Source organism: Pseudomonas sp. NBRC 111139, from assembly GCF_001753955.1.
In the GTDB taxonomy this organism is placed as follows: domain Bacteria; phylum Pseudomonadota; class Gammaproteobacteria; order Pseudomonadales; family Pseudomonadaceae; genus Aquipseudomonas; species Aquipseudomonas alloputida.
The window spans coordinates 1-51,295 of record NZ_BCBP01000056.1 but is presented as its reverse complement, the minus strand read 5'-3'; the positions used below and the strand labels follow the sequence as shown (position 1 = coordinate 51,295).

The window sequence follows — 51,295 nt, the reverse complement described above, 5'->3', positions numbered from 1 at the left end:
TTAACGTTTCCCGAAGCCCTGCGCGGAGCACAGGCACTTGCGCAACGCATTCCTGTTTGACCTTGAAAATGGCTAGTTCGAGTACATGAGATGAGCGCTGCATAGGGATGACCTGCTGTGTGTTAGGAAGTCCCAATTATCAATAGCTCATACTGACAGCGTAGTGTCAGTAGCAGTGATCGCTTTCCACTGGCTTGCCTGGTGCTTCATATACGCTTGGAGATCAAGGGCAGGATTGTCGGGTGATGGTTGTTGAGCAATAGCGATAGAGGCTATGCGATCGACCCGAAAATCGCGGTAAGCCGCCCTGGGACTACACCAGCTTCCAACCGTCCACTTTCCTCCTCAGTAGAAAAGGCCAAGGGGGGAAATGAGGCGTTGCGAAACTGCACCATCCAAGCTGGTATAAGTTATCGTCAGCGCCTGTGCATTTTCGATGGCATTTCGAAGGGTTGCGAGATGGCCACGCGTCGAGGAAGGAGTGGTTCCAAGCGCCCTGATTTTTGCCGTGCTGGGGTCAATCTGGTGATGGGCTATGGACGCTGAGATTTTGCTCAACAACATCCTTGCAGCAGCACTTAGATCGTTATCGGCGGAAGCTGAAAGCATTTCCATCCCGAGCATCAATGTATCCAGTTCGAGCCTGTTCAACGTTAATGGCGGCATCTCGAAGTCGGCATCCAAGGCATACCCCACGCCGGCGGTACCATAGATTGGGATTCCACTGAAGGAAAGATCGTCGATGTATCGATAGATTGAGCGAACGGAAACGCCAATTCGGCTAGCCAGTCGTTCAGCAGAGATTGGCTGATGGACGCGAATCAGATTTACCAATTGAAATAAGCGATCAGCTTTACGCACTAGGTGTGCCCAACTGAGAGTCCTTTGCAAGCTCGATGGCCGCGTTAATGGCGGCCCGAGCTTGGGGGCTATTCTTCCAGCAACTCGATCCCACTGCTGCCGATGCCTGAGCCAGGATGTCACAAGCATTCGCTTTGCTGAGCACAGCCAGCGAGTCAATGCCCATCTGCTCAAGGCGAGCGATAACGGCCGGCCCTACGCCCTTTAGGGCCAACAAGGCATTATGTTCCGTCAGTGGAAATGGCATCCGTAAACTCCTGTTATCGGCCAATGAAACAACCGGAGTTTGCCCGACGGGACAGGGCATCTCAATAGATGGACTCCATCGCCCTCAGCGTAAGCATCAGGACGGTGCGCGCGTCAGGTTTGGGCCAATTTTGGGCCACAGCCCACCTTTGCTCGGGTGGAGCACAAAGGGTCTGACCGGGTATGGGGTTTTGGACGCCATACGCCGGAGCGTGGCCATCCGCTAGGCTAGGTTGTCCATCCGCCGGTAGTTCATGGCGCTCGCCTGGCGGAACACCGTAGCCACTTTCCTTGAGCGACCGTGCGTTGACCGCGCGGCGATTGAAGGGGGGGCTGGTGGTGCGATCACGGCTGTTAGATGAAAAAAGCAGATGTAAAAAAATGTAACATACACCTTCAGCAGTGGATTCATTGGAACAGCTGTGTATTCTGTCTCTCCAGTCAAGAATATGAGTTCTAGGTCCGTTCCATGCGTAATCGCGGCAAAATCTATTGGGAATGGGCCAATTCTGCGTTGCATTCCCGCAACTACGATGAGCGCCTTCCCTGCGGCACTTTAATCAACATCCAAGCCCGGCTCTCACTTGAAAACGCCACTCAACTTTTCTTGGGTATCTACGGGAAAAAAGGCGTGCTCTTGCTCGAAGAGGTACACCCTGACTGCCGTGGACAGAAACTGTCTGCGGCGATGACCTGGGCGCTCGAGCGTGCTCACGACTGGGTCGCCAAGGCGTTTCCTGCGCCCAAAGCACCAGGGCCAGAACCACTCCCGCGCAGAGGCTCGCGTCTTCACGGATAACGATGCAGGGAAAACGGAACGCTCGTCAGATCGCTTGAGTCGTATCTCCATCAAAAGCGCATTGAGGCGCCCAGTTGGAGAAAGTGATGAGCCTTCAGTCCACCAGTCATGACCTTTACGTGCATGCCTACCTTGGTTACCAGGCATCGATTTACGTGCTGTGGGAGTCGAGCGTCGAATTTCCCACGGGGATGTTGGTCGAGGTAGGGAAGCCGGGCGCAACGGCGCGAACCCTGCGTGTGAGTCGACCCTTCTCCTCTTCGACAGAAGCCATTCTCGAAGGGAAGGTTATGGCTGAACAGTACGTGGAAAGTCAAAAAAGCGGAGCTTGTGCTGCCAGGTGAGTTCGCCGAGGTCTGATCGGACCCACCGCAACCACGGGCAGGTCGACCACCTGCGAATCTGTGCAGCTGTTGATAACGGTATTCCCTGTTCGTCGAGTCGAGCCATTTCAACAGTAACCGCTTGCGCAAGTGCCATTGTGGACGGTGGTGTTACCAATCGTCGTGCTGCGCGGGTTCCAAGTCGACCCGGTCCCCGAGTCGAAACCCTGCACATCAGTGGTCGATGATGTTGCGCTACCGGTACTTGGGCCGGCATGGTCTACTACCGCTTCACTGAAGCGGCTCTTTCAGCTCGGCGCCTTGGTTGCGCACATTGCCAATGGCTGTGCTCACTCGATACCACTCGAAGGCCTCGGCTGGCTCACCCAGGTTCAGCACCATCTGCTCGGCCTGTTCCCCGGGCATCGCGGTTTGCATCCACTCACGCGCAAGGTCTGGGGCCAAAACCACTGGCCTGCGGTCGTGCACATCCACCATTCCGCCCTGGGCATCGGCCGTAATGATGACGAACCCATCATGCTCGCTGCCAGCGAACTGGCCGATGCTGGCGCAAAGGGAAGGGCGCCCGTCCCGGCGTCGGATGTAATACGGCTGTTTCTTCGGTCCGCCTTCATCGACCCATTCATACCAGCCGTCGATCGGCGTTATGCCTCGGTGCGGCCAGATCGCCCGGAAGAAGGGGCCGTGTGCCACCTTTTCGACCCTGGCGTTGATCGGCGCGGCACGGTCGGTCGCCCAATGCGGCCGCCAGCCCCATCTCACCAGGTCCGCCCGCGGGCCTGCTTCATCCACTCGCAGCACTGCCACCGGCGTGGTCGGCGCAACGTTGTACCGGCCAAGTGGCTGGTCGCCGACGTTGTTCCGCCAGGCCTCTGGCAGGCTCAGGGTTTCGACAAAGTCGTGTATGCCTCGGTACTGACTCAACCTTCCACACATGCGCAACCCTCCTGCCAGAGCAAGCATAGCGCTTGGGTGTATTGCCGGTGTGGATGACGCCGACGTGGTGCTGTACGCGCAGTTCTGATGGTGCCGGGCTGAATGAGCGCCCCACCTCCTTCAACACGGCGCCAAGTCTGATCTTCCAGGCGTTATAGGGTCGTTCGAGGGAACCCGAACGAAAATGCAGTACTTACCACCCTCCATCGATTCAAAGGCCACCAGCTTTTCCACCAGCGCGGCGCTCAAAACCTTGCCGGCGTTAAGCAGCAACATGCCGTTGTCGGCGTTCAGGTTGCGCGCAAGCACCATTCCCGGCGCCAGGTCACGGGTGGTACACACCTGGACTTCAGGGTCCACCAGGGTGATATCGCTGTGGAACGAGGCGCAAACCTGGACGAAATCCTCAAGGAGCGCCGGGTCATACACCCGGTCGGCGTACTTGCGCAGGTAGAGCAAGGCCTCATCGCTGTTCATCTGCCGTTCAAGAATCAAACCCCGTTGCAGCTCAACGAAGTCCACGGCCAGCTTGAGCAAGCGCGCGCCGAACGGGATAGCTTCACCTTTGAGCCGGTCCGGGAAACCGCTGCCGTCCCAGTGCTCCTGATGATGCAGGATCAGGCGCGCGGCATCTTTCATGGGCTCAAGGGTCATCAGCAGCGCTTCACTTTGGCGTGGGTAGTCGCGATAGCGGTCGCGGTCGCCGTGCATCAGCTGGTCCGATGGGGCTACGATCATGCTATCCGGCCAACTCAATTTGCCTATGTTGTACAGCGCCGCAGCCATGGCCAGATCGCGGCTTATCGCCTCGTCCAAGGCGTGGACCCGACAGTAGCAACGCACCAGTTCGATGATCTGTCGATTGGTCTGCTTGGCTGGAGGCAGCCGCAGATTAGCCAGCATCGAGAACACCTCGGTCCCGGTCACATAGCTGTGTTTCAGTTCTTCGTAGGCCAGATCGAGCATGTCAGCGGTCTGCTGCAGCTCCGCGGTACGGGCTGCAACGCGTTTCTCCAAGTCGTTATTGAGCAGTCTCAACTGGGCGTTCTGCCGACGTGCCAGCAGCTCCAGGCGTTGGCGCTCGCGTTCGGAATGCTGGTGGTCCAGGGCCTGGCGCAAGGTCATCAGCAATTCGTCGTCGTTCCAGGGCTTGCTGATGTAACGGTGGATTTGACCGTCATTCACGGCCTTGATGATTGCGCTTGGGTCGGCATAGCCGGTCAGCAAGATCCTGACGGTCGATGGGTGATGCTGATTGATCTGTGCCAACAAGGTGGCGCCGTCCATCCCGGGCATGCGCGCATCGCTCATCACCAGATCAACCGGGCCCTCGGCCATCTGCGCCAGTGCCTGCTCTCCGCTGGTCGCCAGCTTCACGTCATAGGGTTGGCTGCGCAATAGCCGACGCAGACTGTTAAGGATCGACTCCTCGTCGTCTACCAGCAACACGGTCGGCCGATAGGGTGAAATCAGGGGCGGTTGCACGTCCATGGCAGGCCTCACGTGGTCGATCGATGGAGGCACTCGAGCTCAACGAGCGCTTAGGTCAAAGGCTAGTTCATTTTTCCGTGACAGGTGCCGGGCAAGGTGTGGCGGGTGGCAGGCAAATTGTCTGGAAGGCATCTAACCTGACGGCATGGCACCACCCTTCTGTAAGTCCGTCAGCCCAGGGAAAAGGATTCTCCCGGATGTCAGCGCGCACAACCTGTCGTTATCGTTCCGCTCTTCACCTGCAGCGCTTGCGCCGTTGTCTGGGCCTGTGGGTGCTGCTCGTTCTGAGCGGAGGCAGCGGGGCGGAGCCGCTGGACGAGCCGCTCAAGCCGCTGCCTCCGATACCCACTCTGACACCTGGGCGTGTCGAGTTGGGCCGCCAGTTGTTCAACGATCCGCGGTTGTCGCGCAACGGCACACGGTCCTGCGCCAGCTGTCACCGTCTGGACAAGTACGGGGCCGATGACCGGGCGTTTTCCATGGGGGCAGATGGCCTGCCGCTTACGCTCAATACGCCAACGGTACTCAATGCCAGCCTTAATTTCCGACAGTTCTGGAATGGCCGGGTCGAGTCACTCGAGGAGCAGGGGGAGGCCGTGATCACCAGCGCTCACGAGATGGGCGGAGACTGGCGCGTGATCGAGCAGCGCATCGCCGCAGACGTGCATTACCGCCAGGCGTTCAAGGATGCCTACCCGGACGCGGTGACAAAGGACAATATCCTCAGCGCGTTGGCCGATTACCAAAGGACGCTTCTTACCCCTGGCGCACGCTTCGATCGTTACCTGCAGGGCGATACCGAGGCGCTTACCCTGGAGGAAAAATACGGCTACCAACGCTTCAAGGACTATGGCTGCATCGCCTGCCACCAAGGGGTGAATATTGGGGGCAACATGTTCCAGAAATTTGGCGTGTTCGGCGACTACATCGCGGACCGCGGCCACCCCACCGAGGCGGATCAGGGCCGCTTCAACGTGACCGGAGAGGAGGCCGACCGGGGCGTGTTCAAAGTGCCGAGCCTGCGCAATGTGGCGATGACCGCGCCCTATTTTCACGATGGCTCGGCGCCTACGCTGGAGCGTGCGATTGACGTGATGTTTCAGTATCAGCTTGGACGAATCCCAAGCGATGAGGACCGCAGGCTCATCATGCTGTTCCTCAAAACCCTTACTGCTGAAAAGGCGGGTCAGCCATGAGGGTGATTTCCCGGCGCACAAGCCTGATTCTATTCAGTGGGTTGGTCCTTGTACTGGCGTCGATGCTGCTGTACCTGTACCTGAATTCCGGGTCAGAGCAGACCCAGACCTACAACGAATCCCGAGATCTCATTCGTCAGCTCAAGCAACAGGATGCTGTGTGGGAAAACGAGGTGCTCAAGGCCCGGGTAGCCGTCTCTCATAACTATGATCCACTCGTGACCCCCCTCAAGGAGATGAAGCGGCTGTGGGCACGATTCGACAGCCGGGAAGCCGAACAAGGGCGCGTTGACGCAGACCAGTGGCGCGATGCCTATGACGGTTTTCTCTCTGCGTTTGGGGAAAAGGCTCGGCTCGTGGAGCAATTCAAATCGCACAATGCCTTGCTGCGAAATTCGTTGGCATTTCTACCCACAGCCGAGGACGGTATTCAGGCCCAGATCAACACCATGCTGGCCCCGAATCGGCCGGAGGTACACGTATTCGTTGCTGACACTTATGACCTGTTGCTAAGTGCCCTGGAGTTCGCGCAGGTTACCTCTGTGGAAAGGGCTGCCGAGATAGAGGTGGGGTTAGGTAACCTGGCTGTTAACGCGGAGAACCTGCCCAAAGAATTCCACACGCCCCTCAATTTGTTGAGTAATCACGTGGCGTTGATCCTGCGCGAGCAACCTGTCGTCAACCGCCTGCTCGAACAGATCGAGGCGATCCCGGTTGCCGAACGCCTGGATACGATCACCAGCCTCCTGGACAGGGATCAACAGCAGGTTGAAAGGATCAACCGTAAAAACCATCTCTACACGTTATGGCTATCCGGCTTGCTGATGTTCTCGGTCATTTGCCTGGCTGCGCTGCTGGTGCGCAGCTTCGCCGAGGTGAGACGGGTCAACAATGCGTTGCAAAGCGCCAATGACGTCCTGGAACAGCGGGTCGAGGATCGCACCCTGGAACTCAGAAACGCTCAGAGCGAATTGCTTAACGCGGCGCGCCAAGCAGGCATGGCGGAGATCGCTACCAATGTGTTGCACAACGTGGGCAACGTGCTCAACAGCGTGAACACATCCTCTGATCTGATCGCTCGAACGTTGCGCAGCAGCAAAACCCAGGGTTTGGGCAAGGCCATGCAACTGTTCCGCGAGCATGCCACTGACATCGGTCGGTTTCTCGACGAGGATCCCAGAGGCCGGTTGCTTCCCGGCTACCTCCACCAGCTGACCGAGGCGATCGCCGAGGAGCAGAAGGAGATGGTGATCGAGCTGGAGCGGATGAACAAGAGCATCGACCACATCAAGGAAGTGGTGGCCACCCAGCAATCCTACGCCGGGGCTAAAAATGTGCCAGTGCCGCTGTCGGTCAACGACTTGGTCGAGGACGCGCTGCGCATGAACGCAGGCGCGTTGATCCGGCATCAGGTGAGGGTAGTGCGCGACTTCGCAGATCTGCCTCTGGTGATGGGCGACCGGCATCGGCTGTTGCTGATACTGATCAACCTGATCAGCAACGCCAAGTACGCCATGTCCGGCCCCGGCAGCGACCCACGGACGATGATCCTCAGGACGCGCATCATTGAGGGGGGCTTGCTGGAAATGAGCGTGCTGGACGAAGGCGAAGGCATTGCGCCCGAAAACCTGCAGAAGATCTTTGCCCATGGCTTCACCACGCGCAAAGACGGGCATGGCTTCGGCTTGCACAGTTGCGCCTTGGCCGCCATCGAGATGAATGGTCACCTGACCGCACACAGCGACGGCCCTGGCCTGGGTGCTGTCTTTACCCTGAGGATCCCGCTGATCGCGGTGACGGAGCCTGCATGAGTGACCTGACCAATCGCCGGATCCTGCTGATTGATGACATGCCGACTATCCACGAGGATTTTCGCAAGATCCTTGCCCCGGCCAAAGCGCAGAACACAGAACTGGACGAGATGGAAGGGTTGTTGTTTGGCGAGCAGATCAAGAACGACCGACCGGTATTCGAACTCGATTCAGCCTATGGCGGTGAGGAAGGGCTCGGCCTGCTGAAGCGTGCGCTGCAGGCCAGCAAGCCTTACGCGTTAGCCTTCGTCGACATGCGTATGCCAGGTGGATGGGATGGCGCTCAAACCATTGAGCACCTGTGGGAAGAGGACCCGCTGTTGCAGGTAGTCGTCTGCACCGCCTACTCGGACTATTCCTGGGATGAGTTGCTCGACCGGCTGCAGGCCCACGATCGCCTGCTGATCCTGAAAAAACCGTTCGACAACATCGAGGTCCAGCAAATGGCCAGCACCTTGCTGACCAAGTGGGAAATGACCCAACGAGCCTCGCTGAAAATGCACCAGCTCGAACAGCGGGTCGAGCGGCGTACCCAGCAACTGACCCAAGCCAGCGAGGCGCTGCAGCAGGAGATCGAGGAGCGCAAGCAGCTGGAAAGCCAGCTGGTGCAATCGGAGAAGCTCGCCTCGTTGGGGCAGATGGCCGCCGGCGTGGCGCACGAGATCAACAATCCGATCGGTTTCGTGTCCTCCAACCTGGGCACTCTGGGAGGGTACTTTCAACAACTGTTAGCGATGCTCGACGCCTATCGCGAGGCCGAACTGATGCTCGGCGCAAACGAAACCACTGGGCGCTTGCAAAGGCTTCGTGAGCAGACTGAGCTGGAGTTCCTCATGGAAGACATCCCGATCCTCATCAAGGAGTCCAAGGACGGAATCGGTCGAGTGGCGCATATCGTCAAGGACCTCAAAGACTTCTCGCGCGTTGACAACGCTCAGCAGTGGCAGTTAGCCGATTTGCAGCAGGGCATTGACTCCACGCTCAACATCGTCGCGAGCGAGCTGAAACATAAAGCCGACGTGGTAAAACGGTACCAGCCGTTACCCCCTGTCGAATGCCTGCCGTCGCAGATCAACCAAGTGATAATGAACCTTGTGCTCAATGCCGTCCAAGCCATGGGCCCCGAGCGGGGCACCATCACATTGGGCACTGTTCATCAAGGCGGCTGGGTGTGCATCGACGTTGCGGATACAGGCGCTGGGATAGCACCGGAGAACATCAAGAAAATCTTCGATCCTTTTTTCACCACCAAGCCCGTCGGCCAAGGAACCGGGCTAGGCCTGTCCCTTTCCTACGGCATTGTAAAGAAACACGGAGGAGAGATATCTGTATCAAGCCAGGTCGGAGTGGGAACAACGTTTCGTGTACAACTGCCGGTTAAGCAGAGCGCAACGCTGTGACAGGGCACACAAGGTGGGTATACCACAACCCAACTAGGGCAGGGGGCGTGCCCCGGCGATCCCGCCAACCAGTCAATGTTTTGCGGTGGCGAGTAGCCGATAGCGTGAGAAGGGCGTGCCGTCGATATCCACCTCTGCGTCAAGGCAAAACCCCAGGCGAAGAATACCTTTGATTCGAGTTCTGGTTGATGGAAGCAATAGGGTAATGGACGCTAGCCCCATCTCCTGGAAAGCGCGCCGTACGATCTCATCGAAAATCACTCTGCCAAGCCCCCAGTAGTCTGGATGAAGCACCAAGGCAAGATCAGCGTCGCCGTCTTCCTGCTGCAGGCCACCCCAGCCGGCGAATTGACCGTCAACGAAAAAAGCCCAGGGACCATAGCCATTCAGTGCCCATTGGGCCTCTTTTTGGGCAACCCACACCTTGCATTTGCGTTCGTCAAAGTCGGGACGACCCAAGGGCATTTGGCGCAAGACATCGGGGTTGTTGTTGAGTGCGATGATGTCGGCGATGGGGGCGTCGCTCAGACGCCGGAAATGCAGCTGCATGATGTGCCTTGTCGAACGGCTTTAAACCTGATTTATAGCGCCTGCCATTGCCCCTTTTCAATCTTCAGATTCGTACCAGCTGAGACAATTCATGACATCGAAGAAACTGGGCCGAATACTCCGACGCTGAGTTCTGCGCCCTGGCCGAACGGTATTAGGCAGGATCGATGCATAGGCCGCCAATGGCGCGGCCTGAGGCCCGATTCTCGCGCTAGACCACCGCGCCAAACAAGTGCCCCACCAGTGCCGTGACGCCCATGGCCAACGCCCCCCAGAAGGTCACCCGCCAGGCGCCCGTCATGATGCTGGCCCCGCCAGCCTTGGCGGCAATAGCCCCCAATGACCCGAGAAATACCAATGACATGCCCGATATCCAGGGGCCCACGCTGTGCTCCGGTGCGACAAACGTCACCGCCAGCGGCAAGGCGGCGCCCACCACGAAGCTCGCGGCGGACGCCAGGGCGGCCTGCAACGGTTTGGCGGTGAGCGTGGCGCTGATGCCCAGTTCGTCGCGGGCGTGGGAGCCCAATGCGTCATGGGCCATCAATTGATCGGCCACTTGATGTGCCAGCTCGGGTGCTACCCCACGCTGTATGTAGATGTTGGCGAGTTCGGCGTGCTCAGCTTTCGGGTCGCTGGCCAGTTCTGCCCGTTCGCGGGACAGGTCCGCCCGCTCGGTATCGGCCTGGGAGTGCACCGAAATGTACTCGCCAGCGGCCATGGACATGGCCCCGGCCATCAGCCCCGCCATTCCGGTGACCAGCAACGTGGCGTGGCTGGCGTTGGCCGCCGCGACCCCAATCAGCAGGCTGGCGGTAGAGACAATGCCGTCGTTGGCACCCAGGACAGCGGCGCGTAGCCAGCCGATACGATCACTTCTGTGTGCCTCGGTGTGCCTGTGCATGAATTTCATTGTTTGACGCGGCTCCCTGTCATCAGGCGGTTCACGTTGCACGGGTGCCGAGCGGGCCGGCAGCCGGCGTCAGCGGGCTTCAATTTGCACCTGCAGCTGTCCGCCGACAATGGATATTTCCCTGAACTGCTCACCTTCGCGCAGCACGAACAGTGCGTCCATCCCGCGTTCCTGAGCCAGACGAGGGCCCTCGGTTTCGCCCAGGACCATCAGCGCCGTGGCCCAGGCATCGGCGAGCATGCACGAGGTCGCCACCACGGTAACGGCGGCGAGCGCGTTGCACAGTGGTGCGCCGGTGGCCGGGTTCATGGTGTGAGCATAGGACTGACCGGCTATGTCGACCCACTGCCGGTAGTCCCCGGAGGTCGCGATTGACATATCGCTAAGCGCCATGACGCCCATGACTTCCCGCACGCCCCTTTTGGGCTTTTCCAGCGCCACGACCCAGCATTGTCCGTCAGGTTTGACGCCCCGGGCGCGCATCTCGCCATCGATACCGACCAAGTACCGCGTGATACCTGAACCTTCCAGGCAGCGGGCCAGTTCATCCACGCCAAACCCTTTGGCAATCCCACTCAAGTCAAGGCTCAGCGGCACGCGCTTGCGCACCTGGTTGCGTTGTGGCTCAACCTCCAATGCGCCGCTGGCTAACAGCCGGGTGCGCGGCGCAGGGGAATCGATCACCTGCGTTGTGACCTGCCGCGCCGCTGGGCCGAAGCCCCACGCGCTCACCAGGTCACCGACAGCGATGTCGAAGGCGCCGCCGGATTGCCGGCTGACGCGCAATGCAGCAGACAGCACCGTGACCAGTTCCTTGGGCACCGATACCCATTCCTGCTCGGGGGCGGCATTGAGGCGGTTAAGGTCCGACTCGGGTTTCCAGGTGGACATTTGCTGGTCCACCCGGGCCACGGCGCGGGCCAACTGCTGGCCAAGTTCGTCGGTATCCATCCCGGCCCCGGCATAAAACAGGGCGGTGTAGCGGGTGCCCATGGTTTCGCCGTTCAGGCTATAACGCTGCAACTCAGTAGACATCTTCACGGTAGCGTCCTTGTGCCTTGAGGATCAGCACGCTGAGGTTGAGGGGCGTCAAGACTTCATCCAGGGCCTGCATCACGCCTTTGGCCATTTCGCGACTGCCACACACCAGCACTTGGGCACCTTTTTCAATCAGCCGGCGCAAGGCGAGGGCATCACTGATCAGCCGGTCTTGTACGTAGCTGCGCTCCTGGACTTGAGAAAAGGCGGCGTGCAATTGCGTCAGGCGGCGGTCCGACAAGTATTGGTTGAGCTCCGGTTCGTAGAGAAAGTCCGAGGCCGGGTTGCGCCCGCCCCAATACAGGTGCATCGGGTGTCGGGCCTTGTTGTTGCGGATAAAACCGGCCAAAGGACCAATACCGGTACCGGCGCCGATCAGAATTACCGGGTGCGTGCCCGATGCCGGACGAAATTGCGGGTTGGGCTGAATGAAGGCGTCAATCTGCGCGCCAATGTCCAGGCCGTGAAGAAACTCCGAGCACATGCCCCCGTTGTGTTTACGCACACAGATCTCCAGCACGCCGTCCTGGGCGCCACTGGCCAGCGAGTAGAAGCGCGGGATTGGGCTGCCCGGGGGCAGAATCCCGACCAGGTCGCCGGCCAGAAAATTCGGCAGTCCGCCGCGAGCGTTGAAGCGCAGGACATGGGTCGGTGCATTTACCTGTTCGCCATAGGCAATCCGCTCTGTCAGCTCCAATGAATGGGTGCGCGGCTGCTGCGGGGTGTGAACCAGCGCCAGCGCCTGCCCCAACACGTCGCCCAGCGCGTTGCCCCAACGCGCAAACGCCTGAGGGCACTGGCGGTTCACGGTCTCCAGCCCCAGCAATGGCGAGCCACCGGCCTGCAACATCGCATGCTGCACTTGATGGGCGTACCGACAGAATCGCGCAAATTGGCGGTCGCCCAGGCCCAGTACCGCAAAGGGTAGGCCGGGCTTGACGCCGGTTTTGGCCAGCCGCGCCAGGAACTGCGAAGCCGAAGCCGGCGCATCGCCGTCACCGTGGGTCGCGGTGAGGATGAACACTCGTTTGGCATTAGGGTAATCGCCCAACCAGTCATTCATCGCCGCGCTGTGCACCTGATGGCCGCTCTGGTGCAAGGCGTCATGCAAGGTTTTGGCAAAACCCCAGGTGCTGTTGTTTTCACTGCCCACCAGAATCACGCTGTCGGCGGCATGAGCAGGGCTGTTGTGGCGGAGGCGCGGGCCAGCTTTGCGGCGGCGCCACCATAACAGAATGCCGGTCACGCTCATCAACGGCACGCAGAGGGCGCAGAGCCCGAGCAGCAGGCCCAGCCACCAGAGGCCTTCGCCAGTGTGCAACTGGTAGATCAATTCATAGAGGTTGAGCATTGGGTCGTGGGCTTGATAGGACAGCAAGGCGCCGCTGGCTTGGTCCACGTAGCCATCGCCCTGTGCTGTGCGCAGGGAAAACACATCGCGAGGGTTGCCGGGGCTCGGGTAGACCAGCTCGCGCAGGTCGTTCAGGTCGGTGGCTTGCAAGGCCTGCAGTTTTGCCACCGGCAAGGCCGGGCCGGCGCTGACGTGGGCAGGGAAGGCGGGTTCAGCTTGACTGCCGTCGGCGATAAAACCAAACGTGGTGGCGGACAGGTAGGCCCCGCTCAGTGCCGACAACAACAGTCCGAGCAAGGCCAGTCGCCCGACTTCAGCATGCCAGCGCTGGCTGAAAGTGCCCCGCAGCGGCCGTAGCAGGTTGCGCCAGCCACCCAGGCGTCGGGCCAGCAATAGCGCGCCGGACACTGACAGCGCCAGCATGAGCAGGGCACCAACACCCGACACCCCATGGCCCGGCGTGCCAAGGAACAGCGAGCGGTGCAGGTCTTTCACCCAGCGGGTGAACGCGGATGGCTCGTAAGGGGCGAGCCCTTGGCCGGTCAGTGGGTCGACCTTCTCCGCCCCGGCCTTGCCGTTCTGGTTGTAGTAGACGGTCACCATGCCGGACGCTGAGCGCTGGATCTGCTCCACCCCCGTAAAGTGGTTGGCCACGCGCCCGGCAAGTTGGCCGACGTTGAGTTGCCCGGCAGAAGTGGACGTGCTGTGCAGACGCTCCAGCGCCGGCTCGACAGACAGAATCGCGCCGCTGATGGCCAATACCATGACCAACAGGGCGGCGATCAGGCCAGGAAGGGAATGGAACTGACGAAGCATGTTCAGCCTCCGGAGGTGGCGGGTGCTACAGGTCGTAAGTAAAGGCGTCGACGTAGGCATTGCCGGTCGCGGGCTTGCCTGCGCCCTTGGAGGTCAGCGGCACGCTGACATCGCCGCGGGCGTCGCGTTTGTCCTCGACGGCGCTGTCGATGCGGATCTGATACCCGGCATCAATCAGCGTGTCCGCCAGTTCTACGCTGACTTTCAGCGTGCCCCCACTGCCGACGCTGGCGCCGCTGACCCCGTCGAACTCGCTCGGGTTCATCCCGCTGCCACGGGCCCAGTCGGCCAGGTGCTTGTAATATTTGGCCTTCTTGCCGGCCACCCAGAGGGTTTTCTGGTACTGGCCATTGGCGTCGGTGACGTAGATCGCCAGGTAGGCATCATTGCCGCTGTAGTCCTTGAGCTGCGTGGTCAGGGTCACTTCACGGGCCTGGGCCAGCGCCGGTAGGGTAATGGCGCCGATGAGGCAGGTTGCTGCGATGATCTTCTTCATGAGCGTGTCCTCTTGATCGTCAGGTCGAGAGCCTGGACCTGCCGGCTGACAGCAACCTGAACGGCAGGAAAATTCATAGACAGGTGAGTTGTCATTCGGCGAGCGGGCTGCCGAGATAGTCATTGGCATCGCCGTCATTGCGCAAATGGACCTCGAGTGTCTTCAGGCGCAGCGATGCCGGGGAGTAGCTGGCTTCGATGTCATTGCCCTTGCGGTCCAGGCCCTTGAGTTCGTAACAGCCGTCGTCGACCTTTATGCGCTGCACGCGCCAGCCGTATAGCCGCTCTACCTGCTGACGCAAGGTTTCGCGAGGCTGCCAGTCGCTCACCGGGTCGCTGCAGTCGTCACCGGCCAGGGCGTAACCGCTGACCAGCAAGCCCAACAGCGTGGCATTGGCAATAAAACCGGATTTCATGACTTGTCTCCTGTCGAGGGCGGCGTCTGTGGCATAACCTAAAGTGCCTACCTGACAGCCAGCTGAATCTTCAGATTCACATCAGGCAAGGCGATTAAGGTGCTGCAAGGCAACCATCTCAGGAGATGTCAGATGCGGGTTCTATTGGTTGAGGACGCTCCAGGCCTGGGTGAAGCGGTGCGCGAACAGATTGCCGATGACGGCCACGCCGTCGATTGGGTACAGCGCCTGGACCACGCGCGCAACAGCGTCCGCACCACGCCTTATGACCTGATCTTGCTGGACCTGATGCTTCCGGACGGGCGCGGGTTGGACTTTCTGCGTCAACAACGCGCGGCAGGAGACGTGACCCCCGTGATTATCCTGACCGCCCAGGATCAGATTTCCGATCGTATCGCCGGCCTGAACGCTGGCGCCGATGACTACCTGGTCAAACCGTTCGACCTGTTTGAACTCTCGGCCCGCGTGGCAGCGGTGGGCCGCCGTTATAGCGGCAACCCCAATCCACAGATCAAACTCGGTGATTTGCAGGTCGACATGAGTGCCCGCACGGTGCAGCGGGGCAGTGCGACGGTGGACCTCACGGCGCGGGAATGGGCGCTGTTCGAAGCGTTTGTGCAGCGCCCCAGCGCACTGCTGTCAAAGTCGCAGCTCGAAGAGCGGCTGTATGCGTTCGGCGCTGAAATCGAGAGCAATACCATCGAGGTATACATCAGCCGTCTACGTAAAAAACTCGGACGCGAACTGATCGAAACCGTGCGAGGCATGGGCTACCGGTTAATGTCCGCATGAAGCCGTCTTCGAGCCTGCAGATACGTCTCGGCCTGGGGCTGACGCTTGGTATGACCATACTCTGGCTGGTAGCGACAGTGGGGGCCTGGCTCGTGGTGCGGCATGAGTTGAACGAAGCGTTCGATAGCGCCTTGGAAGAGACAGCACAACGCATCCTGCCCTTGGCTGTGCTGGAAATCAGCAATCGGGAAGAATCCCGGACTGCACAACACGTCGCGACGCTGAAGATGCACAAGGAGTACCTGACTTACCTGGTGCGCGACGCCAAGGGCAAGATCCTGATGCAATCTCACGACGCCAACCCGGAGATTTTCAACCGACAACCGTCTGAAGGCTTTTCCACTTCTGAAAAATACCGATTGTATGGCGCTAGCGCATTGCGCCAGACACTGTTCATCGAGATGGCCGAACCGCTTGGTCATCGTCGTGAAGCCGCGCGGGAGGCCTTGTTTGCGTTGTTGTTGCCTCTAATGGTGTTGATTCCTGTCAGCCTGGCGGGCACTTGGTTGTTTGTACGTTTCAGCCTGCGCAGCGTGCGGGCTTATCGTCGTGCCATTGAAACGCGCGGTGTGGGTGACTTGTCGCCGATCAAGGTGGCGCACCTGCCAGCAGAAATCGATCCGTTGGCGGAGGCGGTCAATCACCTGCTGGAGCGCTTACGCAACGCCCTTGAGGCCGAGCGCAGCTTTACCGCCAACAGCGCTCACGAGCTGCGCACACCATTGGCCTCGACCCTGGCGCAGATCCAGCGGTTACACCACGAAGCGCCGGAAGGTCCGCTGCGACTGCGTGCGCAGAAGATCGAGCAGGCGTTGCGCGAGCTTTCAAGGCTTTCAGAAAAGCTCATGCAGTTGGCCAAAGCGGAGGGCGGCGGGCTGTTGTCCGAAACGCCACAAGACCTGATTCCGTTGCTTGCCCACGGCGTCGACGAGTGGAACCAGCGCAGCGGGCAGCGCATCGAGTTGCAGTTGCCAAGTCAGGCCGGCGTGTACTCGATCATTGACCCGGACGCGTTTGGCATCCTGCTGCGCAACCTGATTGAGAATGCGCTGAAGTATGGTGCAACGGACCAACCGGTCGAAGTCAGTCTCACCGATCAGGCACAGCTGCGGGTAGTCAACAGCGGCCCGGCAGTGCCGCAGTCTGTATTAGAGCACCTGACCGAGCGTTTTGTGCGCGGTCACAGTGAGATCAGTGGTTCAGGGCTGGGCTTGGCGATTGCCAAAACCATCGTGCAGGGGGTAAACGCGCGTATGGCATTGTTCTCCCCGGCAACAGGTCGACGCGATGGGTTTGAAGTCTGCATCTGGTTACCGCTTGCCCCATCCTGAAAGACCCTGGAACTCACCACGTTCAACAGTGCTTTCCTGATACCCGAGCCTCGGCCAGGTTGAATGTAAGGAGATGAAGGCCTGCATCTAACGATCCTTGCTCAGGCAGAACGGGGATGGTCACGCGACTAAGCACTCAGCGCCCGTTTCAACACTTCGTAAATTTTGCCATCACCTGATTGGGCAACGTTGAAACGGAGGAAATCACCCGCAGCCATCGACTGGCTGAACGCATTACCAGGCGCCAGCACTATACCTTCATTCAAGCAAGCCCGAGCCAGCGTTGCTGCATCCTTGCCTTGAGGGAGTTGGCACCAGACGTACATGCCTGACTGGGGCGTTATCCAGGGCTTGATGCCAATGGCCCGAAGCCTCGCTACCGTTCTGTCCATAGCCTCGGCCAGCCTGAGGCGAACACTCTCCATGTGTTTCCGGTACCCGCTATCGGTAATCGCCAGATGGATGATGTCCGCGGCCAGGCGGCCACCCCCGAATGTGGTCGCAATCTTGAGATCGACCAGGCTCTCGATCCAGTCACTGCGAGCCGCGATGTAGCCGCATCGAATCGAAGCGGAGATGGTCTTGGAAAAGCTACCGATCTGGATGACACGAGAGAGGCCATCGAAGGCAGACAGCCGTGGCGCTGGCGCACTCTCGAAATCCCCGAAGATGTCGTCCTCTACAATCACCAGGCTGGAGTTGTCGGCCAGCTTCAGCAACCTGTGTGCCGTGACCGGAGACAGGGTAGCGCCGGTCGGGTTGTGGATGCCTGAATTGGTTATGTACAACCGGGGAGAATGCGCGAGCAGGGCAGCGCCGAATGCATCGATGTCCGGGCCCGTCGCGGTGTAGGGAACGCCTACGATGTTCACCCTGTGCGCTTTCAGCAGTGCGTGAAAATTGAAATAGCAGGGGTCGTCGACCAGCACAGTGTCCCCCGGCTCAAGCAGAAAACGGCAGATCAGGTCGATGGCGTGGGTGCCGGACTCAGTGAGCATGAGCTGTTCAAGAGGGGCTTCGACCCCGATCCCTGTCAGCTTGCGTGACAGGAACTGCCTGAGCGGCAGATGCCCAAGTGGCGAGGCGTACTCCGTCAGTTTCGACGTGTCTGAACGGGCAACGGTGCGAAGCGCCTTGCGCAAGCCGGCTTCGAACATCCAGGAGGCCGGTAGCCACCCGCACCCCGGTTTCAACGCATCGCTAGCGGTGTCTAGAGACTGGCGCGAGATCCACAGCGGGTCCACTTCACGATCAAGCCTTGGGCCGAGTTCGGTGAGCACCAGGGGTGCCACTGGCCCGGCTACGTAAAAGCCGGAGCCAGGGCGAGAGTTGAGTACACCCTCTGCCATCAACCTTTCATAGGCCTCAAGCACCGTAGAAACCGACACTTGCATGGCCTGAGCCATCGCGCGGACCGAGGGGATTCTCGCGCCCGGGGTGTAGGTTCGAGAGGCTATCCGCGACTGGATCTCACCCATGACAGTTCGAATTCGCGTTGCGCTCCGTTTCATCACACCCTCAACTGTGCTGGATAAATATGCCTAACAGTTCGGTTTAAGTGTATTGGATTGTACATGGCCTGGGCGAGCCTGTCGGTGATGTACTGAACCTTGGCTTATCGAGGACTTACCGATGGAAAAATCAGCAAGCGGATGGCTCAATGGTTTCATAGGCGTCGCCATCTTTGCAGGCTCGTTGCCGGCCACCCGAGTGGCAGTCACGGCTTTCGAACCTACGTTCCTGACCTGTGCCAGGGCAACAATTGCCGCCATGCTGGGTGCGCTTTTCCTGATCGTGCTACGGCAGCCTCGCCCCAAACGGGGGGATTTGTCGCCATTGGCCGTAACAGCGTTCGGCGTCGTTATCGGTTTCCCGCTACTGACAGCATTCGCCCTCCAGCACATCACCTCTGCTCATTCCATTGTTTTTGTCGGGCTCCTGCCATTGTGTACCGCAGTATTTGCGGTTCTGCGGGGCGGTGAGCGACCTCGGCCACTGTTCTGGTTGTGCTCGTTGACAGGTGCCGGGCTGGTCGTTGGCTATGCCTTGATGAACGGAGGCGAGGCATCGGCGGTGGGCGATCTGCTGATGTTGGCTGCGGTTGTGGTCTGTGGTTTGGGCTATGCCGAAGGGGCGCGCCTCTCGCGGACATTGGGTGGTTGGCAGGTAATCAGTTGGGCATTGCTTGTAGCGTTACCGGTCATGCTGCTGCTGACGGTGGTCAATCTTCCAGCCCCTGATGACTTTGCCAGGGTAAGTGCTCCTGCATGGCTCAGCTTTGGCTACGTTTCACTGTTCAGCATGCTGATCGGGTTTGTGTTCTGGTACCGAGGGCTCGTCCAGGGAGGGATTGCGGCTGTGGGTCAACTGCAACTCTTTCAGCCGTTCATGGGGCTTGGGCTGGCAGCGTTGCTTTTGCACGAGCATGTCAGCTGGACGATGCTTCTCGTGACGCTGGGGGCTGTCATCTGTGTTTACGGGGCCAGGAAATATGCCTAAGCACAGCGTCATGCCCAGTCAAACAGTTGGGTATAGCCCCCGCCGTCTGACCCCGGGCTGAGTTGCACAAAACACCTGATCCTTTATGTAAAAGGATCAGGTTAAACCTGAATTACAGGCCCAGTTCACTCAGACCTGGGTGATCATCCGGACGGCGACCCAGTGGCCAGTGGAACTTTCGCTCGCTTTCCTTGATGGGCATGTCGTTGATGCAGGCAAAGCGGCGATGCATCAAGCCGTCGGCTTCAAATTCCCAGTTTTCGTTGCCGTAGGAGCGGAACCAGTTGCCCGAATCGTCGTGCCACTCGTAGGCGTAACGGACGGCGATGCGGTTGTCGGTGAAGGCCCAGAGCTCTTTGATCAAGCGGTAGTCCAGTTCTTTCTTCCACTTGCGAGTGAGGAAGTCCCGAGCTTCTTCACGGTTGTTTGCAAACTCGGCACGGTTACGCCATTGGGTGTCCACCGTATAGGCCAGCGCAATCTTTTCCGGCTCACGGGTATTCCAACCATCTTCGGCAAGTCGGACCTTTTCGATGGCCGATTCGCGAGTGAAAGGAGGAAGTGGCGGACGAGCGTGTTCGTTGGACATGGTGGTGCCTCCAATCGTTTGGATGGTTCAGTTGAGTGGGTATTTCTTTAACTTAAAGCGCTTGCGCGCTGCACATCTTTGAGCAAGACCCTTGCGATTTCTCGTGCACTGTCGAGCGCGCTGTGATCACCCATGACGTGGGCCACGGTTATCGTGCCCTCTATAATCAAAAGAAGTTGCTTGGCCAAGCCAGTCGGATCGTTAACACCTAATGCGCTGGTCAGTTCTAGCGTGTAGTCCAGCAGCTTTTGTTTATGCAGTTTTGCGATCTGTCGAACAGGGTCGTCTGCGTCACCCACCTCTCCGGCGGTGTTGATAAAAGCACATCCGCGAAAACCGTCTGACGCGAACCAACTTTTGAGTGCATCAAAAATGCCAAGGATGCGCGCTTCTGGCGTTTGCGCTTTTTCGCATTCACTTCTGAACCACGTCATCCAACGTATATCGCGTGCATTGAGTGCCGCTGCTGCGACCTCGTCTTTATTCGCAAAATAGCGATAAATACTTTTACGTGCGACGCCCGAGGTCTTTACCAACAGGTCCATGCCCGTGGCGTGAATCCCGTTTTCGTAAATCAGCTTCTCGGCAGTCGCCAGGATTTTTTCGCGTGTGTCAGTCATTGGCTTATCCATGTAGCCAGAGTAGAACGATCGTTCTCCCTGGTCAAGCAGCGCTTGAAATTATTCGATTGCGTGCAGCGGGGTGCCGGCGTGCTTTCGATCAGGGCGGCTGGCTTCCCGCTGATCAGTCGCGCTCCAGTTCGGCGAAGCGGCTGGACAACCAGGCGTGCAGGTGCCTTACCGCAGGCGACAACTGCTTGCGGTGCGGGCACACCAGGCTCAAAGGCATGGTCGGCCCGGGGTAGTCCTGCAATAGCACGACAAGTCTTCCCGCCAGCACATCGTCGCTCACATCCAGCCACGACTTGTAGGTTATCCCTTCGCCGCCCACGGCCCAGCGCCGGGCAATATCGGCGTCGTCGCAGAGCAGGGCGCCACGCACCTGGACGGTCTGCGTTCCCAGTTGCCACTTGTCGTAGACCCGGCCCTGTTGCATGTACAGCAGGCACTGGTGTTCGAGCAGATCTTCGGGGGCTTGCACGGTGCCTTCCCGCGCCAGGTACTCGGGCGAGGCCACCAGTACCTTGCGGTTCCAAGGTGCCAGTGGCAGGGCTACATAGTTGGCGTCGGCGTTCAGGCCATAGCGGATGGCGATATCCACCGGATCGCGGAACAGATCGGCGATCTGGTCGGAGAGGAAGAAGCGCAGGTTCAACTGGGGATGCTCTCGGCGAAACGCCGTGAGCCAGGGCAGCAGCACGTTGCGCCCCAGATCGGAGGGCGCGGCTACCTGCAACGTTCCGCTGAGCTGGGCGCTTTCCTGACGCAGGTTGTCGCGCCCGTGCCTGAGGGCTTCCAGGGCAATCAGGGCCGAGGGCAGGTACTGCTCGCCTTCGGCTGTGAGGCGCAAGCTGCGCGTGGTGCGGGCAAACAATCGCACATCCAGCTCACGCTCCAGGCGCTTGACTGCTTCGGCCGCCTGGCCGGGTAGCAGATCGGCCTCGCGGGCCGCCGCGGTAAAGCTGCCCAGCGCGGCGCTGCGAACGAAGATGCCCAGGTCGTCGAGACGGATCATTATCACTCCTGCAATGAAAGTGTTGACGGGCAGGGCCCGTTTTTCCCGGACGCCAGGCGCGCCAGACTCAATGCCAAATCAAACCACATTCAGCAGCGAGTGCCCATGAAAGCGATCAGTTTCATCCACAAAGGTTTGCCTATCGAAGACCCTGCGTCTCTTCAAGACATCTTCATGCCCAAGCCCAGCCCTGGGCCCAGGGACCTTCTGGTCGAGGTCAACGCCGTGTCGGTCAACCCCGTCGACACCAAGGTGCGCGCTGGCACTTTCACGCGTGAGCCGAAAATACTCGGCTGGGACGCGGCCGGTATCGTCCGCGAAGTCGGGGCCCAGGTGACCCTGTTCAAGCCCGGAGACCAGGTGTACTACGCCGGCTCCATCGCCCGGCCCGGCAGCTACAGCGAATATCACCTGGTTGACGAACGTATCGTCGGGCATCAACCGCGTAGCCTGGGTGCAGCACAGGCAGCCGCGCTGCCGCTGACGGCCATCACCGCCTGGGAACTGCTGTTCGATCGCCTGGGTATCGTGGAGGGCGGCGGGGAGGGCGATGCCCTGCTGATCGTTGGCGCTGCCGGTGGCGTCGGTTCGATGCTGGTGCAGTTGGCCCGGCAACTGACCCGCCTGACGGTTATCGGCACGGCCTCCCGCGCCGAGACCAGCAACTGGGTACGCGAACTGGGCGCCCATCACGTCATCGATCACAGTGCGCCGCTGCAAGGGCAGTTGCAGGCCTTGGGGATCGAGTCAGTCAGCCATGTCGCCAGCCTTACCCATACTGATCAACACTTTGCGCAACTGGTTGAAGTGCTGCGACCACAAGGTCGCCTGGGCGTGATCGACGACCCGCAGACCCTGGACGTCATGCCGCTCAAGCGCAAGTCGCTGTCGCTGCACTGGGAGCTGATGTTCACCCGCTCGCTTTACGAAACCGACGACATGGTGCGCCAGCACGAGCTGCTCGATCGCGTGGCCGGGCTGATCGATCAAGGTATCCTGCGGACCACCTTGGGCGAGCATTTCGGCGCCATCAATGCCGCCAACATGCGCCGTGCCCATGCGCTGGTCGAGAGTGGCAAGGCGCGCGGCAAGATCGTCCTGGAAGGCTTCTGAAACCTGTTTGACCGACAACGGCGGACCGGTCGATCCGGTCTGCCAGGAGCATGCATGCTTGAACGAACCGTGTTTCTCTGCGCCGCGCAGATTCCCGGCGCTACGCCCGGTGAAACGCATGCACACATTGAAGCAGGCACTACCGTGCCTGCTCTTTGCAACTGACCAGGAGCTTGATGTGAACCGACAAGATTACCCCCTCGTTTCCCTCGCCATCCTCAAGGCCAAACCAGGCCAGGCACCAACGCTCAAAGCGGCCTTGCTGGCGTTGATCGAACCGACTCGGGCGGAGCCCGGTAACCGCGACTACATGCTGTTCGAACGTCGTGACGAGCCAGGGACGTTCTACATGCGCGAGGCGTTCGATAACCAGCAGGCCCTGGATGCGCACCTGACCACTGCTCATTTCCAGCGGTTTGCCGAGCAGGCTGAACAGCTGCTGGCAGAGCCCTTGCAACTGATCTTCCTTGACCCGGTGTCATCTGCTGTTGCGCCCTGTCCCTGAGGCAGGCCAGGCAATGCGACCCACCCTGGGGCACTGTTACCTCGACCGATGTGGATGGCTGTTCTCGAGGACGTTGGCGCCAGTTTGCGAGTAGGTCGCCATTTCACTTTCAAGGACGCCGCTGAACTTTGGTTGCCGGCTGCTTGATGCTGGGTTTTTCTGAGCGTACGGCGCGGTGTTCAAACAGACTTATCAGGGTGCCTGTAATTGCAATCAGCGCCAGCATAAATAATCCGATGTCTGAATTTTCCATGGTCTCGTCCTGCGGGTTGATGGGTGCACGTTGACACTATTTATTGGCACGGCGGGTCATGCCATACGCCGTAAAGCCACGGCCATGGCTCCGCCAAGTACCGCCATGGCCAGCAGCAGCGCGGGGAACGTCAACCACCAGGGCAGGCCGGCGGTCATCATGCTGAACTCCGACATGCCGCCGATGCTGGCGAGCAGGTTCAAGGGCAGGAACACCACATTGATCATGGTCAGGTTGCGCAGCGCGTGGTTCATGCCGTTGTTGGCCAGGTTGCCGCGGGCCTCGATCAGGTTGGTAAAGACCTGGGCATGGATCTTCGCCTGCTGGTAGCTTTGCTCGTTTTCGATGATCAGGTCATTCAGCATTTCCAGTTGTTCGGGCCCGAAGCCGTGTTTCTGACCATGGCTGCGCAGCAGGGCTAGCACGGCGCCATTGCTTTGAATGGCGTTGACGTAATACACCAGGCTTTCACTCAGGCTGTACATCTGCACCAGGTGCTGGTTGTCCATGGTCCGATCGAACTGCAGCTGGATTTCGCGGGCCACCTGCTTTACCACCCGCAGGTGGCCCAGGTAGTGATGCACGCTCTCAGCCAGCATCGCCATCAGCACATCCAGCGGGGTGCTCATGCCGGCCTGCTGGTCTACCCCGGCGAGTAGCGAGTTGGCGGCGCAGATCACCACCAGGCGCTTTTCGCTGAGTACAACGCCGAATGACGAGACATTGAATACCCGGCCATCAAAGCTTTCCGGGCGCTTCCAGATCAGGAACAGGTGATCGGGCTTGATCTCGATACGCGCCACTTCATCCGGGTCCAGGGAGGACTCCAGCGACTGGGCACTGACCCCCAGGCACTCGCACAACCGGGTTTGCTCCGCGGCGTCCGGCGCGACACACAACCAGACGCTGGCTCGTTCCTCGGGGGCCTCAAGAAGCGCACCGTCTACGGCGAGGTAGTATTCGATCATCGTTTACCAGGCCTGGCCGAGGTGTTTACGTTCAAGCCGCTGCACGAAAGCCTGCAGCACTCGCTGGTAAAGCGCGTTACCCAGCACGGCGTCTTCGGTGCCTGCATCGAGGTTGGGGTTGTCGTTGACTTCGATCACCAGTACGCGGTCGCCGGTCTGCTTCAGGTCCACACCGTACAGCCCTTGCCCGATCAGCCTGGCGGTGTCGACGGCCAGCTTTACGACTTCGGGCGGTGCCTGCTCCACCGGGACCGCGCGGCACAGGCCGTTGACTTCGCCGGCCTGGGCCTTGTGGTTGTAGATCTGCCAGTGGCCCTTGGACATGAAGTACTGGCAGGCGTACAGCGCCTCACCGTTGAGTACGCCGATACGCCAGTCGTATTCGGTGTAGCAGTACTCCTGGGCCAGCAACAGTACCGAGTGTTCGAACAACTCCTGTGCCGCCGAGGCCAGTGCCTGGGCGTCGGCGACCTTGATCACGCCTTTCGAAAAGCAGCCGTCGGGAATCTTCAACACCAGCGGAAAACCGAGGCGCCGGCCCACAAGCTCGAGTTCCTGCGGGCGGTCCTTGTACAGGATTTCCGTGGCCGGTGCGCCGAGGTTGTGGCGTTTGAGCAGATCGGCGAGATACACCTTGTTGGTGCAGCGCAGGATGGAGGAAGGGTCGTCGATCACCACCAAGCCTTCGCTTTCGGCCTTTTTGGCAAAACGGTAGGTATGGTCGTCCACCCGCGTGGTCTCCCGAATGAACAAGGCGTCAAATTCGGCCAGGCGTGCATAGTCCTTCTTTTCGATCAGCTCTACATCGATGCCCAGCTGTTTGCCGTTTTCGATGAACTGCTCCAGCGCCTCAGGATTGGAAGGTGGCAGCGCCTCGGCCGGGTCATGCAGAATCGCCAGGTCGAACCGGGCCAGGCGTTTCGAGGCGGGCTGGCGCCACGTCCGGCGGTTGAAGGCATCCAGCGCGTCGGCAAACAAGTGCTGCTGCTCATCCCGCAGTTTGTGCAGCGCGCCGGCCTTGATCCCGTCGATCTGCCAGGTGTCACGCCTGCGAAACTCCACCAGCAAGACAGGGCAGGGGAACGACTCGAACAGCTGTCGGCCGATATCCTGAAGGGGTTCAATGGCGGTCCGCCCGAAATACAAGGTGAGGGTGAAGGCTTCGGTGCTGCCATAAGGGTGATCGGCCAGGGCTCGCTCCAGCGTGCGTTCCAGGTCATCCAGCCCCACGCCATAGAGCGCCTTGCGGGTAAGCTCGCTGATGGTTCGCACCGACGGGAACACCTTGTGGCCCCGTGCCTCGGCGAGCAGCGAGCAGTAGTAGCCTTGCCCCAGATACTTGTAGCTGCGGCACAGGTTGATTACCTGCGTACGCCTCGCAACGTCGTCGCTGTGTTCAAAGTAATCCTGGGCCAGCATCAGGCTCTCGCTGGGAAAGTAGCTGGCCCAGTCTTCCTTGCGCTCCACCACGATCAACAAGCGGTTACCGGCGCTCCGCTTACTGGGTGGCTCCTCGGAGAGGGTTATTGTGGAAACGTCGGTTTTGGCCAATACTTCGGCCACGTTGGCTTGCACCGCTGACATGAGTATTCGATCCCTGTTGAAGAAGACGCCCCTTCAATAAATCACGGGTTTCCCGACCTGTCCCGGTTCGTTACTCAAACATTACGGTGTTGCCATGGCTTTTGATTTTCGCTTTGCATCGGTGGCCGATATCGATGCGCTGGTTGCCCTGGAGCAGGACTGTTTCACCCTCGACCGCCTGAGCCCGCGTAATTTCAACTGGATGGTGCGACGCGCCAATGCCTGCCTTATTGTCGCTGAACAACAGGGCCATCTGGCCGGCTATGCGCTGCTGCTGTTCCATCGCGGCACGTCACTTTCCCGTCTGTATTCAATTGCCGTAAGCCCGGCCTGGCGCGGCCATGGGTTGGGCCAGCAGTTGCTGGAGCAGGCGCAGGCAAGTGCGCTAGAGCGTAATTGCGCATGGCTGCGTCTGGAGGTGCGCGCGGACAACCCTGCGGCCATCAGCTTGTACGAAAGCAATGGCTATCAACGCTTCGCTGTGGTTGAGAACTACTACGAAGACCACAGCCAGGCGCTGCGTTTCGAGAAGCGTATCCTGCGCAGTGCTCCGCCCCCTGCACGGCAAGTGCCGTACTACGCGCAAACGACCGAGTTCACCTGCGGAGCGGCCTGCCTTTTGATGGCCATGGCTGCGGTCGAACAAGGGCGGGCCATGCACCGCAGCGAGGAAATTCAACTGTGGCGGGAAGCGACCACCATCTTCATGACGGCAGGGCACGGCGGCTGCAGCCCGCAGGGGCTTGCACTGGCGGCTTGGCGCCGCGGGTTCGAGGTGTGCATGGTGGTCAGCCAGCCTGGATCGCTGTTCCTCGATGGGGTGCGCAGCGCGCAGAAAAAAGACGTAATGCAATTGGTCGAGGATGGCTTTGCCGGGGCGTTGGCCGAAACCGACGTGCATCAGGTGCTGGCGCCCGGCCTTGATGTGCGTTCAGCGTTGCAAGCCGGGTTCAGGCCGGTGGTGCTGATTAGCAGCTACCGTTTCACCCGTCTGAAGGCCCCGCACTGGATTCTGGTCACGGGTTGCGATGACGAATTCGTGTACCTGCATGATCCTGATGTGGATCACAGCCGCCAGAAACGCATCCTGGATTGCCAGCATCTGCCCGTAAGCCATGCCGAATTTCAGCGCATGAGCAGTTTCGGCAGGCAGCGGGTAAGGGCCGCTGTGCTGTTGCGCGGGCGATAGAACGGCTGCACAGGTGAGTACGTATGGCATGGGCATTGAGTGAACGCAAGCAGTGCTCCGGATAGGGTCACATGCCGGAGCACTCTACGCTTCAAGCGTGAAGCAATGCCTCGAGCTGGCCCTTGCTGTCGAGACGTGCCAAGTCATCGAAGCCGCCGACATGCACCTGGCCAACAAATATCTGTGGGACGGTTCGGCGTTGGGATCGCTGCATCATTTCCGCCAGGTGCAGGGGTGACGCTTCAACGTTGATTTCGTCAGGGGTGATGCCCTTGCTCGACAGCAGTCGCTTGGCGCTCAGGCAGTATGGGCAGTGCGGGGTGGTATAGATAGTCACAGGGCTCATGGCGGTTACCCTCCTAGTTTGCCGATGGCGGAAAGTCGATATCGGTAGCGGCGATGTTGTTCAGGTAGTTGGTCAGGGTTAACAGCGTGACCTGTGCCACCACCTCCACGATCTTGCTATCAGTAAGCCCTGCCTCACGCGCGGCAGCGATCTGCTCGTCACTCAACTGGCCGCGCCTTGCCGTGATCTGCTGCGCCAGTGCGGCAACCGCGCTGAGTGTGCCGGCTCGGGCTTGGCTTACGGCCTCATCGCTCAAACCCGCCTTGCCGCCGAAGAAGGTGTGTGCGGCCAGGCAGTAGTCGCACCCGTTGATTTCCGAGGTGGCGAGGGCAACGACTTCACGCTCGGCGGCGCTCAGTGAGCTTTTACCCAACGCTTGGGCGAGGCCCAGGTAACCATTGAGCGCGACCGGAGCGTGCGCCAGGGTCCTGAATGCGTTGGGAATGAAGCCGAGACCTTTTTGAATGCCTTCGAGAGCTGCGCGCGAGCCAGTAGGCGCCTGGTCTAGCGAGAGAGCGGTAATACGAGTCATGGTCGTTCTCCAATAGGTTGAGTAACCGGCTTGTCTATCAAGCTTGGGGGCCATACTAGAGAGGCAGACTTTTCTTTCGGCTTCAGATCGTCGAAGTTATGCAACAGATCGTCTAAACCTGAGTGCGCTATGGACCGACTGTCGACACTACTTAAGCACTTCAACCTGCACGCTAGTGCGTTTCACCAGGGTGGGTTCTGTGGAACGACCCACCTTGGGCAACACAGTGTCGGGCACGCCCATCTGTTGCGCTCGGGGCGTCTGGCCTTCAAGGACAAGCGTGGGCAGCGTATCGAGTTGACCGAACCCACCCTGATTCTGGCGGTGCGCCCGCAGGAGCATCACTTGCTGGCCACCGACGCCGATGAAGCGGAGTTAGTGTGCGCCACCCTGCAATTCGATGGCGGCGCCAACAATCCGCTGACCCTGGCTTTGCCGGACTTCATCATCAAGCCCCTCGGCGAATTGCAAGGCCTTGATGGCACCCTTGACTGGCTGTTCGAAGAAGCCTTTGGAGATGAGTGTGGTCGTGATGTCATTCTCAATCGCTTGTTCGAGCTGATGATCATTCAGCTGCTTCGCCACCTCATCGCCAGCCGCAGCATCGCCTCGGGAATGATGGCGGGTCTGGCCAACGCTCAGCTGTCTCGCGCGCTTGTGGGGATCCACGATGAGCCGCAGCGCAATTGGTCCGTGGCGGAACTGGCGAATCTTTCGGGCATGTCGCGGGCAAGCTTCGCTTCGCACTTTCGCGAGATCGTGGGTATTACGCCTGCGGACTACCTGGCGAACTGGCGCATCAGTTTGACGCAAAAACGCCTTCGCGAAGGGCGCCCCATTGCCCTGATCGCCGATGAGGTCGGCTACGAAAGTCCTTCTGCGCTAGCCCGAACCTTTCGCCGCAAGGTGGGCGCGAGCCCGAAACAATGGCTGCAGCAGGGGACGGTGTGACGCCTGGTCGACCGACGTGTACGCCAGGCAATGAGCGAGGTCCTGCGCCCCATCGGGGTGGATTATACGTTCTCCCGAAGAAAATCGATGAACGCCATCGTCCTTGCCGAGCGGCGCCGCTCAAGGCTGAACACGGCGCTGACCGGCAGCGCGGTCGTCTGGTATTCGTCGAGCAGGCTACACACGCCACCCTGCTCGAAGTCTGCAGCAAACAGCCATTGGGGAGACAGGGAGATGCCCAGGCCACCGAGGACCATTTCACGAATGGCCTCGCTGTTGTTGCTGGTGACGTTGCCTTTGATTGCAACCTCAAGTGCTTCGTCACGACGGGTGAAGTGCCAGCGGTCGTAATGCTCAAGCAAGGTGAAGGCGATGCAGTTGTGGCCTGCCAGTTCGGCGGGCTCACGTGGCCGGCCATGGCGTTCGAGATAGGCCGGTGCGGCATAGACTCGCCGTGTGCTGGTGCCCAGGGGCACGGCCACCAGCCCCTCGCTCTTCACCACGCCAATGCGGATAGCCAGGTCGATGTTTTCCATGAGCAGGTCTTCGTTGTAATCGTTCAGGCGCAGGTCGATCTGCACATCGGGGTGGCGCTGTAGAAAAGTCCCGATCAGGGGCGCTATGCACAGCCTCCCATAGCTGACCGGTGCGGCTATTCGCAGGGGGCCGGCGATCTGCTCCTGGCCGCTGGCGAAGCTGCGTGTTGCATGCTCCAGCTGGCTGAGAATCTCCTGGCAGTGGCTGTAGAAGCGTTGCCCTTGATCGGTGAGGGCGAGGTGCCGGGTGCTGCGGGCGAACACGGCTCCGCCCAGGTACTGCTCCAAGGCACGGACCTGCTTGCTGACTGCCGGCTGCCCCATGTTCAGCTCCCGAGCCACTGCGGAAAACGAGCCACGCTCCACGACGCGCACGAAGATGCGCATGCTGTCGAACAGATCCATCGCTATTGGGCCTCTTTGGGGAATAAGTAATATCCAAATTTAGTTTCTTATCGGAATGAGGAAGGCGGTGCAACCTGTAAGCGTCCATTCATTCAGAGGTTTCCGTCATGAATCAGACCATGCTTGCCGCTATCGCCGAATCCGCCCAGACCCCGCTGGTCGTGCGCCACATCGCCCGCCCTGTGCCCGGTAAGGGGCAGGTTTTGGTGCGGATTCACGCCGCCGGGGTCAACCCGCTCGACACCAAGATTGCAATCGGTGCGGGTGCTCACGCCCGCCAGGAGTTACCGGCCGTGCTCGGCCTGGATCTCGCCGGTACGGTCGTCGAACTGGGCGAGGCAGTTGATGGCTTCACGCCTGGCCAGCAGGTCTTCGGCATGGCCGGCGGCATCGGCGGCGCCCAAGGCACCCTGGCCGAATACATCGCCGTGGATGCCAGGCTGATTGCATCAAAGCCGCATGCACTCGGCATGCGTGAGGCTGCCGCGCTGCCGTTGGTATTCATCACCGCCTGGGAAGGTTTGGTAGATCACGCAAATGTTCGTAGTGGTCAGCGTGTGTTGATCCATGGCGGCGCAGGTGGCGTCGGCCAAGTTGCGGTGCAATTGGCCAAGGCTCGCGGTGCCGAGGTCTACGCCACCGGTTCGGCGGGCAATCTCGACTTCATTCGCGCGCTGGGGGCCACGGCGATTGACTATCAAACGCAGCGTGTAGAGGCCTATGTCGAACAATTTACGGCTGGGGAGGGTTTCGACATCGTTTATGACACCGTCGGCGGCAGCACGTTGGACGCGTCATTCAAGGCAGTAAAGCCTTATACCGGGCACGTACTCAGCTGCCTCGGTTGGGGTCAGCACAGCCTCGCGCCTTTATCCTTCAAAAGTGCCACCTACTCGGGCGTATTTACCCTGGCACCGCTGCTAACCGGCAAGGGACGCGAACACCATGGAAGTATCCTGCGCGAGGCTGCCGTTCTGGCCAATGCCGGGCAACTGGCGATCCGGGTGGACCCGCAACAGTTTGCATTGGATGAGGTCAACGACGCATTCCGACAGGTTGCGGAAGGTCGCGGCAGGGGCAAGACGGTTATCCAGTTGGTAAGTGAATAGTCTCCCGAGCTTTATTAATCAGCAATTACCTGCCAGAAATGCCCGTTTCCAGCCTTGGCTGGCCTTCACAAACAACTGCCAAAGGGGGACATGGCAAGTGATCATGAAAGTTGTTCCTTGATATGAGGGGCTTTGTTCCAGGCGTTGCCGGCGGCCGGTCAAGCTGGCCGCAATCGAAGTGGTGACTTCGTCGCTACTGTCGGGAGGAAGGGGAGTGCCAGAAGAATCGATCATTCACGCGTGGTTATACCGGCATGAAGCAGCGCCGCGATAATGAAAGGCGCCTTCTTCTCTAGATACTCAGCCATCCCACCCGTATTGCTCGACTCCAACTGAAGCTTCAGCGTTTCATACTGTTGGCGGATCGAGGCATCGCGCCTAAGCAAATCTCTGAACCCCAGCATCTGAGTGATCGTCAGGTGGTCGCGGGTACAAACATGGAGCTTGTGCGTACGAATCCCATCCACATTGCGCCGGTAGAAATGATGGCCCTCTGACAGATCACTTCCCCGTACATACCCCAGAGCCATCAACACCTCGTCCCGCGCCGAGGTATTGCGATGCGCGTGAACCTCAATGAGCACATCGAGTTCGGGCTTCGCCGCCAGCCCTGGGACAGACGTGCTTCCAACGTGGTGGACAGCAATCAGTTCAGCGTCAAATGCAGAGGCAATGAGTGGCTTGTCTGTCAGGAAGCGGGCAGGCCATGTGGGATCGTAGGGGGCAATCTTGCTGGTCAGTGCCATGTCCGTTCCTTGGCGATAAATCCTCGAGGCGCCGGATTGTCCATCAAGGCGTGTGCTTTTGCCACTCACTTACAGGTCAATCACTGTCGCCGATATGTGTATTCGGAATCCGGGCGATTCACGCTTCAACACCTGCATATCGATAGACCGTCGCACTCCAATACTGGCTGCCGTTACGCGTTTGATGTTTCCATCCGTCTGCCATCAGGTGTTTGGAGATCATCCGATTCATGAAACCGTGACTGAACAACGGCTGTGACTCGTTTTGGCTGGCCGTGGCGCATCAGGATTATTTCCCCGCTCACAGTAGGCTGCCTTTTTCAAACCAGCCGTGATCACGGTACCACGCCACGGTGTCGGCGATTGTCAGCTCGAGTGCCCGGAAACTCAGTCCAAGCTCCTGTTCACTCTTGCGGTGGTCGAAACGGGTGCGGTCCTGCTCTCGTACCAGTAGACGCAACGTGGCCATGCTCAGCAGAATGGGTCTGCCGGTCAGGCGCGCATAGATCTCCTGAACAGCCGCCAAGGTGTATAGAAAGGGCAGCGGTATTTGTCGGGCTGGTGTCTTGACGCCCGCCATACGTCCTAAAACAGGCATCAGTTCGCGCATTGTCATATGTCGACCCGCCGCGAGATAGCGCTCACCTCGGCCCCCATGTCTGGCTGCGGCAATGTGTGCCAATGCCACATCGCGGGCATCGACAATGGAAAAACTGCCAGGGATCAACCCGGGCAATTTGCCCTGTACCACATCGTTGACCAATTGCCCCGACGAGGTTGGGCCAATGTCGCCAGGCCCCCACATCCAGCCAGGCAGGACCATACAGGCATGCATCTGGGGGTGGCTCTCAAGGAACGACAACACGACACGGTCAGCGAGGATCTTGCTGCGGTAGTAGTCATCTGCGTCGGCGTCGGCCCTCAGGCAGTTCTCCTCGATGGGGGGAAGCAAGGAAACACTGACCGCCGTGGTAAGCGTCACGCCTGGAAATTGCCCGAGTTCGGCATGTCCATCTACGGCGCTACCAAAGCCTTCGTGCTGTTTCTGTCACAGGGGCTGAGTCAGGAGCTGTCACCCAAGGGCGTGTACGTGCAAGCGGTGCTGCCAGCCGCGACCCGTACCGAGATCTGGGCGCGTGCCGGCATTGACGTCAACACACTCCCGGAGGTGATGGAGGTCGGTGAGCTGGTCGATGCTGCACTTGTCGGTTTCGACCGTCGCGAGTTGGTAACCATCCCGCCACTTCATGTTGCCGAGCGCTGGGATGCGCTGGAAGGTGCACGTCAAGGGCTGATGTCTGACATTCGACAAACCCACGCGGCTGAACGATATCAGCGGCCACTGAACGCGTGATTGTGTACGAATGATCGAATCCGCGGCCTCCGCTTCCCTATGAAACCAAGGCGACCAAGTCACACGTTGTGCTTGGCCGCCCGGTGACTTTAGATTTAAAGTCAACTTTAAGGTCAATAGGTTTTTCAGGGTGAGGTATGAGAATAGGCGAACTGGCAAAAATCAGTGGGCTGGCTCCGTCACGCATCCGTTTCTATGAAGCCAGTGGCTTGATCAGCGCCGTCGAGCGCAAGGCCAATGGATACCGGGACTATGCGCCTGATACCGAATGGGTGCTGCAACTCATAACCAGCGCACAGGCAGCAGGTTTTTCTTTGGAGGAGATCCGGCAGTTGATGCCGATGGACGCCAGTGGCTGGCGGCACGCCGAGTTGCTCACTGGGCTCAAGCAAAAGGTTGAGGAAATCAGTGCGCTGGAGGAACGGCTGGCACAAAACAAAGCGCAACTTCTGCTCGTCATCGAAGGCATCGAGGGTAAGCCCGAAGGCATGGCGTGCGCGGACAATGCGCAAATGCTGATAAATCGTTTGCGTGAAGAAGGGGTTGGCCAAGCGTCCGGCAAGCGTGCGGTAAAGTCCTCCACGAGAAAAAACGCCCGCCAGGCTTCCGAGGCCGGGCAGGCGTAAGGTCTCAGCGCTCGCCAATCAGGCCGGCGAGCGGTTTGGGTGCATAGAGCGCACTCTGAAACGCTGGCACGTATTCGTACTTCATCATTTTCCCAAGCTTCAGGGTGCGGAGGTAATTCGACAGAGCGCCGTCGCCTAGTGTGAGGGTGGCTGAATCTGCGTCGCGGCTCGAGCCGTGACGCAGTTGGCGGGAAACCGCATAACCGTATGCCAACTGGCCCTGATGATCGAGATTGGTGAAGCTGCTGGTGACGATATCGACTTCGCGAGAGAGCTTGTCGAGTTTCTTCGCTTTGAAGGACACGTCGACTTTTCCGGTCTGGCTGTCGGTGATGTCATAGACCACAGACTGGGCATCTTCTTTGCGGTCGATACCGGTCAGCCATTTAGGCAGGTTGTAACCGACGACACCACGCACCCGCGCGAGCTCGGTATTGACCGGCAGCTTGAGTACATAGCCCCAGAAGTCGCCGGACATCGACTGGCCAATCAGTGTGAACGGACCCAGATTGGCTTTGCCTGGCGTGTTGGTAATGATCGACACGGCCACTTCGTTATAGGCGTCGTTATCACAATGCTCATAGGTGTATGCAGTAAACGCAACCAAGCCCCGGCCTGGCCAGACTTGCAGGGGGGATGCGGTTGCTAGTACTTCCGGCGGCATCAATGCCCGAAGTGCGTCCAAGTCGGCCGTGTAGACAGCCGTTACCCGACTGTTCTGGTAGTAAAAGTTCGGGGAGTATGACTCGAAGCCGATGTCGACCTTGTGCTTTTCCAGTCCTTTGAACCAGCTCAAATCAACACCCGGCAGCTCTGCTGCAATCACCGACAAGGGCGGGTTCGAGCGATAACGGTCGTACAGGCCGCCTTTGACGACCGGCACTGGGTGGCCTGCGATTTCGATTGTGCTGGTTTCAGTCGACGTGAGCATTTCAGGCGTCCCCGCCAACCCTTGGTTGGCAATTGAGCTGAACAGCAATCCTGTTAATACGGTGCGTGCGAGTTTCAATCGGTCTTACTCCGCGGGTGGGAACTGCTTGAGGGGTCAGCGAGCGACGTTGTTGCCAGAGAGCACCGCCACCACGGCTTCAGCTACGGCTTTGGGCGATTGAGGGTTTTGGCCGGTGACAAGCCTTCCATCCGTGATGGCAAATGACGTGAAGGGCAGCCAGCCTTTGCGGTACCGAGCCCCCTGACTCACCAACTTGTCCTCAAGGACGAAGGGCACCTGGTTTTTCATGCCGGAGAACAGCTCTTCGCGATCAGAGAAGCCGGTGATGTTCTTGCCCTTGATGATCAACTGGCCCTTTTCATCCTTCAGATCCAGCAGGCCCGCTACGCCATGGCAGACGGCCGAGACGATGCCACCCTGGTTGTAGATGGTTTCGGCGACACGTCGCAGGTCGGGATTATTGGGGAAGTCCCACATCACGCCATGGCCCCCGGTGAAGTAGATGACGCCGAACTGGGACGGATCGATATCGGCGATCGGCAGCGTGTTTTGCAAGCGAGTGCGAAAGGCCGGGGACTGCAAATGCTCACGCGCGGCTTTGTCCATGTACAGCCAACCGAGACTGCGCTCGTCCAGTGGCACCGCACCGCCTTTGGGACTGGCAAAAACTGTGCTGTAGCCAGCCGCCTCCACCACATCGGTGAAATGCGTCAGCTCAGTAAGCCACAACCCCGTGGAATCGGTGCGTGAGGGATATCTGGCGTGATTGGTCAGAATCACCAGCATTTGGCGATTCTTGGCAGTCATTGTGGAAGCGGCGGTGCCAGCAGTTGAAAATGTCATGAAAGCGCTACCTATCAGTACCAACGCATAAGAAACAACGGTCTTGAGCATCACCCGAGTTCCATTACTCAAGCAGGTCAGCGCATGCTCACCTTAAACCTCGCTTTAAGGTCAATCCCCAATGCTGCAAATAATTTCCGACGCATCTGGCGCTGGGGTTTGATTCGCGCTCGAGCTGTTCACCCGGTGCTGCCAAGACTTCGATTGAACACCCCACTCGGTTGTCGGGCGCCCATCGGGTGACACACTTGCCAGGTGCTGGCGCGTTGAAAATCGACTGACCTTGAAAAAGGTATTGACCTTAAAGTCGACTTCAAACTTAAGGTGGCCGCATATCCAATTGAGGACTGCTCCATGAATGTGTTCGACACCCTGATGCTTCCCAACGGTTCGACCGTCAAGAACCGAATCGCCAAAGCCGCCATGGAAGAGAACATGGCGGATGCCGACCAGGCGCCTTCCGAAGCACTCATGCGTCTCTATCAAGCGTGGGCCGACGGTGGTGCCGGCCTGATTATCACCGGCAATGTGATGGTCGACGGCCGCGCCATGACCGGACCGGGTGGTGTGGTGTTACAGGACGATCAGCAACTGGACAAGTTCAAGCGCTGGGCGCGTATTGGTCGATCCGGCGGCGCGCAGTTCTGGTTGCAGATAAACCACCCAGGGCGGCAGATGCAGTCCAATCTTGGGCAAAAAACCTGGGCACCGTCAGCCGTGCCGCTGGAACTGGGCACAATGTCCAAGCGTTTTGCCACGCCTCACGCGATGCCCCCCGGCGTGATCGAAGAAGTTATTCAGCGCTTTGCGAACACCGCACGCCTGGGCGAACAAGCCGGATTCACAGGTGTGGAGATCCACGCGGCCCACGGCTATTTGTTGAGCCAGTTCCTTTCGCCGTTGACCAACCAAAGGAAGGACGAGTGGGGTGGCTCTCTGGAAAATCGGGCGCGCCTGTTGCTCGAAATCGTCAAGGCGGTCAGGGCCGTGGTTTCTGTGGATTTTGCAGTGGCGGTCAAACTCAACTCCGCCGATTTCCAGTGTGGAGGGTTCACCACCGAAAACGCGAAAAAGGTCGTTGAGTGGCTCAACGACCTGGGCGTAGACATGGTGGAATTATCGGGAGGCAGCTACGAAGTCCCCGCCATGCAGGGTGTCGCGCGCGATGGTCGCACCCTGGCTCGCGAAGCTTATTTCGTCGAGTTCGCCCGTGATCTCCAAACCGTCGCCAAAATGCCGGTGATGGTCACTGGCGGTATACGTCGCCGCGCGGTGGCCGAAAGCGTCGTGCAGAGCGGTGTGGACATGGTGGGTATCGGCACGGCGTTAGCCATCGATCCGCACTTGCCTCGTGACTGGTTGCAGGGCAAAGACAACGCCCCTCAATTGCCGGCGATCACCTGGAAAAACAAAGCCATCGCATCCTTGGCAAACATGGCAGTAGTGAAGTTTCAACTGCGCAAACTCAGCCGGGCTAAAAAGCCTGATCCGAGCGTTTCGCCGTTGCGCGCGCTGATCGTGCAACAGCTCTTCATGGCTTATCGCACGCGCCAGTATCGAAAATGGATTGAAACGTCTGCGCATGACAAGGGCCTGGGAGACGCAAGATGACGATCGCTGTAGAGGGCTCGTTGGCTGTTTGGCAATGCGCCTGAAGCAGAAGTTTGGGACCGGCATTTTGTGACTGGTGGCCAGAATCGAGAGGAGGGCGGGATTTTTGATAATTGGGTCGTCCCGGCTAGCCTGGCTTCAGATGTCTTCGCAGATGTCCAGACGTTGGTAGATGGCCAAGCAGACGGGGAGGTGGCGTTTCCCGGTAGCGGATATGTTCGCGTGTCCCCCGTTGTCAGCTTCTGCGCGGCTGAAGGGTCATGACCCATGCGCGTAGCTAAACGATGTGCTGACGCGGCTGCCGACGCAGTGAGCCAGTGAGACCGAGCAACTGCTTCCGCATCTGCGGATGGCTGACTGATCTGTGCAAGGTGTGTACGCTGGCCGCTTACTCTTTAGCACTCCATTCGAGATATCCATATGACACCCAATCCGACAACCGATAACGCATTACGCGTTGCGTTGGTGACAGGATCAACGTCCGGTATCGGTGCAGCCATTGCACGTGTCCTTAGCCGGGCAGGCTATGCGGTGGTGCTCCATTCGCGAAATTCTGCGGATACGGGACGCGCGATGGTTGCCGAAATGAAGCAGGCTATTTACTTGCAAGCTGATCTTGCTGTCGAAGCTGACAGGGTCAGGCTTGTTAACGAGGCTATCGCCGCGTGGGGGCAGCTCGACGTACTGGTCAATAACGCCGGTATTAGCAGAGTCATTGCGCACGGCGACCTTGCCGCTGCCAGTTCGACGGTGTGGCACGAGCTTAACGAGGTTAATGTCGTGGCACCGTTCCATCTGGTTGCTTTGGCCGAGTCGGCACTGCGCGATGCTGCCCGTTACCGTCGAGCAGGTTGCGTCGTAAACATCAGTTCGCATGCCGGTACCCGTCCTAAGGGCGCATCGATTCCCTATGCGGTAAGCAAAGCTGCGCTAAATCACATGACCCGCTTGCTCGCGCTATCGCTGGGGCCAGACATTCGCGTAAACGCTGTGGCGCCTGGCTTGGTCGACACGCCTCTGACCGCAGAGTGGACAGAGGCCCAAGAGTTGTGGCGAACTCGCGCACCCATGCGCAGGGCCGCCAGCCCAGACGACATCGCAAAAGCTGTTGTCATGCTGGTCGAGTCGGACTACTTGACCGGCGAGATACTCCTTTCAGACGGTGGGTTGAATCTGACTTAGGTTTAGCGTGTTTCGGTGGAGCAGAAGAGAAGAAGGCCATATGGGCTGCTGGCCCATATGCCTGTTTACGGGCCAGCAAGCGGCGGGATTCACGCCCTGATCGCCTCAAGTAGCCCTATGATGTCGAAGATGCTCAGCCTTGGCGCCACGATCTCGACGATCAGAAGGTTAGACAATCGCAGGCGTTTTCACACAGCCTGGACCCAAAGCAGCCCTTCACGAAGGACTTCTAACGACCGATTGCAATCGGTCGCGTACGCCTGCAGTCGATCAAAGATATCTACTCATTCGCGGGTTTGTGGGGCGGGTAAAAGTCAGACGCCTTGAAGGTCGATGACTCAGTGCTTGTAGAGTAACGCTTCAACTACAACGCCAAACGCTGACGAATGTTCTCGGCGATTGGGGTAGTAGAGATGGTAACCGGCAAAGGGTTGGCACCAATCTTCCAATACCCGCACAAGGCTACCGTCCGCTAGCTCCTTCGCCACCATGTCCTCCGGCAGGAACCCCAAGCCACATCCCGCCACGGCCGCACGCAGGATCGGCAGGCTGCTGTTGAACGTCCATTGTCCTTCGACACGGGCCTTCAGTTCGTGACCATCCTTCTCAAAATCCCATTGCATCAGGCTGCCATGGGTGGGTAGGCGTAGATTGATGCAATTTTGCGCGGCCAGATCACCGGGCTCCTTCGGCACCGGCCGCTGTTTGAAATACTCGGGTGAGCCCACGACCGCGATGCGCAAGGGTGGGCCGATAGGAACGGCGATCATGTCCTTAGCCACCTGATCTCCCAAACGTACTCCGGCGTCATAGCGTTGCGCGACGATGTCGGAGAGGGCGTAGTCGACTGTGATTTCGACTTTGATGTCCGGATAGTCGGGTAGCACCTTCAATAGCTTGGGCCACAGAATATTGTTGGCGGCATGTTCGGATGCTTGAATCCGCACATTGCCTGCTGGGGTGTCACGAAACTCGCTGACCGCAGCCAGTTCGAGTTCAATTTCATCGAACCTCGGCGCCATCGATTGATACAACCGCTGACCCGCCTCGGTGGGCGACACGCTGCGGGTGGTACGTGTCAGCAGGCGGACGCCCAATCGGCTTTCCAGCGCGCGCATGGTGTGGCTCAGCGCTGACTGCGAGACGCCAAGTTGAGCGGCCGCGCGGGTGAAACTGCCTTCGCGAGTGATGACCACGAAGGCTTGCAGGTCGTTTAGATTGGCGCGTGACATTGATGAGAACCTCTCATGAGGGGCGCGGGATTAATCCATGAAAGCAGGTTAGACACGGAAGCGCGACCCCAAGAGCGGTAATTACAAGGTGCGGGCGTAAAACGCGGTCAGTTTGCCAATTGCGGCATCGACATAACGCGGCACCCAATAGGTTTCGATGTGCGTCGCGCCGTCGAGGATAAACACTTCCTTGTCGGTGGTGCCGGTGGCTTTGGGCAAGGCGTCCTGCGTCATGTACAGGCTATCGGCTTTGCTGCCCGCGATCATCAGCAACGGTTGGTTGATCAGCTCGATATGGTCAGTGGCGTCGAAACGCATCAAGTCGATCAGGCTGCTGGTGGTGTATTTGAAGGTCGAGTTCGGGTGCGCGTGGGTCTTCCAGTAGTATTCATAACCTTGGCGATACAGCTCGAAGGGCAGTTTGGCAATCTGCTCGTCGGTGAGGTTGGCATCGCCCGAGTACAGCACCGCGCCGCCGGCCGCTTCTTGCGCGCGGGCTGCTGACGCCTGTTGCAGGCGTTGCTGAATGCTGTCCAGTTGCGAGTCGTTGTAGCCGTTGCGACGTACCCGGCCCGAATTGAACATGCTCACGGTTGCCAGCGATTTGAAGCGTTTGTCGGTTTGCGCTGCCGCCAACGAATAACCACCGCCACCACAGATGCCGAGCAGGCCCAGACGCTTGTCATCGACGCCGGCAAATTGGCTGATGAAGTCGGCCATGCCGTGAATGTCTTCGATGCGATACGCCGGTTTATCGATGCTGCGCGGCTGACCACCGCTGGCACCCTGATACGCCGCATCGGCCGTGATGGTGATGTAGCCCTGTTCGGCCAGGCGTTGGGCATACAGACCGGCGACTTGTTCTTTCACGCCGCCATTGGGGTGGGCAACGACCACGGTCGGGTAGGTCTTCTTCGCATCGTAGTTGGCTGGAGTGTAAACGTTGGCGGCGATGTCCAGACCATTGAGTTTGTAGCTGACCGGGTGGATGTTGACCTTGCCCGGTTCGTTCTTGCTGATCGCGCCGTCGTAGGTGAGGGTGAACGGGTTCTTTTTGTAATCGGCGGCCAAGGCTTCGCCCGCCGAGAGGCCGACCAATGCCGACATGAGCGTGGCTTTGAGAGTGTTTTTCACGTGAAGCTCCTGAGCAATCAAAAGGGCGGCAGTTGCAGATGTGTTTGGGTCAGTCCAGTTGTTTATCTCTGAGGAATTGCGCGACCAGGTCAGCGATCTGCACGTTGTTCAGATCCGACATGGGGAAATGGGTATTGCCGTGAATGCCGATTTCCGGCAGATGGATCAGTCGAACATCCCCGCCGTGGCGATTGACCGCGTCACGCCAGAGCCTGGCCATTTCCAGGCGTGCGCGCCAACTGTCCTGAGCGGGCAGGTCGACCGCCTGCTCCGGGATGTTGTCGCCGTAAAGGATCAGGATCGGAATGCGAGTGAGGGCCATGAATTGCTCCATCGGCACCGCCGCGCCTTGCACCGTGTCGAACGCGCTGGGAATCGGCGCAGGCACTTCACCATCTGCAAACACGAAGCTGCTGCCCGGCTCGAACGCCACGATGGCCTTGACCTTGTCGTTCTTGATCGCCGTCAACCAGCCCGGCCCGCCACCTTGCGAGTGGGTGAATAAAATCCCTGGGCCGATTTTGTCGAAAAGTGCTGACACGCCATCAGCGACCACGCCCATGTCGAACGGCCCGGTGTTCGGCGTCATCGCCCGGAAAAACTGCTCGCGGGTCTGGGCGTCCTGTGCCACTTGTACGCCCTTGAAGTAGTTGGGCCACAAGCCGATGCGGAACTGGTTGAACCACAGTTGTTCGTCAGGCACAGGCTTGATTGTGGTCTCGACCATGCTGCGCCCGGCATCGCCACGCCGGGGCTGATCAATCAGATAGACGCCGTAATGGCGGCGCAGAAAGATGTTCTGAAAGCCTTCGCGACCATCGGCGGTGGTTTCCCAGGTCTTGGAAAACTGACCCGCACCGTGCCACATGACGATGGGCAGCTTTCGCGCATCCACCGGGATTTGATAGAAGGCGTAGGCATGGTCACCATGGTAGGTCTGGCCGTTGGGCGTCATCGGTTGGTGCGGGTTGAAGGTGCCCGGTGCAGTGGTCACCGTTCCGCCTGCGGCGAAGCTGCCTTGTTGTTGAATCAGCAACGGGCCATCGGGGTGGTTCGCGCAGGCCGCCAACAGGCTCAACAGCGTGATGCTCAGCAGGTACTTTGCAGATTTCATGTCATTTCCCCGACGCCGCGAGGGCCTGGGCCAACGCGGTGTTGGCGCGTTCAGCCGTCTGCGCGTCGCCGTGTTTTTTCAGCAGTTCCGTGACCTCGTGCAACTGTGCCGGGCTCAGACCGACGCGCAGGCTCGCCGCCATGTGCGAGCGTAGTTGCGGCTCGACCCCAGGCGTTGCCGCCAGGGCCCCGACGGTCGCCAGTTCGCGGCTTTGCCAGTCGAGGTTGTCACGCTCGAAGATGTCGCCGAACAGGTGGGTTTGCAGGAAACGGTTGATCACTGGCGCGAACTCGAACACCGGGCCTTTGACCGGGGCGCCGGAGATCCGGGTTTGATTCGCAGTGCCGGCGGCCAGCAACTCATCCCCGATCGGGGTCGGCCGGCTCGGCTCACGCCCCGGCGCGTCTTCGATACCGCGCTTTTTGCGCGCCTGCACCACGGTCATCAGCTCGTTCAAGGCGTTAAGGCTACGCGGGAAGCCCACATAGGCGTACAGCTGCACCAGAATTTCCCGGGTTTCGCTGATGGTCAGGCCGGCATCGAGCCCTTGATTGAGCGCGGTGTTGAGGTTGGGCATGTCGCTGGTCGCCATGAACGCGGCGATCAGAGGGATCGTTTGTTGTTGGCGCGACAAGGTGGCTGCGCTGGCGGGCTTGCTGGCCATGGTCTGCGATGCCTCGGTTGCTTGAGTGGTAACGCTGAACATCGCCCCGATGCCCAGACAAAGCGCCATGAGTGTGGGGAGGGTAGCGTTGTTGCGTGTGTCAATGGTCATCGTGAAAGGCTCCATCCATTGCAGGTCACCGGGGTGTCGCTGGATCGTACGGAGGATGGTTGTATCGATTAACCCCGAAATTGCGCATGGACTTCTGAGCAGAGCTCATGAGTCGACCTTGACCTTACCGCTGCAATTCCGGCGCGACCCCGCTGATGCGGGGCCTGCAGGGCGGATGACGGACTGCGATAAAGGGGCCGGGCGAGCAACTTCGACACATTCCGTAACTTCATTGGCCGGCGTATTGCGCCTCCGAGACCTGTTCTGCCCAGGTGACGGTGTTGCCGTCCTCGGCTTCAGCGATGGCGATGTGGGTCATGCCGTTGCTGGCCGTGGCGCCATGCCAGTGACGGGTGTGCGGCGGAATCCAGACAGTGTCGCCCGGCCGGATTTCCTGTCGCGGGCCGCCCTCTTGCTGCACGTAGCCGACGCCGGCGGTGACGATCAGCGTTTGCCCCAGCGGGTGGGTGTGCCAAGCCGTGCGTGCGCCGGGCTCGAAGGTCACCGTGCCGCCGCCGATGCGCGCCGGCGCATCACCGTTGAACAGGCCATCAACGCGCACCGTGCCGGTAAAGTTTTGAGCAGCGCCCTTGACCGAGGGCTGCGAGCCGTTCGGCGTAACGCGGATTTCGCTGGCGGCCTGGGATTCTGCCGCCATGAATGACAAAGCAACGAGTGGTGCAATCAATCGGTTCATCGGGTCAACTCCGTTCAGACGCGAAAGTGGCGCCGCACGTGGCGCCGCGTTGGGCAGACTCAGAGTCCGGTCATCTTCAGTGCCGATTCCGGCAGGCGTTCACCGTGCACTTGAATCTGCGCCATCTGTTGGTTGATCTCGCGCAGATCGTCACCGGTCAATTGCAGTTCGACTGCGCCCAGGTTCTCTTCCAGTCGATGGGGTTTGGTCGTGCCTGGGATCGGCACAATCCACGGTCTCTGTGCGAGCAACCAGGCCAGCGCCACTTGCGCCGGCGTGGCGTGTTTGCGTTGCGCGACGGCTTTCACCACCTCGACCAATGCCAGATTGGCCTTGCGCGCTTCAGGGGAAAAACGCGGGACGAAGTTGCGAAAATCGCTGGCATCGAACTGCGTGTGCTCATCGATCTGGCCGGTGAGGAAACCGGCTCCGAGGGGACTGAACGGTACGAAACCGATTCTCAGTTCTTCCAGTACGGCCAGCAGCTCCAACTCCGGGCCTCGCCAGAACAGCGAATATTCGCTCTGCACCGCCGTGACCGCTTGCACCGCGTGCGCCCGGCGAATGGTTTGCACACCCGCCTCAGATAGGCCGAAATGCTTGACCTTGCCCTCAGCGATCAGATCCTTGACGGTGCCGGCGACGTCTTCGATGGGGACCTGCGGATCGACGCGGTGCTGATAAAACAGGTCGATGCAATCGGTGCGAAGACGCTTCAACGACGCCTCGGCCACGGCGCGTATATGTTCCGGGCGGCTGTTGGTTCCACCGCCGCGTGCACCGGTGATCAGGTCGATATCGAAGCCGAACTTGGTGGCGATGACGACCTGCTCGCGGATCGGCTGCAAGGCCTCGCCCAGCAGTTCTTCATTGGCGAACGGGCCATACGCTTCGGCGGTGTCGAACAAAGTGATGCCTTGCTCGTGGGCCGAACGAATCAGCTTGATCATGCCGGCTTTGTCGGCAGCCGGCCCATAAGCCGAGGTCATGCTCATGCAGCCAAGGCCCAGTGCAGACACTTCCAGGCCATTGCCCAACGTGCGGATTTTCATGATGTCACTCCGTACAGAATTCGATTAACGCGTGCAGGGGTGATTGCTCAGCCAGCCGTTCACACGTTCCATGGTCTTGCGCTCCTGCTCACTCTCCATCACAAAACCTTCGAGAAGCCTAACCTTAGGCGCGTGCTCGACCAGCACGCTGCGGCTGTTGCCCAAGCCATAACCGCCGTGGGTATTGAAGGGGATGAGGGTCTTGCCGGTCAGGTCGTGGGCGCTGAGAAAGGCGCGCACGATGGGCGGGGCGGTTTCACCCCAGATCGGAAAGCCGAGATAGATCGTGTCGTAGTCGCTGAGGGCGTGAACCTTGTTTTGCAGCTCGGGCTCGAAGCCGCTGTCACGCTCCTGACGCGCTTGCTCCACGGTTTGCAGATAGTCCTCGGGGTAGGCGTGGGCCGGGCGAATCTCGAAGAGATCGGCACCGAGTCCACGCTGGATCAGCCCGGCGACCACGCGGGTATTGCCTGAGCGCGAGAAGTACGCGACCAGAATCCGCGAGCCTGAGCGCGGTGTTTGACGGACGCCTTGCGTGTCGGCGAGCGACAGCAGCGGGGCGCTGGCCAGTGCGGCGATCACCGTGCGCCGCAGCGGGTCGTGATCGTTGCTCATCGACCTACGCGCGCCTTAAGGGCCTCGGGATAACGCTCGCCTTCGATGCGAATCTGCGCCAGCGCTGTATCAATTGCCTTAAGTTCGAAGGCGTCAAGCGTGATGTCCGCGCCGCCGAGGTTTTCTTCCAGGCGATGCAGTTTGGTTGTCCCCGGAATCGGCACAATCCATGGCGCCTGAGCGAGCAGCCATGCCAGTGCGATCTGTGCGGGTGTCGCTTGTTTCTGCGCGGCGATCTGACGAATCAACACCACCAGTCCCTGATTGGCTTGCAGCGCCGACTGACTGAAACGGGGGACGATGCTGCGGAAATCGTCGCTGCCGTAAGTGGCCTGCGCCGACACCGTGCCGGTGAGAAAACCTTTGCCCAATGGGCTGAACGGCACGAGGCCGATGCCTAACTCCCACAGCGTCGGCAGGATTTCCTGCTCAGGCTCGCGCCACCACAGCGAGTATTCGCTTTGCAACGCTGCGACCGGCTGTACCGCGTGCGCACGGCGAATGGTCTGCGCACCAGCTTCCGACAGGCCGAAGTGCTTGACCTTACCTTCGCCAATCAAGTCTTTCACCACCCCGGCGACGTCCTCGATCGGCACATCCGGATCGACGCGGTGCTGGTAAAGCAGATCGATGTAATCGGTCTTCAGTCGACGCAACGAACCCTCAACCGCGACCCGGATGTGCTCAGGGCGGCTGTTGAGAATCTGCTGTTTATTGTCGTCGCCGAAGGTGAAGCCGAACTTGGTGGCGATGACCACTTGATCGCGCACCGGGGCGAGGGCTTCGCCTACCACTTGTTCGTTCAGGTAAGGGCCGTAAACCTCGGCGGTATCGAAGAGCGTGACGCCTCGGTCAACCGCCGATCGGATCAGCGCAATGGCTTGTTTTGTGTCAGTCGCCGGGCCGTAGCCATGGCTCAGTCCCATGCAACCCAAACCCAGGGCTGACACTTCGAGTGAACTGTTTCCGAGTGTGCGCTTGTGCATTTGGATCTCCCGACATTTGGCGTTGGGAGAACAGTAAGCGAGCTAACGAGCGGGGACTAGACGGTGAAATCGGCAAGGGTTCATGAGGTTTGCTCATCAGTCCCAGAAATCGGGAGGTGGCGACTGTGTCCTCATGAACGCCTAGACGCCCTAAGCAAGTGCTCAGAAACAGGCCGTTCGCGTTTAATAGTAAATAATCGAGCGACCGCTTCTGGTCGTTAGCTGCCATTGGTAAAGGGCAGCTGGTTTATTGCATGAGCCACTTAGCCAGGACTTGCTTACCTACGGTCAGTGAATACCACGCTTGCAACTGACCGAGGCCACATTGAAAAGTACCTCGTATTGCCGGTATTCCTGTGACGTGATATGTCGAGGCCTTGGGCCACGGTCTAGCGTTCGGTCATAGTCGAGCAGCACATTGCACGTCACCCATTCGCCAATCTGGGTTGTGGCGTTGGCCGCCCGCATACGCAACTTCGCCTGTTCGTCGGCATTCTCCATGAGCACCGGGATTCTGATTGGCTGGGGAACCAAGGCCACGTGCACGCCATCGCCATCGCCTGCAAACCCCAAACTTATGGTGTGATTGCCGTCGCGTTCAATCCGCGTTATCGCTGACAGCCGCGTGGCAAATCGCTGCGTCGTCCGCAGCTGGCCAAGGGTTTGCCCCTTCAGTTTTTCCCAGTATTCATTGTTCGGATTGTGTGCGTTATAGGGAGGCGCTGCCCGGTCGTAGGGGTTGCCCGCCTGCTTTAGTGCCAACTGACGTTGATAATAGCGATCGCGGCAGACGACATTGGTAGACTCGTCCAGCGGACGGCCGGACTTGGCGCTGTAAAGCAGTGCGGAGGCACAAGCGAAGTCATAGCGACCGTTGAAGTATAGATACAAGCCGCTGCCGGCAGGGCTCTTTTTCGGCATCAAGTCCAGTTCACCACCACTCGCAGCAGCAGAACCGGGTACCACGCCGGCAGGTATCAATGAGGCCAGCGAGTTGGCTGTCTCATCAGAGAAGCGAATCCTGGTTTTGCCATCGGGCATGCGCTCAGCGGTCATGCAGCCGGCCATGGTCAATGCGGCCATGATTGGCAAAAGGGGTTTGAGCTTGATCATTTAGCGTCCTTACTTTAAAACCGTCCACTCGACACCGTATGGTGGCAAACTCGGCATATTGCGTGAAAACGGCCAGTCTTATAGCAAGAATTGGATGCTTTACAAAGTACCTGTCGCTGACTGCCCTCAGCCGCTGAAGTAGCCCGTGGAGCGACGGGCACAGCTAATGATCATCAACCTTTGCTCCCGTCAGTGGCTGACGAATTTTAAACACCAAGCGTAGGGGTATGAAGGAATGCACCGGCACCTTTCGGTCCAGGCTGTGTGAAAACGCAAGTAAGTACGTCGAGTAGCGAAAGAAGCTGGGGCAGCCTGTAAATTCAACAGATGTAAGTGCAGATCTACCTCAGTCGGGCGCCAGGCGCGACATGTGCTATCTGGGCCGCGGCAGCGGCCCAGATAGCCGTATACGGACGCACTCATGTCCTGATCGCTTCAATCATCCCAGCGATGCCAAGGATGCTCATCATTCGTTTGAGATTGTAAGCAAGCACGTGAAGGCTCATCTCGGTGCTTACCCTCGGCAGGGTTTTGGTCAGGAAGTGAGTGCTTCCCATCCAGTATTTGAGCGTTCCGAAGGGATGCTCCACCGTCTGCCGACGAACCTTCATCTTTCCTGGGTCATGCTCCAATCGGATCTGCACGGCTTCGACTACCGTTTCATGCTCCCAGCGCTTCAACCGGCGTCCCTTACCCGTCGTACACTGCTTCTGCATGGAGCAACTTTGGCAGCCAGAGAACCCGTAGGAGTGCAGCAACATGCCGTCCTCGATCGAAGAGTGCCTGCGGGTCAGTAGCCGACCCGCAGGGCATCGGTATTCATCCGATGCAGCAATGTAGATGAAGTCCTGCTTACCGAATCGGCCTTGCGCTTTGCTGCTTGATGTCAGCGGCTTCGGGACAAAAGTGGTGATCCCGGCCTGCTCGCAAGCAAGGATTTCCGGACCTTTGTAATAGCCTCGGTCGGCTACCACTGTCAGCGACTCAGCGCCGATCTCTTCGTCGGCCACTCGTGGCCATTGAGCGCGCATCAGGATCGGTAAGAGAGATTTGCTGATCTGGGCTGGCGTGAAGCTGCGCTTCAATGTCCTTGAGCTTCGTCATCTGCTGTTTCAGCTTTTCTATTTTTTCGCTCAGCCGTTCAGCCTTGGCCTCGGCGACCTCGGGCGCTGCCCGATCCGCCGAATCCATTGCCGCAAGATAGCGGTCAATGCTCTGCTCGATCTGCTGCATGCGCGCCTTGATCTTGCCCTGGGTGAAGTTGCGATCGCGGTTATTCACGTCTTTGAATTTGCTGCCGTCAATGGCGATGATCGACTGGGTGAAGAGATTGAGGTTGCGGCAAAGCACTACGAATTGCCGGCAGACGCTGCGAATGGCTTTGCCGTTGTCTCGGCGAAAGTCGGCAATCGTGTTGAAGTCAGGAACCAACCGGCCCGTTAACCACATCAGCTCGACATTGCGCTCTGCCTCGCGCTCAAGCCGGCGGCTGGACTGAACCCGGTTGAGATAGCCGTAGATGTAGATTTTCAGCAGCACTGCTGGATGGTACGCCGGACGAGCCGTTGCCGCAGGATCGACACCCTCGAAACCGAGTGTTCCAAGGTCAAGTTCATCGACAAAAACATCGACTACCCGAACTGGGTTTTCTTCGGTGATGTAGTCGTCCAGGCACTCCGGCAGCAACGTGACTTGCGTCCGAGACTCACCTTCTACGAATCGCTTCATGATCGTCCCCGCCACGATCTCGACGATCAGAAGGTTAGACAATCGCAGGCGTTTTCACACAGCCTGGACCCTTGGCTGTCGTTCGCGGATGCCAGGCTCCCTAGCAGATGCGCTACATGTGATTACGCATTTAGAACCATCTCCATAAATCACAAGTAGAGAAGCAGCGCATCTGGCGAATGTTTGGCAGCACCAGCCGCATACCACCAATGATGTCAGAATGGTGGCCGATGAAAAAACGTGAGATCATAGGATCGAAACCTTCTGTGGTTTGACGTAGGGGCCCTACCGGATACGCCATCAGACGCAAGGAAAGCGTGTTTAGCCCAATGGCGACGCCGCTTCACCAAACCGCATGCCTTCAGCATCCGGACACACCCAATGCCTACTCGGCCATGCCCCAAGCTCAACCTACGCATCCTCCTCCTGGCGTTCGTGCTCATCGCGGCTTTCTCAACGCTAGCTAACACATTCTGGGTCATGCTCACGACTCAAAGAGCTGAACTGGTTGAAAACGCACTTCAAACCAACGAAGCCTACGCCTCTCGAATCGCAGATAGCCTGGAGGGGGTTTTAACGTCCGACCTCGATCGCTTGCGTTACGCAGCTACCTCGATTGGAGAAAATTTCTCCGACCAAAGCGCTTTAACAAAAGAAGCGCATCGCCTTCTGAACCAGGACCGTAGCTTCAACTCGGTGCTCATCGCAGATGCCGAAGGAAAAGTCATCGCGTCCGCTCCGCGCAGCATGCGCCTGGACGGGCAACTGCTGCAAAATCGATTACCTCTATCCAAGCGGGAGCCTATGATCAGTGATGCCTTCCAATCATTGACTGATCATCTGGTAGTGTTCGTTTCACACCCCGTTTTCAACCGCAACAAGCAATATCTCGGTATGGTGGGCGGAAGCCTCAGACTCGAGCAAAAGAATACTATCCAAGCGCTGATGGACCTGAACGTACGCGAAGATGGTGCTTATATTTTTCTCGTTGATAGCCAGCGCCGAATACTGTTCCACCCTGACCCGAAAAAAATTGGAGAGGTCTTGGTGGCTAACCGTCTTGTTGATGCCGCGCTCGATCACACCAACGGATCGATGCAGGCGATCAATGAAAGTGGGAATGAAGTGCTGGCCGGATACGCCACAATCCCTAGCAGCCACTGGGGGGTAGTATCCCAGCAGCCGCTCGCCAGTATACAGGCGAGCTTGGAGAGCACCGCGAAGAAAGTCGCAAAAGGTGTTGCGCCACTCGGTCTGTTTGGCCTTCTAATGGTCTGGTGGATTGGGCGGAAAATTTCTGTACCCCTTTCCCGCTTGGCCGAGAACGCCAAGCGCCTGGACGCACCGGAGTGCTACGAACGCATCATTGCGATACCAGCCGATTATATTGAAAGCTGGCAGATTCGCCGTGCATTGCTCTTAGCAGCCAATCTCCTTCAGGAGAAGATTGGCAGGCTTAATCTCCAAGCTCAAAGCGACCCCTTGACCGGCCTGACGAATCGCAGGGGAATGGATGAAGCGATAGGTTTATGGCAAGAAACCCTCAAGTCATTCGCAGTCATCTCAGTAGACATAGATCACTTCAAAGCAGTCAACGATACTTATGGCCACGGGGTTGGTGATGAAACTTTACTCGAGGTGGCCCGGCTGATGAAACACGCTTCGCGACCAGATGATTTGGTCTGTCGAGTAGGGGGCGAAGAATTTGTGTTATTACTCCCAAATAGCCCGGCCTCTGTTGCGACAAATGTTGCGGAAAGACTGCGAGCAGTCGTAGCATCGGCGCAGTTCGAAACTGTTGGCCATATAACAATATCGCTAGGCGTCGCCCTCTGGAGAGCGGGTGAGCCAGTGACGGCCACCTTTGAAAAGGCAGATCAACTTCTTTACCGAGCCAAGTCTCTAGGCCGTAATCGTGTCGTTTCTGAAAACCTAAACTTACAAGTAGCAGGCTGACGAGAAGGCGCTATAGTGCAGATGCGCCGCCCCTGTGCTTGACCGTTTCAAACACCAGGCTGTGAGGTCTACGTCATGATTCGCAGAACGTCGTTTTTATTACTCATAGGTAGCCAAATACCGTGGACAGGGTCGGACGTTTGAGTGGTGCTGTGGATAGATGCGTAATAGAGACCAGATGTCCCGCCAAGCGCTATCGATGTTGAATGGACGTCCGCCCACTGCTGAACGTCCGCTGTGGGTCGAAAGCAGCCGGTCACGAATGCCCGCTTTCGACCCACAGCGGTCGGCCACGGTCTATCTTTTAAGACTTGAGTCAGATTGATCGAGGCCTTGATGCATGAATTCTCTCTGGATCGCAGTGGCCATTTTTGGGTGCTTGGTTGCCGCCTCGCTTCTCATGATGCAGTGGTACCCAAAGCTGGCATCCCACCATAGAGACGAAGACACAAATACAGTGATTCGCCTGGTAGCTAACATTTTTGTGGTTATGACATCGCTGGTCTTTGGATTGATGATCAATTCTGCCAAAAATACCTTCGAGTCCATTGACGCTAACTTTCATGGGTATGCAACCAGT

At 59.0% G+C, this 51,295-nt stretch carries 50 protein-coding genes and 6 pseudogenes; 20 read left to right on the top strand and 36 right to left on the bottom strand.

Annotated elements, in window-relative coordinates; genetic code table 11:
- Nucleotides 1-147: 147 nt before the first annotated feature.
- From BJQ17_RS32205 to BJQ17_RS32200, 3 genes and pseudogenes are all read right to left on the bottom strand, one after another.
- Nucleotides 148-333, bottom strand: a pseudogene (locus BJQ17_RS32205) (WYL domain-containing protein); the annotation flags it as partial.
- Nucleotides 334-345: 12 nt separating this feature from the next.
- Entirely contained in the window at nucleotides 346-861 is a 516-nt protein-coding gene (locus BJQ17_RS21865) for a YafY family protein (RefSeq protein WP_256559883.1), read from the bottom strand.
- The gene (locus tag BJQ17_RS32200; RefSeq protein ID WP_012052510.1) at nucleotides 854-1,108 is read right to left on the bottom strand and encodes a hypothetical protein; all 255 of its coding nucleotides are present in this window, start codon (nucleotides 1,106-1,108) and stop codon (nucleotides 854-856) included. Before BJQ17_RS32200 ends, BJQ17_RS21865 begins: the two co-directional genes overlap by 8 nt.
- A gap of 468 nt (nucleotides 1,109-1,576) precedes the next feature.
- On the opposite strand from BJQ17_RS32200, the gene BJQ17_RS30345 reads away from it, so the two are divergent.
- Nucleotides 1,577-1,906, top strand: coding sequence for a hypothetical protein (locus tag BJQ17_RS30345; RefSeq protein ID WP_083285091.1), 330 nt, complete (start codon nucleotides 1,577-1,579; stop codon nucleotides 1,904-1,906).
- Between the two features lie 86 nt (nucleotides 1,907-1,992).
- Nucleotides 1,993-2,250, top strand: a complete 258-nt coding sequence (locus tag BJQ17_RS21850) for a hypothetical protein (RefSeq protein WP_004576696.1) — start codon at nucleotides 1,993-1,995, stop codon at nucleotides 2,248-2,250.
- 270 nt (nucleotides 2,251-2,520) lie between these two features.
- On the opposite strand, the gene BJQ17_RS21845 is transcribed toward BJQ17_RS21850, so the two are convergent.
- Nucleotides 2,521-3,186 carry an SOS response-associated peptidase gene (locus BJQ17_RS21845; RefSeq protein WP_004576695.1) on the bottom strand — a complete coding sequence of 222 codons (666 nt, stop codon included), beginning with the start codon at nucleotides 3,184-3,186 and terminating at the stop codon, nucleotides 2,521-2,523.
- A gap of 120 nt (nucleotides 3,187-3,306) precedes the next feature.
- Entirely contained in the window at nucleotides 3,307-4,677 is a 1,371-nt protein-coding gene (locus BJQ17_RS21840; RefSeq protein ID WP_070096628.1) for an HD domain-containing phosphohydrolase, read from the bottom strand.
- A 197-nt stretch (nucleotides 4,678-4,874) separates the two neighbouring features.
- Between BJQ17_RS21840 and BJQ17_RS21835 the strand changes: the two genes are divergently transcribed.
- The 3 genes from BJQ17_RS21835 to BJQ17_RS21825 are packed head-to-tail and all read left to right on the top strand — an operon-like array spanning nucleotide 4,875 to nucleotide 9,084.
- On the top strand, nucleotides 4,875-5,873 hold the full coding sequence (locus BJQ17_RS21835) for a cytochrome-c peroxidase (protein WP_047604933.1): 999 nt from the start codon (nucleotides 4,875-4,877) through the stop codon (nucleotides 5,871-5,873).
- A complete protein-coding gene (locus BJQ17_RS21830; protein ID WP_070096627.1) occupies nucleotides 5,870-7,684 on the top strand; it encodes a DAHL domain-containing protein in 1,815 nt (604 codons plus the stop codon). Before BJQ17_RS21835 ends, BJQ17_RS21830 begins: the two co-directional genes overlap by 4 nt.
- Nucleotides 7,681-9,084 (top strand): ATP-binding protein, encoded by a 1,404-nt coding sequence (locus tag BJQ17_RS21825; RefSeq protein ID WP_004576691.1) that lies wholly within the window; start codon nucleotides 7,681-7,683, stop codon nucleotides 9,082-9,084. Before BJQ17_RS21830 ends, BJQ17_RS21825 begins: the two co-directional genes overlap by 4 nt.
- 72 nt (nucleotides 9,085-9,156) lie before the next feature.
- On the opposite strand, the gene BJQ17_RS21820 is transcribed toward BJQ17_RS21825, so the two are convergent.
- The 6 genes from BJQ17_RS21820 to BJQ17_RS21795 all read right to left on the bottom strand — a co-directional run bounded on the left by BJQ17_RS21820 (nucleotide 9,157) and on the right by BJQ17_RS21795 (nucleotide 14,662).
- On the bottom strand, nucleotides 9,157-9,633 hold the full coding sequence (locus BJQ17_RS21820; protein ID WP_012052503.1) for a GNAT family N-acetyltransferase: 477 nt from the start codon (nucleotides 9,631-9,633) through the stop codon (nucleotides 9,157-9,159).
- A 211-nt stretch (nucleotides 9,634-9,844) separates the two neighbouring features.
- The gene (locus tag BJQ17_RS21815; protein WP_070096626.1) at nucleotides 9,845-10,546 is read right to left on the bottom strand and encodes a VIT family protein; all 702 of its coding nucleotides are present in this window, start codon (nucleotides 10,544-10,546) and stop codon (nucleotides 9,845-9,847) included.
- A 69-nt stretch (nucleotides 10,547-10,615) separates the two neighbouring features.
- Nucleotides 10,616-11,581: an FAD:protein FMN transferase gene (locus BJQ17_RS21810; RefSeq protein WP_047604930.1), complete on the bottom strand. Its 966-nt coding sequence runs from the start codon at nucleotides 11,579-11,581 to the stop codon at nucleotides 10,616-10,618.
- Complete coding sequence (locus BJQ17_RS21805) at nucleotides 11,571-13,751, bottom strand: PepSY domain-containing protein (protein ID WP_070096625.1); 2,181 nt, start codon at nucleotides 13,749-13,751, stop codon at nucleotides 11,571-11,573. The genes BJQ17_RS21810 and BJQ17_RS21805 overlap by 11 nt, the downstream gene beginning before the upstream one ends.
- A 25-nt stretch (nucleotides 13,752-13,776) precedes the next feature.
- Nucleotides 13,777-14,247 carry a DUF2271 domain-containing protein gene (locus BJQ17_RS21800; RefSeq protein ID WP_003248166.1) on the bottom strand — a complete coding sequence of 157 codons (471 nt, stop codon included), beginning with the start codon at nucleotides 14,245-14,247 and terminating at the stop codon, nucleotides 13,777-13,779.
- Nucleotides 14,248-14,338: 91 nt separating this feature from the next.
- Nucleotides 14,339-14,662 carry a PepSY domain-containing protein gene (locus BJQ17_RS21795; RefSeq protein WP_054888808.1) on the bottom strand — a complete coding sequence of 108 codons (324 nt, stop codon included), beginning with the start codon at nucleotides 14,660-14,662 and terminating at the stop codon, nucleotides 14,339-14,341.
- A 132-nt stretch (nucleotides 14,663-14,794) separates the two neighbouring features.
- On the opposite strand from BJQ17_RS21795, the gene BJQ17_RS21790 reads away from it, so the two are divergent.
- Together BJQ17_RS21790 and BJQ17_RS21785 are read left to right on the top strand one after the other, a co-directional pair.
- A complete protein-coding gene (locus BJQ17_RS21790; protein ID WP_003248169.1) occupies nucleotides 14,795-15,454 on the top strand; it encodes a response regulator transcription factor in 660 nt (219 codons plus the stop codon).
- On the top strand, nucleotides 15,451-16,785 hold the full coding sequence (locus BJQ17_RS21785; protein WP_014861097.1) for an ATP-binding protein: 1,335 nt from the start codon (nucleotides 15,451-15,453) through the stop codon (nucleotides 16,783-16,785). Before BJQ17_RS21790 ends, BJQ17_RS21785 begins: the two co-directional genes overlap by 4 nt.
- A gap of 128 nt (nucleotides 16,786-16,913) precedes the next feature.
- On the opposite strand, the gene BJQ17_RS21780 is transcribed toward BJQ17_RS21785, so the two are convergent.
- Entirely contained in the window at nucleotides 16,914-18,296 is a 1,383-nt protein-coding gene (locus BJQ17_RS21780; RefSeq protein ID WP_070096624.1) for a PLP-dependent aminotransferase family protein, read from the bottom strand.
- Nucleotides 18,297-18,417: 121 nt separating this feature from the next.
- On the opposite strand from BJQ17_RS21780, the gene BJQ17_RS21775 reads away from it, so the two are divergent.
- Nucleotides 18,418-19,284, top strand: a complete 867-nt coding sequence (locus BJQ17_RS21775) for a DMT family transporter (RefSeq protein WP_070096623.1) — start codon at nucleotides 18,418-18,420, stop codon at nucleotides 19,282-19,284.
- A 112-nt stretch (nucleotides 19,285-19,396) separates the two neighbouring features.
- Here BJQ17_RS21775 and BJQ17_RS21770 read toward each other — a convergent pair whose 3' ends face one another.
- The 3 genes from BJQ17_RS21770 to BJQ17_RS21760 all read right to left on the bottom strand — a co-directional run bounded on the left by BJQ17_RS21770 (nucleotide 19,397) and on the right by BJQ17_RS21760 (nucleotide 21,508).
- Nucleotides 19,397-19,873 carry a nuclear transport factor 2 family protein gene (locus BJQ17_RS21770; RefSeq protein WP_003248177.1) on the bottom strand — a complete coding sequence of 159 codons (477 nt, stop codon included), beginning with the start codon at nucleotides 19,871-19,873 and terminating at the stop codon, nucleotides 19,397-19,399.
- 47 nt (nucleotides 19,874-19,920) lie between these two features.
- Nucleotides 19,921-20,493 (bottom strand): TetR/AcrR family transcriptional regulator, encoded by a 573-nt coding sequence (locus tag BJQ17_RS21765; protein ID WP_198520933.1) that lies wholly within the window; start codon nucleotides 20,491-20,493, stop codon nucleotides 19,921-19,923.
- Between the two features lie 124 nt (nucleotides 20,494-20,617).
- Nucleotides 20,618-21,508 carry a LysR family transcriptional regulator gene (locus BJQ17_RS21760; RefSeq protein ID WP_017147641.1) on the bottom strand — a complete coding sequence of 297 codons (891 nt, stop codon included), beginning with the start codon at nucleotides 21,506-21,508 and terminating at the stop codon, nucleotides 20,618-20,620.
- Nucleotides 21,509-21,613: 105 nt separating this feature from the next.
- On the opposite strand from BJQ17_RS21760, the gene BJQ17_RS21755 reads away from it, so the two are divergent.
- A complete protein-coding gene (locus BJQ17_RS21755; protein ID WP_070096621.1) occupies nucleotides 21,614-22,621 on the top strand; it encodes a zinc-binding alcohol dehydrogenase family protein in 1,008 nt (335 codons plus the stop codon).
- Nucleotides 22,622-22,739: 118 nt separating this feature from the next.
- Nucleotides 22,740-23,126, top strand: coding sequence for a putative quinol monooxygenase (locus BJQ17_RS21750; protein WP_080580378.1), 387 nt, complete (start codon nucleotides 22,740-22,742; stop codon nucleotides 23,124-23,126).
- Nucleotides 23,127-23,235: 109 nt separating this feature from the next.
- Here BJQ17_RS21750 and BJQ17_RS31770 read toward each other — a convergent pair whose 3' ends face one another.
- Genes BJQ17_RS31770 through BJQ17_RS21740 form a run of 3 tightly spaced genes read right to left on the bottom strand, consistent with a single transcriptional unit; the run spans nucleotide 23,236 to nucleotide 25,931 of the window.
- Nucleotides 23,236-23,379, bottom strand: coding sequence for a hypothetical protein (locus tag BJQ17_RS31770; protein WP_020190204.1), 144 nt, complete (start codon nucleotides 23,377-23,379; stop codon nucleotides 23,236-23,238).
- Nucleotides 23,380-23,435: 56 nt separating this feature from the next.
- Nucleotides 23,436-24,347: a magnesium transporter CorA family protein gene (locus tag BJQ17_RS21745; RefSeq protein ID WP_070096620.1), complete on the bottom strand. Its 912-nt coding sequence runs from the start codon at nucleotides 24,345-24,347 to the stop codon at nucleotides 23,436-23,438.
- A 3-nt stretch (nucleotides 24,348-24,350) separates the two neighbouring features.
- Nucleotides 24,351-25,931 (bottom strand): RimK family alpha-L-glutamate ligase, encoded by a 1,581-nt coding sequence (locus BJQ17_RS21740; RefSeq protein ID WP_003248192.1) that lies wholly within the window; start codon nucleotides 25,929-25,931, stop codon nucleotides 24,351-24,353.
- Nucleotides 25,932-26,025: 94 nt separating this feature from the next.
- On the opposite strand from BJQ17_RS21740, the gene BJQ17_RS21735 reads away from it, so the two are divergent.
- Nucleotides 26,026-27,120: a GNAT family N-acetyltransferase/peptidase C39 family protein gene (locus tag BJQ17_RS21735; protein ID WP_004576679.1), complete on the top strand. Its 1,095-nt coding sequence runs from the start codon at nucleotides 26,026-26,028 to the stop codon at nucleotides 27,118-27,120.
- A 91-nt stretch (nucleotides 27,121-27,211) separates the two neighbouring features.
- Here the strand turns inward: BJQ17_RS21735 and grxC are convergent, their stop codons facing one another.
- Together grxC and BJQ17_RS21725 are read right to left on the bottom strand one after the other, a co-directional pair.
- A complete protein-coding gene (gene grxC, locus BJQ17_RS21730; protein WP_003248196.1) occupies nucleotides 27,212-27,466 on the bottom strand; it encodes a glutaredoxin 3 in 255 nt (84 codons plus the stop codon).
- Nucleotides 27,467-27,479: 13 nt separating this feature from the next.
- Nucleotides 27,480-27,998 carry a carboxymuconolactone decarboxylase family protein gene (locus tag BJQ17_RS21725; protein WP_010953859.1) on the bottom strand — a complete coding sequence of 173 codons (519 nt, stop codon included), beginning with the start codon at nucleotides 27,996-27,998 and terminating at the stop codon, nucleotides 27,480-27,482.
- Between the two features lie 129 nt (nucleotides 27,999-28,127).
- Here BJQ17_RS21725 and BJQ17_RS21720 point away from each other — a divergent pair, with 129 nt between their 5' ends.
- The gene (locus tag BJQ17_RS21720) at nucleotides 28,128-28,949 is read left to right on the top strand and encodes an AraC family transcriptional regulator (protein ID WP_003248200.1); all 822 of its coding nucleotides are present in this window, start codon (nucleotides 28,128-28,130) and stop codon (nucleotides 28,947-28,949) included.
- Nucleotides 28,950-29,011: 62 nt separating this feature from the next.
- On the opposite strand, the gene BJQ17_RS21715 is transcribed toward BJQ17_RS21720, so the two are convergent.
- On the bottom strand, nucleotides 29,012-29,890 hold the full coding sequence (locus BJQ17_RS21715) for a LysR family transcriptional regulator (protein WP_070096619.1): 879 nt from the start codon (nucleotides 29,888-29,890) through the stop codon (nucleotides 29,012-29,014).
- Nucleotides 29,891-29,997: 107 nt separating this feature from the next.
- On the opposite strand from BJQ17_RS21715, the gene BJQ17_RS21710 reads away from it, so the two are divergent.
- Nucleotides 29,998-30,999, top strand: a complete 1,002-nt coding sequence (locus BJQ17_RS21710) for a zinc-dependent alcohol dehydrogenase family protein (RefSeq protein ID WP_070096618.1) — start codon at nucleotides 29,998-30,000, stop codon at nucleotides 30,997-30,999.
- A gap of 230 nt (nucleotides 31,000-31,229) precedes the next feature.
- Here the strand turns inward: BJQ17_RS21710 and BJQ17_RS21705 are convergent, their stop codons facing one another.
- The 3 genes and pseudogenes from BJQ17_RS21705 to BJQ17_RS21700 all read right to left on the bottom strand — a co-directional run.
- On the bottom strand, nucleotides 31,230-31,745 hold the full coding sequence (locus BJQ17_RS21705; protein WP_070096617.1) for a GrpB family protein: 516 nt from the start codon (nucleotides 31,743-31,745) through the stop codon (nucleotides 31,230-31,232).
- 118 nt (nucleotides 31,746-31,863) lie between these two features.
- Nucleotides 31,864-31,995: pseudogene (locus tag BJQ17_RS32195) on the bottom strand (histidine phosphatase family protein); the annotation flags it as partial.
- 51 nt (nucleotides 31,996-32,046) lie between these two features.
- Nucleotides 32,047-32,685, bottom strand: a pseudogene (locus tag BJQ17_RS21700) (oxidoreductase); the annotation flags it as partial.
- Between the two features lie 54 nt (nucleotides 32,686-32,739).
- Between BJQ17_RS21700 and BJQ17_RS21695 the strand changes: the two are divergent.
- Nucleotides 32,740-33,099 (top strand): annotated as a pseudogene (locus BJQ17_RS21695) (SDR family NAD(P)-dependent oxidoreductase); the annotation flags it as partial.
- Nucleotides 33,100-33,236: 137 nt separating this feature from the next.
- Nucleotides 33,237-33,725 carry a MerR family transcriptional regulator gene (locus tag BJQ17_RS21690; RefSeq protein ID WP_070096616.1) on the top strand — a complete coding sequence of 163 codons (489 nt, stop codon included), beginning with the start codon at nucleotides 33,237-33,239 and terminating at the stop codon, nucleotides 33,723-33,725.
- 4 nt (nucleotides 33,726-33,729) lie between these two features.
- Here BJQ17_RS21690 and BJQ17_RS21685 read toward each other — a convergent pair whose 3' ends face one another.
- Nucleotides 33,730-34,656 (bottom strand): acetoacetate decarboxylase (ADC), encoded by a 927-nt coding sequence (locus BJQ17_RS21685; RefSeq protein WP_083285092.1) that lies wholly within the window; start codon nucleotides 34,654-34,656, stop codon nucleotides 33,730-33,732.
- A 114-nt stretch (nucleotides 34,657-34,770) separates the two neighbouring features.
- Nucleotides 34,771-35,574 carry a type 1 glutamine amidotransferase domain-containing protein gene (locus tag BJQ17_RS21680; protein WP_033726764.1) on the bottom strand — a complete coding sequence of 268 codons (804 nt, stop codon included), beginning with the start codon at nucleotides 35,572-35,574 and terminating at the stop codon, nucleotides 34,771-34,773.
- 300 nt (nucleotides 35,575-35,874) lie between these two features.
- Between BJQ17_RS21680 and BJQ17_RS21675 the strand changes: the two genes are divergently transcribed.
- The 3 genes from BJQ17_RS21675 (at nucleotide 35,875) to BJQ17_RS21670 (ending at nucleotide 38,313) form a co-directional block, all read left to right on the top strand.
- Nucleotides 35,875-37,131 carry an NADH:flavin oxidoreductase/NADH oxidase family protein gene (locus BJQ17_RS21675; protein WP_070096614.1) on the top strand — a complete coding sequence of 419 codons (1,257 nt, stop codon included), beginning with the start codon at nucleotides 35,875-35,877 and terminating at the stop codon, nucleotides 37,129-37,131.
- Between the two features lie 69 nt (nucleotides 37,132-37,200).
- Nucleotides 37,201-37,395 carry a DUF6196 family protein gene (locus tag BJQ17_RS32620; protein WP_332880144.1) on the top strand — a complete coding sequence of 65 codons (195 nt, stop codon included), beginning with the start codon at nucleotides 37,201-37,203 and terminating at the stop codon, nucleotides 37,393-37,395.
- Nucleotides 37,396-37,551: 156 nt separating this feature from the next.
- Nucleotides 37,552-38,313, top strand: a complete 762-nt coding sequence (locus BJQ17_RS21670) for an SDR family NAD(P)-dependent oxidoreductase (protein ID WP_019751731.1) — start codon at nucleotides 37,552-37,554, stop codon at nucleotides 38,311-38,313.
- A 338-nt stretch (nucleotides 38,314-38,651) separates the two neighbouring features.
- On the opposite strand, the gene BJQ17_RS21665 is transcribed toward BJQ17_RS21670, so the two are convergent.
- From BJQ17_RS21665 to BJQ17_RS21620, 10 genes and pseudogenes are all read right to left on the bottom strand, one after another.
- Entirely contained in the window at nucleotides 38,652-39,545 is an 894-nt protein-coding gene (locus BJQ17_RS21665; RefSeq protein ID WP_003248221.1) for a LysR family transcriptional regulator, read from the bottom strand.
- An 81-nt stretch (nucleotides 39,546-39,626) separates the two neighbouring features.
- Nucleotides 39,627-40,679 (bottom strand): alpha/beta hydrolase, encoded by a 1,053-nt coding sequence (locus tag BJQ17_RS21660; protein WP_070096613.1) that lies wholly within the window; start codon nucleotides 40,677-40,679, stop codon nucleotides 39,627-39,629.
- Between the two features lie 49 nt (nucleotides 40,680-40,728).
- Nucleotides 40,729-41,673, bottom strand: a complete 945-nt coding sequence (locus BJQ17_RS21655) for an alpha/beta fold hydrolase (RefSeq protein WP_175442749.1) — start codon at nucleotides 41,671-41,673, stop codon at nucleotides 40,729-40,731.
- A gap of 121 nt (nucleotides 41,674-41,794) precedes the next feature.
- Complete coding sequence (locus BJQ17_RS21650) at nucleotides 41,795-42,568, bottom strand: carboxymuconolactone decarboxylase family protein (protein ID WP_070096612.1); 774 nt, start codon at nucleotides 42,566-42,568, stop codon at nucleotides 41,795-41,797.
- A gap of 229 nt (nucleotides 42,569-42,797) precedes the next feature.
- Complete coding sequence (locus tag BJQ17_RS21645) at nucleotides 42,798-43,265, bottom strand: cupin domain-containing protein (protein ID WP_003248227.1); 468 nt, start codon at nucleotides 43,263-43,265, stop codon at nucleotides 42,798-42,800.
- Nucleotides 43,266-43,324: 59 nt separating this feature from the next.
- On the bottom strand, nucleotides 43,325-44,317 hold the full coding sequence (locus tag BJQ17_RS21640; RefSeq protein ID WP_047604911.1) for an aldo/keto reductase: 993 nt from the start codon (nucleotides 44,315-44,317) through the stop codon (nucleotides 43,325-43,327).
- 24 nt (nucleotides 44,318-44,341) lie between these two features.
- Entirely contained in the window at nucleotides 44,342-44,932 is a 591-nt protein-coding gene (locus BJQ17_RS21635) for a flavodoxin (protein ID WP_070096611.1), read from the bottom strand.
- The gene (locus BJQ17_RS21630) at nucleotides 44,929-45,918 is read right to left on the bottom strand and encodes an aldo/keto reductase (RefSeq protein WP_004576666.1); all 990 of its coding nucleotides are present in this window, start codon (nucleotides 45,916-45,918) and stop codon (nucleotides 44,929-44,931) included. The genes BJQ17_RS21635 and BJQ17_RS21630 overlap by 4 nt, the downstream gene beginning before the upstream one ends.
- A 288-nt stretch (nucleotides 45,919-46,206) precedes the next feature.
- A complete protein-coding gene (locus tag BJQ17_RS21625; RefSeq protein ID WP_070096610.1) occupies nucleotides 46,207-47,031 on the bottom strand; it encodes a hypothetical protein in 825 nt (274 codons plus the stop codon).
- A 419-nt stretch (nucleotides 47,032-47,450) separates the two neighbouring features.
- Nucleotides 47,451-48,759: pseudogene (locus tag BJQ17_RS21620) on the bottom strand (transposase).
- A 480-nt stretch (nucleotides 48,760-49,239) separates the two neighbouring features.
- Between BJQ17_RS21620 and BJQ17_RS21615 the strand changes: the two are divergent.
- Nucleotides 49,240-50,715, top strand: a complete 1,476-nt coding sequence (locus BJQ17_RS21615) for a diguanylate cyclase (protein WP_256559880.1) — start codon at nucleotides 49,240-49,242, stop codon at nucleotides 50,713-50,715.
- Nucleotides 50,716-51,055: 340 nt separating this feature from the next.
- Nucleotides 51,056-51,295 (top strand): annotated as a pseudogene (locus tag BJQ17_RS31905) (hypothetical protein); the annotation flags it as partial.

Excerpts from the sequence above, each read along its gene's own strand:
- BJQ17_RS21640 (WP_047604911.1), bottom strand. The coding sequence starts at position 44,317 with ATGAAAATCCGCACGTTGGGCAATGGCCTGGAAGTGTCTGCACTGGGC.
- BJQ17_RS21625 (WP_070096610.1), bottom strand. The coding sequence starts at position 47,031 with ATGATCAAGCTCAAACCCCTTTTGCCAATCATGGCCGCATTGACCATG.
- BJQ17_RS21650 (WP_070096612.1), bottom strand. The coding sequence starts at position 42,568 with ATGACCATTGACACACGCAACAACGCTACCCTCCCCACACTCATGGCG.
- BJQ17_RS21815 (WP_070096626.1), bottom strand. The coding sequence starts at position 10,546 with ATGAAATTCATGCACAGGCACACCGAGGCACACAGAAGTGATCGTATC.
- BJQ17_RS21720 (WP_003248200.1), top strand. The coding sequence starts at position 28,128 with ATGGACCGACTGTCGACACTACTTAAGCACTTCAACCTGCACGCTAGT.
- BJQ17_RS21715 (WP_070096619.1), bottom strand. The coding sequence starts at position 29,890 with ATGGATCTGTTCGACAGCATGCGCATCTTCGTGCGCGTCGTGGAGCGT.
- BJQ17_RS21805 (WP_070096625.1), bottom strand. The coding sequence starts at position 13,751 with ATGCTTCGTCAGTTCCATTCCCTTCCTGGCCTGATCGCCGCCCTGTTG.
- BJQ17_RS21795 (WP_054888808.1), bottom strand. The coding sequence starts at position 14,662 with ATGAAATCCGGTTTTATTGCCAATGCCACGCTGTTGGGCTTGCTGGTC.
- BJQ17_RS31770 (WP_020190204.1), bottom strand. The coding sequence starts at position 23,379 with ATGGAAAATTCAGACATCGGATTATTTATGCTGGCGCTGATTGCAATT.
- BJQ17_RS21830 (WP_070096627.1), top strand. The coding sequence starts at position 5,870 with ATGAGGGTGATTTCCCGGCGCACAAGCCTGATTCTATTCAGTGGGTTG.
- BJQ17_RS21800 (WP_003248166.1), bottom strand. The coding sequence starts at position 14,247 with ATGAAGAAGATCATCGCAGCAACCTGCCTCATCGGCGCCATTACCCTA.
- BJQ17_RS21690 (WP_070096616.1), top strand. The coding sequence starts at position 33,237 with ATGAGAATAGGCGAACTGGCAAAAATCAGTGGGCTGGCTCCGTCACGC.
- BJQ17_RS21820 (WP_012052503.1), bottom strand. The coding sequence starts at position 9,633 with ATGCAGCTGCATTTCCGGCGTCTGAGCGACGCCCCCATCGCCGACATC.
- BJQ17_RS21785 (WP_014861097.1), top strand. The coding sequence starts at position 15,451 with ATGAAGCCGTCTTCGAGCCTGCAGATACGTCTCGGCCTGGGGCTGACG.
- BJQ17_RS21840 (WP_070096628.1), bottom strand. The coding sequence starts at position 4,677 with ATGGACGTGCAACCGCCCCTGATTTCACCCTATCGGCCGACCGTGTTG.
- BJQ17_RS21735 (WP_004576679.1), top strand. The coding sequence starts at position 26,026 with ATGGCTTTTGATTTTCGCTTTGCATCGGTGGCCGATATCGATGCGCTG.
- BJQ17_RS21770 (WP_003248177.1), bottom strand. The coding sequence starts at position 19,873 with ATGTCCAACGAACACGCTCGTCCGCCACTTCCTCCTTTCACTCGCGAA.
- BJQ17_RS21775 (WP_070096623.1), top strand. The coding sequence starts at position 18,418 with ATGGAAAAATCAGCAAGCGGATGGCTCAATGGTTTCATAGGCGTCGCC.
- BJQ17_RS21645 (WP_003248227.1), bottom strand. The coding sequence starts at position 43,265 with ATGAACCGATTGATTGCACCACTCGTTGCTTTGTCATTCATGGCGGCA.
- BJQ17_RS21780 (WP_070096624.1), bottom strand. The coding sequence starts at position 18,296 with ATGAAACGGAGCGCAACGCGAATTCGAACTGTCATGGGTGAGATCCAG.
- BJQ17_RS21670 (WP_019751731.1), top strand. The coding sequence starts at position 37,552 with ATGACACCCAATCCGACAACCGATAACGCATTACGCGTTGCGTTGGTG.
- grxC (WP_003248196.1), bottom strand. The coding sequence starts at position 27,466 with ATGAGCCCTGTGACTATCTATACCACCCCGCACTGCCCATACTGCCTG.
- BJQ17_RS21835 (WP_047604933.1), top strand. The coding sequence starts at position 4,875 with ATGTCAGCGCGCACAACCTGTCGTTATCGTTCCGCTCTTCACCTGCAG.
- BJQ17_RS21630 (WP_004576666.1), bottom strand. The coding sequence starts at position 45,918 with ATGCACAAGCGCACACTCGGAAACAGTTCACTCGAAGTGTCAGCCCTG.
- BJQ17_RS21850 (WP_004576696.1), top strand. The coding sequence starts at position 1,993 with ATGAGCCTTCAGTCCACCAGTCATGACCTTTACGTGCATGCCTACCTT.
- BJQ17_RS21760 (WP_017147641.1), bottom strand. The coding sequence starts at position 21,508 with ATGATCCGTCTCGACGACCTGGGCATCTTCGTTCGCAGCGCCGCGCTG.
- BJQ17_RS21685 (WP_083285092.1), bottom strand. The coding sequence starts at position 34,656 with ATGCTCACGTCGACTGAAACCAGCACAATCGAAATCGCAGGCCACCCA.
- BJQ17_RS21635 (WP_070096611.1), bottom strand. The coding sequence starts at position 44,932 with ATGAGCAACGATCACGACCCGCTGCGGCGCACGGTGATCGCCGCACTG.
- BJQ17_RS30345 (WP_083285091.1), top strand. The coding sequence starts at position 1,577 with ATGCGTAATCGCGGCAAAATCTATTGGGAATGGGCCAATTCTGCGTTG.
- BJQ17_RS21810 (WP_047604930.1), bottom strand. The coding sequence starts at position 11,581 with ATGTCTACTGAGTTGCAGCGTTATAGCCTGAACGGCGAAACCATGGGC.
- BJQ17_RS21740 (WP_003248192.1), bottom strand. The coding sequence starts at position 25,931 with ATGTCAGCGGTGCAAGCCAACGTGGCCGAAGTATTGGCCAAAACCGAC.
- BJQ17_RS21790 (WP_003248169.1), top strand. The coding sequence starts at position 14,795 with ATGCGGGTTCTATTGGTTGAGGACGCTCCAGGCCTGGGTGAAGCGGTG.
- BJQ17_RS21615 (WP_256559880.1), top strand. The coding sequence starts at position 49,240 with ATGCTCACGACTCAAAGAGCTGAACTGGTTGAAAACGCACTTCAAACC.
- BJQ17_RS21705 (WP_070096617.1), bottom strand. The coding sequence starts at position 31,745 with ATGGCACTGACCAGCAAGATTGCCCCCTACGATCCCACATGGCCTGCC.
- BJQ17_RS21765 (WP_198520933.1), bottom strand. The coding sequence starts at position 20,493 with ATGACTGACACACGCGAAAAAATCCTGGCGACTGCCGAGAAGCTGATT.
- BJQ17_RS21745 (WP_070096620.1), bottom strand. The coding sequence starts at position 24,347 with ATGATCGAATACTACCTCGCCGTAGACGGTGCGCTTCTTGAGGCCCCC.
- BJQ17_RS21675 (WP_070096614.1), top strand. The coding sequence starts at position 35,875 with ATGAATGTGTTCGACACCCTGATGCTTCCCAACGGTTCGACCGTCAAG.
- BJQ17_RS21845 (WP_004576695.1), bottom strand. The coding sequence starts at position 3,186 with ATGTGTGGAAGGTTGAGTCAGTACCGAGGCATACACGACTTTGTCGAA.
- BJQ17_RS21750 (WP_080580378.1), top strand. The coding sequence starts at position 22,740 with ATGCACACATTGAAGCAGGCACTACCGTGCCTGCTCTTTGCAACTGAC.
- BJQ17_RS21665 (WP_003248221.1), bottom strand. The coding sequence starts at position 39,545 with ATGTCACGCGCCAATCTAAACGACCTGCAAGCCTTCGTGGTCATCACT.
- BJQ17_RS21725 (WP_010953859.1), bottom strand. The coding sequence starts at position 27,998 with ATGACTCGTATTACCGCTCTCTCGCTAGACCAGGCGCCTACTGGCTCG.
- BJQ17_RS21710 (WP_070096618.1), top strand. The coding sequence starts at position 29,998 with ATGAATCAGACCATGCTTGCCGCTATCGCCGAATCCGCCCAGACCCCG.
- BJQ17_RS32200 (WP_012052510.1), bottom strand. The coding sequence starts at position 1,108 with ATGCCATTTCCACTGACGGAACATAATGCCTTGTTGGCCCTAAAGGGC.
- BJQ17_RS21825 (WP_004576691.1), top strand. The coding sequence starts at position 7,681 with ATGAGTGACCTGACCAATCGCCGGATCCTGCTGATTGATGACATGCCG.
- BJQ17_RS21755 (WP_070096621.1), top strand. The coding sequence starts at position 21,614 with ATGAAAGCGATCAGTTTCATCCACAAAGGTTTGCCTATCGAAGACCCT.